The 57,671-nt window shown below is 64.2% G+C and carries 34 protein-coding genes, 1 tRNA gene and 1 pseudogene (1 of these 36 running past the window's edge); 23 read left to right on the top strand and 13 right to left on the bottom strand.

Features of this window, described 5'->3' with window-relative positions; translation table 11 throughout:
• Window positions 1–4,458: the 5' portion of a PVC-type heme-binding CxxCH protein gene (locus ACYOEI_RS37855; RefSeq protein WP_462855652.1), read on the bottom strand. 357 nt of this gene lie to the left of the window's left edge; the window shows 4,458 of its 4,815 coding nt (coding positions 1–4,458); its start codon is at window positions 4,456–4,458; its stop codon lies beyond the left edge, outside the window.
• Window positions 4,459–5,016: 558 nt separating this feature from the next.
• On the opposite strand from ACYOEI_RS37855, the gene rsmD reads away from it, so the two are divergent.
• The 3 genes from rsmD (at window position 5,017) to ACYOEI_RS37840 (ending at window position 8,372) form a co-directional block, all read left to right on the top strand.
• Window positions 5,017–5,634 (top strand): 16S rRNA (guanine(966)-N(2))-methyltransferase RsmD, encoded by a 618-nt coding sequence (gene rsmD / locus ACYOEI_RS37850; RefSeq protein ID WP_462855651.1) that lies wholly within the window; start codon window positions 5,017–5,019, stop codon window positions 5,632–5,634.
• On the top strand, window positions 5,631–6,977 hold the full coding sequence (locus tag ACYOEI_RS37845) for a CCA tRNA nucleotidyltransferase (protein WP_462855649.1): 1,347 nt from the start codon (window positions 5,631–5,633) through the stop codon (window positions 6,975–6,977). The genes rsmD and ACYOEI_RS37845 overlap by 4 nt, the downstream gene beginning before the upstream one ends.
• A gap of 306 nt (window positions 6,978–7,283) precedes the next feature.
• Entirely contained in the window at window positions 7,284–8,372 is a 1,089-nt protein-coding gene (locus ACYOEI_RS37840) for a DUF1559 family PulG-like putative transporter (protein ID WP_462855648.1), read from the top strand.
• 154 nt (window positions 8,373–8,526) lie between these two features.
• Here ACYOEI_RS37840 and ACYOEI_RS37835 read toward each other — a convergent pair whose 3' ends face one another.
• Window positions 8,527–9,789, bottom strand: coding sequence for an argininosuccinate synthase (locus ACYOEI_RS37835; protein WP_462855647.1), 1,263 nt, complete (start codon window positions 9,787–9,789; stop codon window positions 8,527–8,529).
• Window positions 9,790–10,190: 401 nt separating this feature from the next.
• Here ACYOEI_RS37835 and ACYOEI_RS37830 point away from each other — a divergent pair, with 401 nt between their 5' ends.
• On the top strand, window positions 10,191–10,808 hold the full coding sequence (locus ACYOEI_RS37830; protein WP_462855645.1) for a hypothetical protein: 618 nt from the start codon (window positions 10,191–10,193) through the stop codon (window positions 10,806–10,808).
• Window positions 10,809–11,035: 227 nt separating this feature from the next.
• On the opposite strand, the gene ACYOEI_RS37825 is transcribed toward ACYOEI_RS37830, so the two are convergent.
• Together ACYOEI_RS37825 and ACYOEI_RS37820 are read right to left on the bottom strand one after the other, a co-directional pair.
• The gene (locus ACYOEI_RS37825) at window positions 11,036–12,076 is read right to left on the bottom strand and encodes an efflux RND transporter periplasmic adaptor subunit (RefSeq protein WP_462855644.1); all 1,041 of its coding nucleotides are present in this window, start codon (window positions 12,074–12,076) and stop codon (window positions 11,036–11,038) included.
• Between the two features lie 374 nt (window positions 12,077–12,450).
• On the bottom strand, window positions 12,451–14,556 hold the full coding sequence (locus tag ACYOEI_RS37820; RefSeq protein ID WP_462855643.1) for an alpha/beta hydrolase family protein: 2,106 nt from the start codon (window positions 14,554–14,556) through the stop codon (window positions 12,451–12,453).
• 330 nt (window positions 14,557–14,886) lie between these two features.
• Between ACYOEI_RS37820 and ACYOEI_RS37815 the strand changes: the two genes are divergently transcribed.
• From ACYOEI_RS37815 to ACYOEI_RS37805, 3 genes are all read left to right on the top strand, one after another.
• Window positions 14,887–15,741, top strand: a complete 855-nt coding sequence (locus ACYOEI_RS37815; protein WP_462855642.1) for a GNAT family N-acetyltransferase — start codon at window positions 14,887–14,889, stop codon at window positions 15,739–15,741.
• Window positions 15,742–15,846: 105 nt separating this feature from the next.
• Complete coding sequence (locus tag ACYOEI_RS37810) at window positions 15,847–16,902, top strand: NAD-dependent epimerase/dehydratase family protein (RefSeq protein ID WP_462855640.1); 1,056 nt, start codon at window positions 15,847–15,849, stop codon at window positions 16,900–16,902.
• 42 nt (window positions 16,903–16,944) lie between these two features.
• Window positions 16,945–18,012: a dihydrodipicolinate synthase family protein gene (locus tag ACYOEI_RS37805; RefSeq protein ID WP_462855639.1), complete on the top strand. Its 1,068-nt coding sequence runs from the start codon at window positions 16,945–16,947 to the stop codon at window positions 18,010–18,012.
• Between the two features lie 41 nt (window positions 18,013–18,053).
• On the opposite strand, the gene ACYOEI_RS37800 is transcribed toward ACYOEI_RS37805, so the two are convergent.
• Window positions 18,054–19,076 (bottom strand): Gfo/Idh/MocA family protein, encoded by a 1,023-nt coding sequence (locus tag ACYOEI_RS37800; protein WP_462855638.1) that lies wholly within the window; start codon window positions 19,074–19,076, stop codon window positions 18,054–18,056.
• Between the two features lie 691 nt (window positions 19,077–19,767).
• On the opposite strand from ACYOEI_RS37800, the gene ACYOEI_RS37795 reads away from it, so the two are divergent.
• The 3 genes from ACYOEI_RS37795 (at window position 19,768) to ACYOEI_RS37785 (ending at window position 23,337) form a co-directional block, all read left to right on the top strand.
• A complete protein-coding gene (locus ACYOEI_RS37795) occupies window positions 19,768–20,940 on the top strand; it encodes a DUF1559 family PulG-like putative transporter (protein ID WP_462855637.1) in 1,173 nt (390 codons plus the stop codon).
• 645 nt (window positions 20,941–21,585) lie between these two features.
• Window positions 21,586–22,767: a DUF1559 family PulG-like putative transporter gene (locus tag ACYOEI_RS37790; RefSeq protein WP_462855635.1), complete on the top strand. Its 1,182-nt coding sequence runs from the start codon at window positions 21,586–21,588 to the stop codon at window positions 22,765–22,767.
• 183 nt (window positions 22,768–22,950) lie between these two features.
• The gene (locus ACYOEI_RS37785; protein ID WP_462855634.1) at window positions 22,951–23,337 is read left to right on the top strand and encodes a hypothetical protein; all 387 of its coding nucleotides are present in this window, start codon (window positions 22,951–22,953) and stop codon (window positions 23,335–23,337) included.
• A 175-nt stretch (window positions 23,338–23,512) separates the two neighbouring features.
• On the opposite strand, the gene ACYOEI_RS37780 is transcribed toward ACYOEI_RS37785, so the two are convergent.
• The 5 genes from ACYOEI_RS37780 to ACYOEI_RS37760 all read right to left on the bottom strand — a co-directional run bounded on the left by ACYOEI_RS37780 (window position 23,513) and on the right by ACYOEI_RS37760 (window position 36,439).
• On the bottom strand, window positions 23,513–26,410 hold the full coding sequence (locus tag ACYOEI_RS37780; protein ID WP_462855632.1) for a response regulator: 2,898 nt from the start codon (window positions 26,408–26,410) through the stop codon (window positions 23,513–23,515).
• A 76-nt stretch (window positions 26,411–26,486) separates the two neighbouring features.
• A complete protein-coding gene (locus ACYOEI_RS37775; protein ID WP_462855673.1) occupies window positions 26,487–32,870 on the bottom strand; it encodes a HAMP domain-containing protein in 6,384 nt (2,127 codons plus the stop codon).
• Window positions 32,871–33,171: 301 nt separating this feature from the next.
• Complete coding sequence (locus ACYOEI_RS37770; RefSeq protein WP_462855631.1) at window positions 33,172–34,065, bottom strand: CAP domain-containing protein; 894 nt, start codon at window positions 34,063–34,065, stop codon at window positions 33,172–33,174.
• Between the two features lie 141 nt (window positions 34,066–34,206).
• Window positions 34,207–34,941 (bottom strand): hypothetical protein, encoded by a 735-nt coding sequence (locus tag ACYOEI_RS37765; RefSeq protein ID WP_462855630.1) that lies wholly within the window; start codon window positions 34,939–34,941, stop codon window positions 34,207–34,209.
• A 166-nt stretch (window positions 34,942–35,107) separates the two neighbouring features.
• Entirely contained in the window at window positions 35,108–36,439 is a 1,332-nt protein-coding gene (locus tag ACYOEI_RS37760) for a tetratricopeptide repeat protein (RefSeq protein ID WP_462855628.1), read from the bottom strand.
• Between the two features lie 298 nt (window positions 36,440–36,737).
• Here ACYOEI_RS37760 and ACYOEI_RS37755 point away from each other — a divergent pair, with 298 nt between their 5' ends.
• The 8 genes from ACYOEI_RS37755 to ACYOEI_RS37720 all read left to right on the top strand — a co-directional run bounded on the left by ACYOEI_RS37755 (window position 36,738) and on the right by ACYOEI_RS37720 (window position 46,883).
• On the top strand, window positions 36,738–37,202 hold the full coding sequence (locus ACYOEI_RS37755; RefSeq protein ID WP_462855627.1) for a BlaI/MecI/CopY family transcriptional regulator: 465 nt from the start codon (window positions 36,738–36,740) through the stop codon (window positions 37,200–37,202).
• The gene (locus ACYOEI_RS37750) at window positions 37,199–39,826 is read left to right on the top strand and encodes a M56 family metallopeptidase (protein WP_462855626.1); all 2,628 of its coding nucleotides are present in this window, start codon (window positions 37,199–37,201) and stop codon (window positions 39,824–39,826) included. The genes ACYOEI_RS37755 and ACYOEI_RS37750 overlap by 4 nt, the downstream gene beginning before the upstream one ends.
• Before the next feature lie 412 nt (window positions 39,827–40,238).
• Window positions 40,239–42,095 carry a CRTAC1 family protein gene (locus ACYOEI_RS37745; RefSeq protein WP_462855625.1) on the top strand — a complete coding sequence of 619 codons (1,857 nt, stop codon included), beginning with the start codon at window positions 40,239–40,241 and terminating at the stop codon, window positions 42,093–42,095.
• A gap of 220 nt (window positions 42,096–42,315) precedes the next feature.
• Entirely contained in the window at window positions 42,316–43,290 is a 975-nt protein-coding gene (locus ACYOEI_RS37740; protein WP_462855624.1) for a PstS family phosphate ABC transporter substrate-binding protein, read from the top strand.
• Window positions 43,291–43,367: 77 nt separating this feature from the next.
• Complete coding sequence (gene pstC, locus ACYOEI_RS37735; protein ID WP_462855671.1) at window positions 43,368–44,246, top strand: phosphate ABC transporter permease subunit PstC; 879 nt, start codon at window positions 43,368–43,370, stop codon at window positions 44,244–44,246.
• Window positions 44,243–45,196 (top strand): phosphate ABC transporter permease PstA, encoded by a 954-nt coding sequence (pstA, locus tag ACYOEI_RS37730; RefSeq protein WP_462855623.1) that lies wholly within the window; start codon window positions 44,243–44,245, stop codon window positions 45,194–45,196. The genes pstC and pstA overlap by 4 nt, the downstream gene beginning before the upstream one ends.
• A 7-nt stretch (window positions 45,197–45,203) precedes the next feature.
• Complete coding sequence (gene pstB / locus ACYOEI_RS37725; RefSeq protein ID WP_462855621.1) at window positions 45,204–46,049, top strand: phosphate ABC transporter ATP-binding protein PstB; 846 nt, start codon at window positions 45,204–45,206, stop codon at window positions 46,047–46,049.
• 126 nt (window positions 46,050–46,175) lie between these two features.
• Window positions 46,176–46,883, top strand: coding sequence for a winged helix-turn-helix domain-containing protein (locus tag ACYOEI_RS37720; RefSeq protein ID WP_462855619.1), 708 nt, complete (start codon window positions 46,176–46,178; stop codon window positions 46,881–46,883).
• 73 nt (window positions 46,884–46,956) lie between these two features.
• Here the strand turns inward: ACYOEI_RS37720 and ACYOEI_RS37715 are convergent, their stop codons facing one another.
• Window positions 46,957–48,423, bottom strand: a complete 1,467-nt coding sequence (locus tag ACYOEI_RS37715; RefSeq protein ID WP_462855617.1) for a DUF1501 domain-containing protein — start codon at window positions 48,421–48,423, stop codon at window positions 46,957–46,959.
• 77 nt (window positions 48,424–48,500) lie between these two features.
• Window positions 48,501–51,167, bottom strand: a complete 2,667-nt coding sequence (locus ACYOEI_RS37710; protein WP_462855616.1) for a PSD1 and planctomycete cytochrome C domain-containing protein — start codon at window positions 51,165–51,167, stop codon at window positions 48,501–48,503.
• 394 nt (window positions 51,168–51,561) lie between these two features.
• Between ACYOEI_RS37710 and trxB the strand changes: the two genes are divergently transcribed.
• The 5 genes from trxB (at window position 51,562) to ACYOEI_RS37685 (ending at window position 56,717) form a co-directional block, all read left to right on the top strand.
• The gene (gene trxB / locus ACYOEI_RS37705; protein ID WP_462855615.1) at window positions 51,562–52,593 is read left to right on the top strand and encodes a thioredoxin-disulfide reductase; all 1,032 of its coding nucleotides are present in this window, start codon (window positions 51,562–51,564) and stop codon (window positions 52,591–52,593) included.
• A 303-nt stretch (window positions 52,594–52,896) separates the two neighbouring features.
• Window positions 52,897–54,900 (top strand): ATP-dependent zinc metalloprotease FtsH, encoded by a 2,004-nt coding sequence (gene ftsH / locus ACYOEI_RS37700; protein ID WP_462855613.1) that lies wholly within the window; start codon window positions 52,897–52,899, stop codon window positions 54,898–54,900.
• Window positions 54,901–54,974: 74 nt separating this feature from the next.
• Complete coding sequence (locus ACYOEI_RS37695; protein WP_462855612.1) at window positions 54,975–55,955, top strand: carbohydrate kinase family protein; 981 nt, start codon at window positions 54,975–54,977, stop codon at window positions 55,953–55,955.
• Window positions 55,956–56,127: 172 nt separating this feature from the next.
• Window positions 56,128–56,622, top strand: a complete 495-nt coding sequence (gene tadA, locus ACYOEI_RS37690) for a tRNA adenosine(34) deaminase TadA (RefSeq protein ID WP_462855610.1) — start codon at window positions 56,128–56,130, stop codon at window positions 56,620–56,622.
• Window positions 56,623–56,629: 7 nt separating this feature from the next.
• Window positions 56,630–56,717 (top strand) — tRNA-Ser (locus ACYOEI_RS37685).
• 121 nt (window positions 56,718–56,838) lie between these two features.
• Here the strand turns inward: ACYOEI_RS37685 and ACYOEI_RS37680 are convergent.
• Window positions 56,839–57,555, bottom strand: a pseudogene (locus tag ACYOEI_RS37680) (alpha/beta fold hydrolase); the annotation flags it as partial.
• Between the last annotated feature and the right edge of the window lie 116 nt (window positions 57,556–57,671).

Raw genomic sequence — 57,671 nt, 5'->3', positions numbered from 1 at the left:
GCCTCGGATCTCGGCGTCCGCCGCCGACAGGACAATCGACCGATCCACACCAGCCTTGACGATCCGAGGTCGATTGCCGGGGAACGACTTCGCAGGGGCGTCGGAGGCCGCCAGGTAGGCGAACAGGTCGGCGAGGTCGCGAGGCTTGAGGTCCTTCTCCAATCCCTCGGGCATGAAGGAGTGGCCGGAGGCGGCCACCTCCTCGATCTCCGAGCGGAGGAAAGTTTCCTCCTTGGCCTCCTGGCGACGAAGGGTCACCCCGTTCGCCGACTCGCTCGAGACCAGACCGGCCACGACCCGGCCGTCGCGCGTGGCGATGGAAAAGGCACCGTACTTTGCCTCGAAGGCGCGGTCGGGGTCGAGAATTGCAACCAGCAAGGCCTCCGGCGATTTGTCGGCCAACGTCGCCAGGTCCGGCCCGACGTCATAGCCTTGATTCGCAAGGCGATGGCATGAGGTGCACAACCGTTGGAAGACCGCGGCCCCGGCCGTCGCGTCCCCTTTCATGGCAAGGGCCGGGCGATGGACTTCGACGACGTCGCGACGGCTTCCCGACGAACCGGCCAGGAGCGCCGATGCGCGTGCCTTGATTGTGGGATCGGGGTGGTTGAGCAAGACCTGGCGTCGGAAGGGGTCGATCTCCGCCACAGCGAAGCCGCCCTCCCGGATCGAATCGAGGAGCGAGCCGATCCAGGCGACCCGAGTCAGCAGCCCGTCGAGGATGGTGGCCCGGACCTGGGGCGAATGTCCTTTCCATCCTCGGAGCCAGAGTTGGGGAATCCCGGGGTCATCCACCTTCGCCAACGCCTCGACGGCCGCCTGCTGGACCGCGAGTGAAACCTGGGCGTGGAGGAGACCGGCGAGGGCCTCGCGGGCGTCCCGATCGCTACGACTATACCGGCCGATCAAGCGAATCGCCGCGAGTCGGTCGGCGTCCCGGGTGGAGTTGTCGGCAAGGAGCCGCTGGGCCTCGGCTCGCATCGGGGAGAGCCGAGGGTCATGTTCCAGACCAGGCCCTTGCCCCGAGCGGCCACCCGCTTCGAGGAGCTTCGCCATGGCGACGAACTTCCAGGGCTCGATGCGTCCCCCCTGCCCTTCCTGCCGGCTCAGCGCGTCGATCATCGAATCGACCGCCCGAGCGTCCTCCGACGATCCGGTCAACCCCATCAGGGCCTCCACAAGCTGGCGTGGGGCTCCGCGTTCTCCGTCGCGGAAGAGCTCCGCCAGGAGCGTCACCGCGTGCGGTGTCGACGACGAGAGGATGGCCGTGCGAATCCAGGGGTCGTTGCCGTCGCGCATGGCCAACTTCGCCAAAGCCTTGCCGGCTCGGGGGTCGTCCCAGTTGCCAAGACCCAGGGCCAATTCGAGCCGAACCTGGGCATCGCCATCGTCGACGAGTTTCAGCACACCCTCGCCGATCCTCGGCTCGCTCTTCCAGAGGTGCGACGAGGCCCGGATCGCGTTGCGACGGACCTGGGGATGAGGGTCGGCCAAAGCCTCGAGGATCGTCGACGGGTCGAGGGCCTTGAGGATCGCCAATGTCCAAACCGCCTGGACCCGGGTCTGTGGTCGCGTCGACCGTTCGGCGAGGCTTCGGAGAAGCGGGATGGCCGCAGGGTCGCGTTTGTGGAGCAAGAGCCTCCGCGCCGAGTCTCGCTGCCAGCCGCCGGGAGTCTCGAGAGCGGCGACGAGCCCGGGCGTATCGAGCCGATCGAGTCTTGGAATGGACCGCGGTTTCTTGTCGACCGGCGAGACCCGATAGATCCGCCCTTCGGAGGCACCGGCGCGGAGGTCGAGCCTGGCTTCCCAGTCGTCGGGGATCCATTCGGGGTGCTCGATCACGGCCCGATACATGTCCGCGATCCAGAGACCGCCATCCGGGCCGGTCTTGAGCATCGTCGGCCGGAACCAGTTGTCGCTGGACGCGAGGAATTCGCGCGTGTCCTCGTCCGGCCCCCGGCGTCCCTCGAGGGTTGCTCCCGAAGGCTCGAGGACCATCCGATGCACCAGGTTGTGGACGGGTTCGCTGACAAACAAGCTGTCCTCGAATCCAGGCCCGAACAGCTCGTCACGATAGGGCGTCGGGCTGTTCGCCGAGGTCAGGTGGTTGGCTGCGTTGGGGTCGTTGAATCGTGGCGGGGTTCGGCTGATCGGGAAGAGCGCCGTTCTGGGCTCGAGGATGTGCCGGGAGTCGGGGGGCACGAATTGGGAATTCCGCGCCAGGTCCGACTCGGAGAGGACGAAGTGCCACGCCCAGGTCGGGTTGTTGTTCCCGAACCAGCGCCCCCAGTCGTCCTGGTGCCTACCGAACTGGGTCCTTCCGCTCTCGGCCTCGAACTCGCCGGAATCCGGGTTGAATCGGAAGTCGCGGCCGTTGATGTCGACCGATTTCCCTGTCTTGATCGACCGGACCTTCCCTCCGCTATCGCCGTTGGCCCCGTAGACCCAGCCGTCGAGACCGAGTTCGAAGCCGTTGAGTCGGTGTTGCTGATTCCCTTCGACGAAGCCCGTGAAAAGGACCTCGCGATGGTCGGCCCGGCCGTCGCCGTCGCGATCTTCGGCGTAGAGGATGTCGGGGGCGCAGGAGATCAGGACACCTTCCCTCCAGGGCATCACGCCCGTGGGAAATCCGAGGCCGTCGAGAAAGGTCGTGCTCTTCTCGTAGCGTCCGTCGCCGTCAGGATCCTCGAGGATCCGCACGACCCCGCCGCCCTTTCCTCGGCCGTCCACCCCCAAAGGATAGTCGCCCATCTCGACGACCCAGAGCTTGCCGTCGGCTCCCCACTCGAAGGCGATCGGATCATTCACGAGGGGTTCGGACGCCATCAACTCGACTTTGAATCCAGGCTTGACCCGGATCGAGTCCAACGAGGCTTGTGGCGACTTTCCCCTGGGTTCGACGCCTTTCAGAAGATCGTTGAAGGAGCGGCGATCGACGAGGTCGGGGAGGTTGGCCGTGTCCTCGTTCTGCCACCAAAGGTGCCGGGAATGGACGAAGAAGCCGTTGTTCTTGCCGTCCCGGACGATCTTCGGCAATGCGCCGGGCTCGCCGGCTTTGCCCGCCATGACCTTCCGCGACCAGGCTTTCTCGGCGCGATCGAACAGGTAGATCCCGTAGTCGCGATCGTTCGAGTAGACGACGTCGGGCTGCCCGTCCTCGTCGATGTCGACCAGACGAAGGCCCGCGTCGCGACCCCGTTCATCGAGGACGAGAGCTTTCCCGGGCAAGGGATAGGGCAGCGGCAGACCGTTGGGCAAGCCGTCCTTCAGGTAGTCGGCCGACTCGCCGACCTTCCAGCTCTGACCCTGAGGCTGCCAGACTTTCGCCTTCAGGTCGCGTAGGCGGACGACATCCAGATACCCGTCGGAATTGAGGTCGACGAGCCGGGCATGCGGACCCTCGCCGGCGTCGGAACGGAGTGAGCCGCCATCGAATAAAGATTGATCCAAACGATCTCGGGCTTCCCGGAATGTGAGGAACTTGACCTTCGTCCCGTGGGTCTTCACGGCATGGTCGATCAACTCGACGACCTGGGAGTTCTTGATCCAGTCGTGCGGGTGGAAGACCAGGTTGAAGACCCCTTTCTTCAGGACCACGAGGTCGAGCGCGGTCTTCAGATCCTCGACGGTCCTGGGGTTCCGGGGCCGTTGCAAGTTCTGCGCTTCCCAGTCGCTCGGGACGACGCAGGGGAACTCCCAGCAGACGCCCCCGATCACGTAAGGGTATGGGTAATTCTCGATCGTGTTGACGAACGATCGGAAGGGGAGATATTTGCGAAAACGTTCCTTGCCGTCCTGGTCGACCACCATATCGCGAGGGAGGTCCGGGTCGTCGGGGGTGAACAGCATGAAGACGGAGGAGTCGATCGAGAGCGCACGCCCTCGGGGGCTCGACTTATTGAAGATCTCGGCGAAGAACCGCGGGCTCGGGCTATTCATCGAGTCGCAGCAGGGCATGCGAAAGGCGACGGGCTTGTTCCCCGGGATCTTTGCCATCAGGTCGACGCATCCGTGGTAGGTGCGTTCCGACTCCTCGAAGTCTCCCTTCTGGAGGCAGGGGCAGGGATGCGTCAAGGTGTGGACCTCGATCGACAGCCCTTCCTTGAGCCAGGTCTGGAGCCTCGGGTCATCCGGGATGACCCGGTTCGCCATGATGCTCACCGGCGCACGCCCGTCGATCGCCTTGAGCCGATTCAGGATCGGTCGGAGGAATGCCTCGTAACGCGCCGAGTCGCTCATGTCGTCGATCGCGAGGACGACCACGGCCTCGACGCCCGGCTCTCCCACCCACTGCGGCGTGATGAGCTTCGGATGACCGAGATGGGGATAGTACGGGTCCACATCCTCCAGCGTGGTCGGGGTCTCTATACGAGGGCCGGCGCCTTGGGCGCTCGTCGCGAGAGCGCAATTCCAGAGGATAGCGAGGGAGACGACGGCCGCCACCGATCGATGAAACACCTCGAGTCTCCTCGGAGAATCGACGCTGGTTGAAGCCCTCGAATCCCCTCGCGACCCCGTCGAGGGCACAAGGGGTCGATTACTGCTCACGTCGAGTCGCTTGGTTCAATTTCGGGCGTCGGCATGGGTCCGGAGGGGACCGTGGACCGAAGGTTGGTCGAGGTCCACACCCCACGGCAAGGCCGTTCGAACAGGAGGCGGGGCGGCCAGGATGCGGGAGAGAACGGCCGTTGACGGCCACGACACCCGGCGATGCCACCGATCTTCGCGGAGTCTAAACGGTGCCGGAAGGGGGGTCAAAGGAAAAACACGTCCCGACAATCCGCCGATCCAATTCGGGGGGATTTGCTGGTCTCTGGATGGATCCGTCGCAATCGAGGTTCGCGAGAAAGCCGATAACGACAACCGACGGGGGTGCGTGGGCCGTATCAACGATCTTTCGTCGCGATCAGCGTCCTCTTCCTTTTCCGATCAGCTTTTCCTCGATAAGATGAAAGGTTGATGGGAGCGAGGCCGACGGACGGGCGTCCAAAGCCCTGTCGGATGAGTGGGGGATCGATGCGGATTATCGCGGGCGAGCGTCGCGGGCAGAGGTTCGATGGCCCCAAGGGGAACGCCACACGTCCGACCACGGACCTGGTGCGCGAGTCGTTATTCAACATCCTCGGGGACATCGTCGACGGCCTGCTCGTCGTCGACCTCTTCGCGGGAACCGGAGCCCTCGGGCTTGAAGCCCTGAGCCGAGGGGCGGAGCGGGCCATCTTCGTCGAGAAGAATCGCGAAAACGCCGCGCTCATCCGCCGGAACCTGGCGACGCTGCGTTTCGAGGACCGGGCGACGGTCCTGGTCGCCGACGCCTACAAATGGGGAGGCGGCTTCGAGCCCGACGACGGCGCGCCTTTCGTCGCCTTCCTCGACCCTCCTTATTCTGACTACGAGTCCCACCCGGCCAAGGTGAACCAACTCCTCGTCCGGCTTGTCGAGACGATGTCCCCGGGGTCGGCCCTGGCCGTGGAGTCGAGCCGCTGGCTCGACGCGGAAATCCTCCCCGATTTGCCGAGTTGGGACCTCCGGAAGTACGGGGGCACCCAGGTCGCGATCCGATATCGGCCGCGAGAGGAGGACGTGGAGGACTCCACCGTGTCCCTCCCCGCATCGGATGGACCCCTCGAATGACCGGAACCGAGGCCCGTCGCGCCTTCGCGACCGACGTCGTCGGAAAGCTCCAGGCCGAAGGGTTCCAGGCCCTCTGGGCCGGCGGCTGCGTCCGAGACCTGATGCTCGGCCTGACGCCCGCCGACTACGACGTCGCCACCAATGCGACCCCCGAACAGGTCATGGCGGTCTTCCGGCATCGGACGATCCCCGTCGGCCTCGCATTCGGCGTCGTGCGCGTCCGCGACCCCCGGGTGGGCGAGGTCGAGGTCGCCACCTTCCGGAGCGACGGCGCCTACATCGATGGGCGACATCCCGAATCCGTCGTCTTCAGCTCCCCCGAGCTCGACGCGGCACGTCGCGACTTCACGATCAACGGCATGTTCCTCGACCCGTTCAACGGCGAGGTGATCGACTACGTCGGAGGCCGGGCCGACCTCGAGGCCAGGATCCTCCGCGCCATCGGCGAACCACGAGAACGGTTCGCCGAGGATAAGCTCCGGCTCCTCCGCGCCGCCCGGTTTGCCGCGCGGTTCCGACTGACGATCGACCCCGCCACCCACGCGGCCATCGTCGCGATGGCCCGTCAGATCGGCGTCGTCGCGGCCGAGCGTGTCGCCCAGGAACTGCGCCGAATGCTCGTGCATCCAAGCCGAGCGAAGGCGGTCGACCGCCTCCTCGAGCTCGGGCTGGCCGCGGCCATCCTCCCCCCCCTCGTGCCGATGAAGGGGATCTTCCAGGGCAAGCCGGTGCAACCCGAGGGGGATCTCTGGGATCACGTCCTGCTCGTCCTGTCCCTCTTGCCCGAGGAGCCGAGTTTCCCCCTGGCGTTCGCCGCCCTCCTCCACGATGTCGGCAAGCCCGCGACGCGCGCGACGCATCACGGCCGGCCCAGCTTCCACCACCACGAGCAGGTCGGCCGCCAGGTCGCCGACGACCTTTGCCGGAGGCTCAAGCTCTCCAACGCCGAACGCGAACGGATCACCTGGCTCGTCGAGTTTCACCAGTATCTCGGCGAGGCCAAGCGACTGCGCGAAGCTAAGCTCAAGCGGATGCTCGCGATGCCGGGTATCGACGAGCTCCTGGCGCTCCACCGGGCCGACGCCCTCGCGTCGTTCGGCGAGAGCCCCCAGGTCGACTATTGCGAATACTACCTCAAGGAGCAGCCGGCAGGCCCGATCAACCCCCCTCCCCTCGTGACGGGCCACGACCTCGTCCGCCACGGCCTCACCCCCGGCAGCCATTTCTCGACGATCCTCGACCAGATCCGCGAGGCCCAGCTCGACCGGGTCGTCAGCAGCAAGCGCGAGGCGCTCGAATGGCTCGATCGTCGACTGGAGACGGGAAACGCCCGAGGCGTCTGACCTCCGCCCGGCCCAGGCCGACGCCTATTCGCGGCAATCTCCCAAGCACATAAAAATCCATAATATTCAAGTCCCGAAAGGCCTCACGGCATCCGCGTCCCAAATCCTTCGTGGCGCCGTACACTTCGAAGATGTGTCTTGACGTCCTCGGGATGGCTTTGCGCCCCTGCTGGGGATTCTCGACACCTGACGAAAGGTCGTGGCATTCTTCATCCACGGCCAGTTAGAATAGAGTCCTCCCCTCATTGGCCGCCTCTGGTGCGAATTCGACCCGCTTGTCTTCCACGCTGAAAGGGTGGCACGACGATGGCTTGCTCGGCTCGGGACTCCCGAAAGGCCGGTTTCACGCTCATCGAATTGCTGGTGGTCATCGCGATCATCGGCGTCCTCATCGCCTTGCTCTTGCCGGCCGTCCAGGCGGCCCGCGAGTCGGGCCGACGCGCCCAGTGCCTCAACAACCTGAAGCAGCTCGGGATCGCCTTCAGCAGCTACCACACGGCGCTTCGCGCCTTCCCACCTGCCAAGATCTATGCGACCGGCGGGACCGACAAGAACGGTAGCGTCGCCGGCAAGGGGGGGAGCGGCCTCGTCCTCAACACGACGGGGTGGACGATGCTGCTCAACCACATCGAGCAGACCCCGCTCCATAACGCCTACAACTTCAGCATGCCGTCGAGCAACGCGGTCCTTTCGACCAGCCCCAATACCAAGGTCCTCGGGCTCTCCCTGGGCGGTCAGGCGATCAACAGCACGGTCGTCGGCAACCTGGTCGCGACCTTCACCTGCCCGTCCGACATCACGCCCGAGGTGGTCAACGACCCGACCGGCTCGATCGGTTCGGGGGGCCAGTATTGCCGCTTGAACGCCCGGCGGAGCAATTACCTGCTCTGCACCAGCCGCTATGACGACAACTTCAGCTCATTCAACTACACCACGACCGACCCGCTGAAGAAAATCGTCGGGATCCCGAGGGATCGCGGCGTCTTCCTGACCGATAACGCGCTCCGAATCGAGCAAGTCCGTGATGGTGCGAGCAACACCTGCATGGTCGGCGAGTCGGTCCAGAAGCATGTCGACTCTTCATTCGGGCCATACTGGGGAGCCGGGTGCTGGTCTTCGACGCATGGTGTCGTCCAGCCCCCCAAGGATCCGACCAATTTCCCGAATGCGTCGAGTTACGTCCCGAACGGACAGCCCACCACGGCCCTCTGGAACAAGCCGAACCCGGAGAAACTCCCCTATGCCAACGTGATGGGGAGCAAGCACTCGGGCGGCCTCAACATGCTCTTCGCCGACGGCAGCGTCAAGTTTCTCAAAAACTCGATCGACCCGACCATCTGGTACGGCCTCCAAACGATCGCCAACCGCGAGATCATCGGGGCCGACGCGTTCTGAGGCTTCAGGGTCGACCTCTTCCGCGTAACAGAAGTGGCCGTCTGCCGATGGACTTATTCCATCGGCAGACGGCCACATGTCGTTCGCGTCCGAACCAATCGTCGACGAGGTTAGTTGCGGCTCGCTCGACGACGCCTGGACTCGTCGGCCTCGCTCACTTGGGAGGGGTCGGCGGCGGGGGGATGATGCTCGGGAGTTCGAGGTGGGTGGACCCGGTCCCCTTGAGCATCTGATGCTTCGCCTGGGTCGTCTGGGAGAGCCCGTGGATCTTGATGAACCCCTGGGCGGCCGAGGCGTCGTACTGGTCGCCTTCCTCGTAAGTGGCCAGCTCGTGCCGATAGAGGCTGTGCTCGCTCTTGCGGCCCACGATCATCACGTGGCCCTTGTAGAGCTTGACCCTCGCCACCCCGCCGACGTACTGCTGGTTCGAGACGACGAAGGCCATCAGATCCTGGTGAAGGGCACTGAACCAGAGGCCGTTATAGATGAGGTCGGAGTACGCCTGGGTGACCATCGTCTTGAACCGCAAGGATTCCTTGGACAGGGTCAGGAACTCGATCTCACGATGGGCCTCGTGGAGGACGATGGCGGCGGGGGCCTCGTAGATCTCGCGAGACTTGATGCCGACGAGACGGTTCTCGATGTGGTCGATCCGGCCGACGCCGTGTCGACCGGCGAGGCGGTTCAACTCCGCGATGAGCTCGACGCCGTCGAGCTGGCGACCGTTGAGGGCAATCGGCCGGCCACGCTCGAAGGTGATCTCAACTTCCTCGGCCTCGTCCGGGGCGCTCCGGGGATCGACGCTCCACTGGAAGGTTTCCGGCGGCGGCTCGATCCAGGGGTCTTCGAGGATCCCGGCCTCGATCGAGCGGCCCCAGAGGTTCTGGTCGGTGCTGAAGATCGACTTCTTGGTCGCCTCGACCTCGATGTTGTGCTTCGCGGCGTACTCGAGCTCCTGCGTCCGGGTCCACTTCCACTCCCGGACGGGGGCGATGATCTTCAGGTCCGGGGCCAAGGTCTGGAAGGTCACGTCGAAGCGGACCTGGTCATTCCCCTTCCCGGTGCAGCCGTGGGCGACGGCGACCGCGTTGTGCTCGCGGGCGATCCGGACCATCAACTGGGCGATCAAGGGCCGCCCCAGTGCGGTCGCCAGGGGATATTTGCCCTCATACAGGGCCCCGGCCATGAGCGAAGGGAAGGCGAAGAAGTCGACGAAGAGGTTCCGCACGTCCTCGGCGATCGCCTCGACCGCGCCGGTGCGCAGGGCCTTCTCGCGAATCGCCTGGATGTCCTGCCCCTGCCCGAGATCGCAGGTGTACGCGATGACATCAAGGCCGTAGGTTTCGTTGATCCACTTGACGGCGACCGAGGTATCCAGGCCGCCACTGTAAGCTAATACGACTTTGTCGCGTGCCACGGCGAAAGTTCTCTTGCAAGGGGATTGATGCGTCCAAGCCTGCCCTGGTCCGTCCTCGACGACCTCGAAACGACCATTGTCTTCCAAATGCCCTCCGGCGATCAACCCCACCGGACTTTGGGTTCAAACCAGACACGCCCGCCAATCAGGCCCGTGCTGAAGTCTCGCTTCGACGGTTACTCCGTGCCAACACCCCTTGGGCTCCGACCTCGAACCTCACTAACGACATTCCGGAAACGCGTGTCGTCACCCGATTTCGGCTTCGGCCGAATCACGTCCCTGCCCCGCGAGAGTTCGGGAGTTCGGACGTGCCTCGAGCGGGGGCTTTGTGGTAAGGTCGTGCGCCGCTCGAGGAACGACGCGGAGACAGGACGTCGGTCCCATCAACAAGGAGAGAATGGATGCGCACCAGGGTTTTCCGGGGGATGATCCTGACCGTTGGTCTCGGAGGTGGCGTGGCAGTCGCTTGGGCCGCCCAGACACCCTCCAGCAGAACGACGCCGGCCCCCGCCGAGGAATGCCTCTCGGCCGCTTCGGATTCGGCTTCGGTTCCGTTGACCTCGCTCCCGCCCCTGCGGAGCGTGCCCCGCGCCGCCGTGCTGACCTCCGAAGTCATCCCGACCTCCGCGTCGACTCCGCTTCGGACGCATACGGACACGAACGTCGAATCGGAAGCCGCCCCGTCGCGAGTCTCTCGCCTCGTGCCCGTCGCGGAAGCGTCCAAGTCGGCCGTGGTCACTCCGAATGACCCGGGTCAACTCGTCTCGGAGTTCGTCGACCGCAGCCGCAAGGAGGCCGAGGCCTCGATCGCGGCGCTCACGAAGGAAGCCGAGGAGCTTCGAGTCCGTCTGAAGAAAGTTGAGTCGGCCCTCGACCGTTGGCAGTCGGTTTCCCGTGCCCTGGCCGCAGAGCCGGCCATCTCCCATCCCGCAGTCCTCTCCAACGAGGCGCTTAGCCCTGTCACCGAGGAAGTCCCTCAGGAACTTGAACCGGCCGGGGAGCTCGAAGCACGCCAGTAACGGCCGGCCGCAGGGCAAGACTGGCCGCGATCGGAATACAATCAAGAAAAGGCGAATCAATCCGCAGATGACGCAGATCGACACAGACAATAATTTAAATCATCTCGATATTACCCGAGTCAATCTACACCATCTGCGGATCGCCTCGAGCCTCGTTCATCAAAATCGTGCCCGCTCCTCGGCGATCACCAAGACCGACCGTCAGGCTGGCACCGAGTGGCCAGACCTCAGGGAAGTTTCTCGCCGTCGCGAGCCAGTCGGAGCCCGTCGAGCACGATCTTGTCGCCGGCGCTCAATCCGCGACTGACGACGAAGACATCGTCCAACTCTTGCATTACGGAAATCTCGCGAAGATGGACGATCCTGTCGTTGTCGACGAGGAAGACATATCGCTGGGAGGCTTGCTCAAACGTCGCCCGCTGAGGAACAACGACGGCGGCTTTCAGCACTCGGGGGATGATCACGGTTCCCGACTGGCCGTGACGCAGGAGGCCCTCGGGATTCGGGAAATCCGCGCGGAAGGTGATCCCACCGTTCCTGGGGACAAACTGAGCATCGATCGCGCCAATCCTGCCCGAATGCGGGAATTTGCGTTGGTTGGCAAGGCGGAGCTCGATTTGCAAACGGTCCTTTGACTGATCCGACTCGGCCATGAACTCGAGGTAGTCGATTTCGGGAACATTGAAATAGGCGCACATCGTCTTATTATCAAATAGTCTTGTGAAGGTCTCGCCTTTGAGTACGAGGCTCCCCTGCTGATGGGCAAGGCGGTCGACCATGCCGTCGAAAGGTGCCCGGACTTCCGTCAAATCCGACTCGACCCTTGCCCGATTCGCCTTGGCTTTGACCTTTGCCAGTTCGATTTCGGCACGAAGCAGCTCGCCTTGGTGGATCGGATTCTTTTCGATCAGTTGCTTGATGTTAATCAACTCCATCTCCGCCAACTTGACGGCTTCCGACGCGGAATCGAGTCTTGACTCAGCCTGGATCGCTCTTGATCCAAAGAGCCGATCCCCCTTCTTCACCGACTGGCCTTCCTCGACCAGGACTTCTTGAAGATATCCATCGCCCGGGGCACGGACTTCGATGTGGTGGTGCGCGTTGAGCCAGCAAAGATAGGACTTCATCAGGGTTACGGGCTTCGTTTCGACGGTGCTGACCGTAATCTTTCGGTCGACGCCATCGGGACCCTGCCCGAAGACATTGACCCCGAACAAGGCGAGAGCGACGGCCCATCGTGCGGACACAAAAAATCTGAACTTGCTCATGGCATTCCTTAACGTTCGAACGATCGACTTCCATCTGAACTGAGGCGATACCCCATCGGGCGGACATGCAGCCGCACGACAGCGCCGGATGGGCTTGGTTATCACGTATTGGAATCGAGCCGATGCATGTCGCCCGGAATCGACTCGAAGCGGCGGACGTCGAACCCGAGTGCGAGCATACCGAAAGGGGTACTCACGCAAAAGCGTGTACCCACGGTCATCCGAGTCCGGCTCAGCCGACGATGGCTTTCGGTCGCCCCTCGGTGAAGACCACGGCCGAGAGGCCGGTCAGGAACGGGCCGACAGGCTCGTTCTCGGGAAGCCCGCACCACGGCCCCACCGATTCCGATTCCGGTACCGTCCTCGAATCGTGATCATTTCAAGGCCTGGAGCACGGAGTCGGGTCGGACCGTCCCGAGCAGTTGGAGTTCACCCCCTGCCCCGACCATGTCCCAGACCTGGGTCGCGGGGAGGTAGGCCTCACGCAACGCGTCCAACTTGAGGATCTTTCCTCCTCCCGTTCGTCCGCCAGCGATCACGACACGCTTCGGGGCACAGAGGGAGGCGAGATGCGCCACATCGCCGACTTCCTTGAGGATCCCGGGAGCCATGACACCGAGCCGCTGGTTTTCATAGGGGACTTCCGTGATGTAGCTCGCGAGTGTCCCCAGGGCCGCGATCCGAGTGACGCGTTCGTCGACCGCGCCAACAGTGAGGGCAACCAGGCCGGCCGGGCCGACGCCGATCAGGGTTACATTTCGACGTCCGGGGTCGTCGATCGCCCCGAAGGCATCGAGGAGCTGCCGTACATCATGGGCCCACTGGCCCAGGAGAGGCCGACCGATCCAGAGGCCCCACTCGGCCGTGTTGTGGTCAGGAGCCCGGCCGATCGTGTCTCCCGGTTGGGCCAGGGCACCGGTCGCGCGGAGGTCAAATGTCACGAGCGACGAGCCCGACGCCAGAATCGCCTTGGCAAGCTCGCTTTGCCTGGCTTTATCGGCACCCTCGAAGTCGAGAAGGATGACGAGCGACGCCTTCTCTTTGCCCGCTTGCATTTGGGCGGTCATCGCGAGGGCGGGTTCGGACTCAAATTGAATTAATTTAACACCACTATCACGAACTTCCAACAATGAGTACGACAACGCCGAATTCTTGGGGAAGCCGCCGAGGGTGTGCTCCACGAGCGCTTTACGAGTCTTCTCGCTCGACTCGCGCCAGGCTGCGGCGTCCGAGGGGGGCTTTCGCGCCGAGAGCAATTTCTTGCCTTCAGCGGCCGCGAACCGGGGGATCGTCATCCAGTCGTCGGGGCGAGTTTGACCCGGATAGCAGCGGAGCGACTCGGGGTCTTCGGTTGTGATGGGTTGTTCGGCGATCGGTGAGCCGTCCCCTTCACCCTTCAGGTGGAGGGTCATCCAGCCGTACATCGCCTCGCGCATTTGCTGGTTGTAGTCGTGCTTCGACTCGAAGATTGCATGCCGAAGATGGTCGGGATGTCCGTAGAGTTGGAAGACCGGCGCGGTGAGTGCCAGCGACTTCTTCGCTTCGGCCACCGAGAACTGGACGGCGTCGAGTGTCGCGTTGACGACCATCAAGGCCCGGGGGGCCATCAGGCCGAGGACGCCCCACTCTTCCGTATAACGCAGGGCACCCGGGATGACCTCGCACTGGCAGCAGCCGATGCTCAGGTAGGACTGATAATTGCCGACCGAGCAGACGGGGATCGCCGCCTTGAATCGTTCGTCGAAAGCCCCGGTGTACATCGTCTGGTTGCCGCCGCCGCTCGCGCCGGTGATGCCGATCCGATCGCCGTCGACCTCAGGGCGAGAGCGGAGGTAATCGACGGCCCGCATGTTCTCATAGACCTGGAGTCCGGCCAGGGGTAAGCCGACCGGCAGGAGGGTCGCCCCGACCATCTCGCCGTGATACTCGCCGAGGGCCTTGCCGACGCCCCGCTCACCTGCGCCGAGGGCGTCGACCGCGAGGACGAAGAAGCCTAGCTTCGCCGCGCCGATGCAACGGGCCTGAACGACCGGGTCCTGCTTCGCCCCTTTCCAGTGCCCGTGGACGCCGAGGATCGCGGGGTGTTTCCCCGGCGCTTCGGGGACGTACGCGTTGGCGGTCATCCAGAGCCCAGGCCGGGTCTGGAAGGCAACTTTCTCCACTCGATACCCGTCGCGTTTCAACTCACCGAATGTCTTCGGCTCGAGGGGGCACGCTTCGGCCGGGAACCCGCCCCACGACTCCAGGAGCCGCTCTCGCAACCCAGTCCGACGCGTCCGCCACTCCTCGAGCGTCGCGGGGGCCTTGTCGCGTGCCCAACGGATTGAGGCGTAGTCCCGCACGAAGTTGAGATAGGCGTAATTTGCGGGCGGATCGGCGAACGTCCCTCGAGGGGAAGAGAGGAGCAGTATGCCCAGTATCGCCGGAAAGACCGGGCGAATTCGACTCGATGGCAATCGCGACGGGCTCAAGTACGACATCAGGGCAACCCCCGTCCGAAGGCAATCCGCCATTCGGATCAAGACGAAAAGAAATGTAAAATAAAAGCTTCCAACTCGGGATATCGGCAGACCAACACTGCGACAGTCTACGTGGGCCGTGGTGTCCTTGCCATCGGGACGCGGACCAGTGCGACATCTTCGCGAGCCCTTCGAGAAATTGGTTGAAGCGGATGGATGCGAGACATAGAGTCGGGAGCAGTCCTCGAGTCGGACATCTCGCAAGGACGTGGATCGTCGATGGGAGGCGGCCCGCAAACAAGTCCGAGCCGTGAAAGTCGATCGATTCACCGCCATTGGGCTCGAGCCAAGATGGAGACGCGGTTGCTCCAGATCCGTCGAATGACCGTCGCCGACATCCCCGAAGGGATGCGTCTCAAAGCACAGGCCGGCTGGAACCAGCTCGAGGCCGACTGGAGGCGACTGATCGACCTTCAGCCCGACGGCAGCTTCCTCGCCGAATGGGACGGCCAGGCGATCGGGACGGTCGCGACGTGCCGCTTCGAGACCGTCGGGTGGGTCGCGATGATGCTCGTTGACGAGGCCTTCCGAGGACGAGGGGTCGGGCGCTCGCTCATGGCCACGGCGATCGCCGCCCTCGATGAAGAAGGCGTCCGGAGTATCCGGCTGGACGCGACGCCGATGGGCCAGCCTCTCTACGAATCGCTGGGATTCAAAGCCGAGGCCGTGTTCATCCGATACGAGGGGCGACTGCGACCCGCCGAGGGGACGGCGTTGGAGCGGTCAACCTCGACGCCCCTGGTGTGGCGTGACGAGATTGCAAGTCTCGATCGGCTCGCCACCGGGACCGATCGGCATCGCCTCCTGGAACGGTTAGCCGACGAGGATCCGAATGCGACCCAGGTCAGTGTGGACGACGGCAGGCTCAAAGGTTTCTTGATGTCGCGTCCCGGATCGAGGGCAAGGCAGCTCGGCCCTTGTATCGCGGACCGGGACGCCGGCCTTCGCCTTTTCGGGGCGGCTCGCAAGACGTACGCTGGCGAGTCGATCATTGTCGACATCCCCAAGCTCAATGAAAAAGCCTCGGCGACGGCCGAAGCCTGGGGACTTGCCCCCGCGAGGGTCCTGACGAGGATGACCCGAGGCGAACGCGTCGTCGAGGACTTCCAACGTCTTTGGGCGAGCGCCGGACCTGAAAAAGGGTGAGGGTTCCTTGGCCCCGAGTTGTCGAAGAACGAACCAACGCGTTTCAAGATCCTCTGTGCCCACGCCGAAAAAATCCGACACGAATTCGAGCCCAGGAGAAGTCGCATGCCCCCCGCCCCGTCGATCGCAACCCTCGAGTCGGTCCGGGACGTCGAACAGCTCGACGACTTGCTGAGCACCCCGACTCCTGGCGTCGTGGAGACGTTCGCCCGGCTCGACGGCGACCTGATCATCCTCGGCGTCGCGGGCAAGATGGGCCCGACCCTCGCCTGGATGGCTCGGCGAGCGTTCGACGCGGCCGGCCGACGCGACCGTCGCGTGATCGGCGTCGCGAGGTTCTCCGACCCGTCGAGCGAGGCCTGGCTCCGCGTCCGGGGTATCGAGACGATCCGTGGCGACCTCGTCGAGCCGGGGACGCTCGACTCGCTCCCCGAAACTCCCAACGTGGTCTCGATGTTCGCGATGAAGTTCGGCTCCACCGGGAAGGAATCCCTGACGTGGGGGATGAACGCCCTACTCCCAGGCCTCGTCGCCCAGCGCTATCGCCGGAGCAAGATCGTCGCCTTCTCGACCGGGAATGTCTACGGCCTCACGCCCGTATCCGGGGGAGGCTCGAAGGAAACGGACGGTCTCGCGCCGGTCGGCGAATACGCCATGAGCTGCCTCGGTCGGGAGCGGATCTACGAGCACCAGAGCCGGACCCTGGGAATCCCCATGGCCCTGATTCGGCTCAACTACGCTGTGGAGATGCGCTACGGGATCCTCGTCGATCTCGCGCGCCGCGTCCTTGAGGGGGAAACCATCGACCTCGGGATGGGCTACTTCAACATCATCTGGCAGGCGGACGCCAACGCGATGACCCTCGGCGCCTTCGACCACGTCGCGAGCCCGCCATTCGTGCTCAACGTCACCGGGCCGGAGATCGTTCGCGTGCGCGAGGTGGTGGAGAGATTCGGCGAGGCGTTCGGGAAGTCGCCCGTGATCCGGGGAACAGAAGGGGCCGACGCCCTGCTCAACGACGCGAGCCTGGGCCGACGGAAGTTCGGACCTCCCCAGGTCGACGTCGATCGCCTCATCGACCTGACCATCGACTGGGTTCGCCGCGACGGTGCGACGCTCGGCAAGCCGACCCACTTCGAAGACCGCGACGGCCGGTTCTGACCCATCCCCCCTTTAGGAAACTCGAATCGAGGCCCAACGCCCATGCCCGTAACGATCCCGACCGCCGTCCTCGACGTCATCAAGCGAGGGACGGTAATCCCGGCCATGCCGCTGGCCCTGACGGCCGGCCGGACTCTCGACGAGCGTCGCCAGCGGGCGCTGTGCCGCTACTACATCGCCTCGGGGGCTGGCGGGATCGCGGCGGGCGTACATACGACCCAATTCGCTATTCGGAATCCCGAATACCGGCTCTTTCGGCCGGTGCTGACCATCGTCGCGGAGGAGATGGATCGTGCCTCGGCCGGTCGGCTCGAGCCGCTCGTGCGGGTCGGCGGCATCTGCGGGGGGACGAAACAGGCCATCGCCGAGGCCGAGACGCTAAGGGAACTCGGATACCACGCCGGGTTGCTCAACCTCTCCGGCGCGGGCGCCGACGACGAGACCAGGCTCGCCCATTGCCGATCGGTCGCCGAGGTCCTTCCGCTGGTCGGCTTCTATCTCCAACGCGCGGTCGGGGGCCCCGACCTTTCTTACGAGTTCTGGCGCAGGTTCGCGGAGATCGAGGGGGTCGTCGCAATCAAGATCGCCCCCTTCGATCGCTACCGGACCACCGACGTCGTCCGCGCCGTGGTCGACTCGGGGCGCGACGACATCGCCCTGTATACGGGCAACGACGACAACATCGTGCTCGACCTGGTCACCCCTTATCGTTTCCCGAAAGGGAACGGAGTCCAGGAGCGACGGATCGTCGGGGGATTGCTCGGCCACTGGGCCGTCTGGACCCGACGCGCGGTCGAACTACTCGACGCCTGTCACACGGCGGTACGCCGCGGCGGTGACCTGCCGGAATCTCTGTTGCGGCTGGCCATCCCGACCACCGACGCGAACGCGGCCGTCTTCGACGTCGCGAACGGCTTCGCCGGTTGCATCGCAGGGATCCACGAAGTCCTCCGCCGCCAGGGGATCCTCGAGGGGACCTGGTGCCTCGACCCCCTCGAGAATCTAGGGCCCGGCCAGGCCGAGGCGCTCGACCGGGTCGGCCGGTCGTACCCCGAGTTGAACGACGACGCATTCGTCGCACAAAATCGGGACGATTGGCTCCGCCCGTGACCCGCGTCGACATCTCCGGGCGTGGCCTTGCGTTTCGAACCTCACTCCTGCGAGTCGGCCTGGGCGTTCGCCCGGTCCATCACACTCTTCAACGTCACCGGGGCGCCTCCTTGGCGCTTGCTCTCGTCGGCCGCCTCCATGAAGGCAAAGATTTCCAAGGTTTCCTTGGCCTCGACCGGAGGCCGCCCCGTCCGGAAGAACTTGCAGACCTCGACCAGCAGGGGTTCATACCCGTGGTAGCCCTGCAAGTAGGTGTTCCCCGTTTTCCCAAAAACCAGGGAACCGTAATCCGCCTTCCCTTCTCGGATGCCGCGGAAGGTCCCGACACGGCCCCCCTTCCAGGTCCCGGTGACGAAATCCGTCCCTTCCGTGTGGACCCGGGCGACCGACTCACACCCCGTCCCCATGATGGTGAAGAGCGACTCGACGCCGTGGATCCCATACCAGAACAGGTCGGGGTGGTGCTCCTCGAGCGAGCAGGGACCGTAGCTATCGCAGCCGACGATCTCCCCGAGCTTCTCATTGGCCTTCACGCCTTCCATGTTCGGCCCGTAACGCAGCGACGAGCTCGAGAAACACGGTGTGCCGTATTTCTCGGCGAGGCGGAAGATCCGAACGGCATCTGTCAGGGTGCCGGCCACGGGCTTATCGATGAAGACGGGCTTGTGGGCCTTCAAGACGGGCCGGACCTGCTCGAGGTGGGGGCGGCCGTCGACGCTCTCGAGGAAGACGACGTCCACCTTCTCGAGCAACGCCTCGATCGTCGGGACGATCTCGATCTGATGCTGATCGCGAAGTTCCTTGGTGTACCCCTCGACCCGGTCATGACTGGACTTCACGTCCGGGCTTCCGCCGGAATAAGCCGCCACAATCCGGACATTCGCCAGTTCACCCTTGGCTTGAGGGTTGTTGATCGCCTTGGTGAACGCAATGACATGGGAGGTGTCGAGCCCGATCATTCCGGCCCGGAGGGTCTTCTTCGGCTCGTCCCCGGCCACGTTCCGGGCAGTTGCGCTGGTGAGGAGTCCGATGAGTGAAAGGACCAGGATCGAGAGTCGGGGCATATTGTCATCCTCAAGTGTGCTCGGGGCGGAGGGGCGCGACTACCGAAGACTTCACGGTCTTCAGCAACCCTGGGGTGAAAGTCGCGGGCTCCGACGAGACCCTCGGTCGGGAAAGCTTCCCCAAGGCGTTCTGTACCGCACGGATCTTATCTGGCGCGGGGGACGTCCACGAGACCCTGAAAGCCTCCGACACCGAGATTTCCGGAGCCAACGCCAATCGGTCATCTCGAGATCACCGAGGCCAGGACTTGCAGAAAGCCGTCGATCGTCGCGTGGTGACCCACAAATGAATCATCCGAGTCAATCCTAATTATTTAACAGATCCGCACGTATCCGGTTGGCTCTCGGGTCTTTGCGCCGAGAACGTTTACAGACTGGTTCCGATGTCGATGAAACGCGGGCTTGGTGCTGATCGAAAGTAATTGACTTCACGTTTCCGGTCGATCTATTATATCAAATATTGACGAGAACACCGGGGCGCCCTTTCAGCGTGCGTGAACGCGTCCATAGTTCTCTTCAATACAAACATCTTCCGTCTCGGACTCGAAAGCACCACGGTCATCTGGTTTCCAATTCCGGGCAACCTGGGCAAGCGCGCCCTGCGTTACTGAGAATTTGGACTAGAATATGTGGAATTGTGAACGAAATCCTCTCCGTACTGTTCTGCGCGTCAAAGAATGGGAGTCAAACGATGGATGTTTCCCGACGAACGACGGGGGGCCGGCAGGACCGTCCCTTCGCGCGAGGCTTCACGCTCATCGAGTTGCTCGTCGTCATCGCCATCATCGCCGTCCTCATCTCTCTCCTCTTGCCCGCCGTCCAGGCTGCCCGCGAGGCGGCTCGACGGATGCAGTGCACAAACAACCTGAAGCAAATCGGCCTGGCCATGCACAACTACGAGTCGTCCGGCGGCACGTTCCCGTGGGGCCACGGCGGCTTCAATAACAACGACTGGGGCGCATTCCCGCTGCTGCTCAATAACTTCGAACAATCGAACGTTTACAACAGCATCAACTTCGCGGACACGGGCCACGCGGCGGCGAAGCCGAGCGCCGAGAATTCGACCGTCCAGTACCTGAAGCTGAACGTCTTGAATTGCCCGACCGACATCGATCGTCTCACGACCGGCTTCGGCACCGTCAGCTACGCCGCCAGCAACGGTGCGTCGCCCTCCGGCTACGGCCTGTCCTCGGCCGACGGAATCTTCGGGCACGTTGGCTGGTCGAGCCATGCGGCCGGATACGGGCCGGACGAGCCGATCGTGAAGATCGCCGACGTCACCGACGGCCTCAGCAACACCGCCGCCTTCAGCGAACGCGTCAAGGGCATCGGCACCGCCAACAACTCCGCTCTCGACTCCATGAACCCCAGCGCCACCGCGGTGACCGTCCAGACCCCGACCTACCCGGGTAACAACGCCCTCAACCCGGCGACGAACGGGCCCCTGGCCGATCCTTCGCTGGTCACGCCCCCGGCCCCCTTCACCTCGGGCGCCGCTTACTACCGATCCCTCTGCCTCGCCTCCGGCGGACCACAGACCATGCTCGCCGGACAGGCCGCAGGCGGCTCCTCTCCCCCCTGGGGTGCTTCGGGACCCGTCGGCGGATACTGGTGGCTCGCCATCATGCCCTACGGCACCAACTACAACCACTGCATGGCACCCAACACCTGGAACTGCACCGACGGCACCGGCGGACACCTCCTCCCCGGCGCCTGGACGGCCGGCAGCCGGCATCCCGGCGGCGTTAACGTCTGCTTCGGCGATGGACACGTCCAGTTCATCAAGCAGACCATCAACATCTCCGTCTGGTGGGCCCTCGGAACCAAGGCCGGCGGAGAGGTCATCTCCGCAGACTCCTTCTGAACACCGGGGATCCTGCCGCAACACCATAAGTACCGACGAAGCCTGCCTCCCTTCGAGGCGGGCTTCGTTCGTTTGGTTAACTGGGACTGACTCGTTCGCCCGCCGCCTCCCTCCCTAAAGCTGCTCAACGAAGCGATTCAGACATCGCTCATTTTGGCGAAACTTCCGGCTCGACCCAGTCGATAAGCGATGAGCGGTTCGCCGGAATGCCTTCGGAAGATTCAACGGTCATTCGTGCCCGAAAGTCCCGATGACTCAGGCCATAACGACGTCCGCTCTCCACTCATGCCATCGAGCCAATCTCATCCTTTTTAGACTGACACGAGATCATCCAACGTCAATTTTTATCCAATCCGTAAAAATTCAGACTTCCACCTTGCACGACTCCATTCCGAGCTATAATATATAAAATATTGACGAGACCATTGGGAGGGTGTGATCCGCGGTCGCCGACACATCCGTTGTCTCGTTGATACATTTCTCGCGTTTGATCGCGAACCGAAAGCTCTGGCGAGTTGACCCGAATCGGTCCTGGGCGGTCGTGCGCGCAGTGGACTGGTTCGGGTCGCGATGGGGTTAAAGGCCTGGGAATGCGCCGGGCTATCGTCGTCGCGATCTCAATTCTGCTAGTGGGGGAGAGTCGAGATGATGGGGATTTCCCGAGGTCGAGACGCTACGGACGGGCGGGGGAATCGCCCCCTTTCTCGAGGCTTCACGCTCATCGAGTTGTTGGTCGTCATCGCGATTATCGCGGTCCTCATCTCCCTCCTGCTGCCCGCGGTGCAGGCGGCTCGCGAGGCGGCCCGCCGGATGCAATGCGTGAACAACCTGAAGCAGATCGGGTTGGCGATGCATAACTATGAATCCGCCATCGGATCGTTTCCTTGGGGGCACTCGGGCTTCAATAACTGCGATTGGGGCGCCTTCCCCCTGCTCCTGAATAACTTCGAGCAATCGGCCATTTTCAACAGCCTGAACTTCTTCAATACCGGCCGCGCCACGTCGAAGCCCAGCCCGGAGAACTCGACCGCGCAGTATACGAAGCTGAACGTCTTGAGTTGCCCGACCGACATCGATCGCCTGACCACCGGCTTCGGCACCGTCAGCTACGCCGCCAGCTTCGGCGCCACGCCGGCGGGGTTTGGCCTGGCCTCGCCGGACGGGATCTTCGGTTTTGCCGGCATCGTCAGCGCCGGCGCCGGCAACGGCCCGGGTGAGTCGATCGTGAAGATCGCCGACGTCACCGACGGCCTCAGCAACACCGCCGCCTTCAGCGAACGCGTCAAGGGCATTGGCACCGCCAACAACTCCGCTCTCGACTCCATGAACCCCAGCGCCACCTCCGTGACCGTCCAGACCCCCACCTATCCGGGCGACAATGCGGTCAATACGGCGACGAACGGGGGCCTCCTCGACCCCTCGCTGGTCACGCCCCCGGCCCCCTTCACCTCGGGCGCCGCCTACTACCGATCCCTCTGCCTCGCCTCCGGCGGACCCCAGGTCATGCTCGCCGGACAGGCCGCAGGCGGCTCCTCTCCCCCCTGGGGTGCTTCGGGACCCGTCGGCGGATACTGGTGGCTCGCCATCATGCCCTACGGCACCAACTACAACCACTGCATGGCACCCAACACCTGGAACTGCACCGACGGCACCGGCGGTCACCTCCTCTCGGGGGCCTGGACGGCCGGCAGCCGGCATCCCGGCGGCGTTAACGTCTGCTTCGGCGACGGACACGTCCAGTTCATCAAGCAGACCATCAACATCTCCGTCTGGTGGGCCCTCGGCACCAAGGCCGGCGGAGAAGTCGTGTCCGCAGACTCCTTCTAACTTCATCAGCCGGACGAGCCGGGCATTCCTCGGTACGTCGCCTCGGCTCGTCATATTCGCAAGCGAATTGGCCGATGAATGTCGTATACGTTGCCCGCCAGCCCCGTTATCCTCGGTGTTAACGGGTCGCTCAGTAAGCCCGACGAAAGCGAACGCTCGGGTGGGTCGAGGGAGATGCAAGACATGTGGCGTCGGTGTTTTCCCGCCGGTTGTGTCGCGGTCACGATCCTGTTGCTCGGCGGGTGTGGCGATTCCGGCACCCCCTACGCCGAAAGTTCGATGCAAGAGACCTCGGTGAAAGGGGTGGTGAAGGTCCACGGCAAGCTCCTCGACGGAGGAGAAATCCACTTCAACCCGGCCAACTCGAACCGCAAGGTCGGCGGACGCGACGCCCCGATCGGCAAGGACGGCACGTACTCGATCACGACACTCCTCGGCCAGAACATGGTCACAATCTCCCCCCCGAAGAACAAAAAGAAGAGCAAGGCCTTCTTCGGGATCGAGTATGAGGAAAAGAACGTGGTCCTCAACTCCGGCGAGAACACGCAGGACTTCGATTTCCTCCCCTGAGTGGCAACGCCCTCGTCAACGCATCACGCCCGGCGCGAGGCCTGCTGTTGCAGGCCTCACTCCGGGCGTTTTTCCGTCGAGGTTGCGTTCGACCTCTCGGGCCTGATTCCTCGGGTGGCCCGCGATCAGTGCGTACCCGTTCCCTGCGTCGCGGTCGGCTGATATCCGTCGAGCATCAGTGCGTACCCGTTTCCTGCGTCGCGGTCGGCTGATATCCGTCGAGCATCTGTTTGAGGACGTCCGGGTCGACCGGTTTGACCAGGTGCTGGTCGAAGCCGGCCTCTCGGGATCGTCGACGATCCTCTCCCTGGCCATAGCCGGTGAGGGCGACCAGTAAGCCATTTTCGAGCCCCAGCGGCCCGCGAAACTGCTTAGCCACCTCGTAACCGTCCATGCCGGGGAGGCCGATGTCCAGCAGGACGACCTCGGGGAGTTCTTCACGAGCCGAGGCGATCGCGGTCGGCCCGTCGTGGGCGACGGTCACATCGTGTCCCCAGCTCCTCAAGATTCGGGCGAGCATCGCCGCGCCGTCGGTGTTGTCATCCACCACGAGGATGCGTTTCGTCCGTCGATCACTTTTCTTGGCCGCGGCCCCATTTCTGGGGGCGCTGCGGAGTCGTCGCGCCCGATCGGGGTCCGTCGGGGCGACCGGCAGGGTTACGATGAACTCGCTCCCTCGCCCGAGGCCCTCGCTCTGGACGCGGACCTGCCCCCGATGCATCTCGACGAGCCGACGCACGAGGGTGAGCCCAATTCCCAGCCCCCCCTGCGAGCGGTCGAGCGAGCGCGTTTCCTGGGTGAAGAGGTCGAAGACGCGCGGGAGGAGTTCGGGGGCGATCCCGATGCCGGTGTCTCGGATCCGGATCACCACCTCGGCCTCCACTTGCTCGGCCGTGACCCCGATTTGCCCCCCCTCTTCGGTGTATTTCGCGGCGTTGTTCAAGAGGTTGGAGAAGACCTGTTCGAGCCTTGCCGCGTCGGCCTCGAGGATGATCAGGTCGCTCGGGATCGAGCAGGTCAGCTCGTGGCGACGCGCCTCGATCAGGGGCCGGGAGGTCTCCATCGCGCGGGCCAACATGTCCTCGAGAATGACTTCGCCCATGCGGAGCTGGATCTTCCCCGAGCTGATCCGGGAGACGTCGAGGAGGTCGTCGACGAGCCGGGCCAGATGGCGGACCTGGCGTTCCGCGATCGCGCGGGCCTGCTCCAGAGCCTCGACGTCCGCCGGGTTGGAACGGAGGTAATGGAGCGCGTTGAGGATCGGGGCCAGCGGATTCCGCAGCTCGTGAGCGAGCATGGCGAGGAACTCGTCCTTGCGACGGTCGGCCTCGCGGATCTGGCGATACAGTTGGGCGTTCTCGATGAACTCGGCCGCCTGACGACCGTACAGCTCCACCAGCCTCGTCTCGCGGTCGGACGGACGATGGGGGCGGTCGAAGTAGGTGGCGATCGTGCCGATCAACTCGCCCCCGACGGTCAGGAGCGGGGTACTCCGCACCGCCCGGCAACCGGCGCGGATCGCGGCCGAGAGGTGGGGGGCGAAGACCGGGTCGGACTCGAAGTCCTCGACGATGATTCCCCCGGTGATGAACGCCGTGACGGTGTCGTTCTCCTGGAGTTGCGAGGTCATCTGCTCGGTCGCGTCGACCTGATCCCCGGTCAGTCCGACGCTGGCGGCGGTCGTCATCAGGTCCTGGTCGCGGTCGTAGAGCATCAGCACGCCGCGGTCGGTCCCCTGCAGGCTCGTGACGGCCTCGAGGACCTGCCCCAGGACGGTCTGGAGCTCGAGGCTGTTCGAGAGCCGCGAGCTCAGCGCGTGGAGGCGGGTCATGTCGTCGAGCTGGACAGCCAGTTCATCCTTGATCGCCGCGAGCTCGTCCTCGTCGCGTCTCCGCTGGATCGCCGCGGCGAGGACATGGGCCACCGCGAGGAGGAAATGGGCGTCGTCGGCCGTGAAGGTCCTCGGAGTCCGACTGAACGCTTCGAGTGTCCCGAAAGGACGATGCCGTCCGTGGACGTTGACGCTCAGCCCGCTAACCACCCCATGCTCGTGTAGGAAGGGGGAAAGGCTTTCCTCCGGCTCTTTGCGAAAATCCTCGACCACCACGGGATCATTCCGACCGGGCCCCGCGCCGAAGAAGGCGCGAGCCTCCTGATCAGGTAAGAGTCGATCGACCGCTCCGGGATCCCAACCAACCCCGGCCCGAAGCCGCAAGCCTCCCGAGTCGGGAGTGAGCTCCATGACCCGGCCGAACTCGACCTCAAGGATGCCCGCGATCGCGGTGACCGCGTCGTTCAGCAGCCGGTCGAGGTCGACCCCTTCCAGGGCGCGTTGCCCGAGCTCGGCCACGATCGCCTGCTGCCGAGCCCGGCGACGGAGCTGTTCTTCCGCCCGCTCACGTTCGGCGATGGTCTCGGCCAGCTCCTGGGTCCGTCGCGTCAGCGCCTCGGTGATCTTCTTCTCTCGGGCGGTCTCCTCGCGGAGGCGCTCGATTTCCCATCGCCGTTTTTCCTCGGAGAGCTCGCGCTCGTGTTCCCGACGCTGATTCTCGACGAGCTGTTCCGACTGCTCCCTGATCTGCTCCCCCTTCCGGAAGAGCTCGACGAACACTCCGACCTTCGACTTCAACACGGAGGGGATCAGGGGCTTCGAAAGGTAGTCGACAGCACCCAGGGAGTACCCTTTGAAGACTTGCATGTCGCTGCTTTCGAACGCGGTCAGGAAGATGATCGGCGTGTGCTTGGATCGGTCGCGTTCACGGATCAGGCCGGCGGTCTCGAAGCCGTCCAACCCGGGCATCTGGACGTCCATGAGGATGACGGCGAAGTCGTCGTCGAGGATACGCATCAGCGCATCCTCACCCGACCCGGCGCGGACGAGGCGCCGATCCTCACCCTCGAGAATCGCCTCGAGCGCGTACAGATTCTTCGGTTGGTCGTCGACGAGGAGGATGTTGACCTTCCCGCTCCGCATCACGTCGCCCCTCTGGGTCGAGGATCCTCCCCCCGGGCCGCCCGTCCCGTCGCGACGCCCGAGTGACCCGTCCCCTTCGCTTCGTGCCAAACCGTCCATGAATCCCCCGGCTCGGCCGCGTAACTCACTCACAGGATAGGCGATCAGCTCTCCAATTCGAAGGCGGGATCTCCGATCATCTTGGTCTCGAAGGCTCGGCCCGGTCCTTGCCAATGGCCTGGGGTGAGCGCCTGAGCAGCCAGACGCGGAGCATCGAGAAGAGCTGCTCGCTACCGACGGGCTTGGCGAGATAGTCCGAGGCCCCCGACTCGATGCATTTCTGCCGGTCGTCCTTCATCGCCTTCGCGGTCAGGGCGATCATCGGCAGATCCTTGAACCGATCGATCTTCCGGATCGCCTTCATCGTCTCGTAGCCGTCCATCTCGGGCATCATGATGTCCATGAGGACGACGTCGATCCCCTCGTTCTTCTCAAGGAACTCGATCGCCACTCGCCCGTTCTCGGCCCGAGAGACCACCATGTTCCAGCGCTCGAGCTTGCTCGTGAGGGCGAAGATGTTCCGGAGATCGTCGTCGACGATCAGGACCTTCTTGCCGGCGAGGAGCTCGTCCGCCTTCTGGAACTGCTGGAGGACCTCCCTCGACTCGGGCTTGAGGTTCGCCTCCACCCGGTGGAGGAACAGAGCGGTCTTGTCGAGCAGGTGCTCCAGCGAACGGACGTCCTTGACGATGGTCGTCTCGGCCATCTCCTCGAGTCGCGACTCCTCGAATGGAGTCCGGTCCCTCCCGGTATAGACGACGATGCGGAGATCTTGGAATTTCGGGTCGCGACGGACCTTCTCGAGGAGCTCGAAGCCGTTCATATCGGGCAACCCGAGGTCGAGGACCATGCAGTCGAAGGCCCGGGATTGCAGGGCCTCGAGGGCCTCGGCCGCGGTCGAGACGGCGAGCGTTTCGACGTCCCCGCCCCCGACCGCGTCGACGATGCTCTGGCGCTCGAGCTCGTTGTCCTCGACGACCAGGAGAGTTCGCACCGAACGTTCGACGAAGTTCTTGATGCTCCCGAAGGCTTCGTCGAGCGACTTGCGATCGACGGGCTTCCTCAGATAAGCGAATGCACCGAGCTTCAAGCCTCGGTGCCAGCTATCGTCCACCGAGATGATGTGGACGGGGATGTGCCGCGTCCGAGGGTCGTGCTTGAGCCGGTCGAGGACGACCCAGCCGTCCATGTCGGGGAGGCGGAGATCGAGCGTAATCGCGTCGGGGGAGAGTTCGTGTGCCAGCGTCAGCGCCATCTCGCCCCAGGTCGTGGTCACGGCCTTGAACCCGACCTCGTGCGCCTTGTCCACCAGCAGCTCGGCGAACTTCAGCTCGTGCTCGACGATCAAGACCACGCGATCGCCGGTCTTGATCGCCTCCCGAGGGTCCCCCCCGACCTCGGCCTTGGGGAAGGAGAACGGGATGGCCTCACGCACCGAAGAGAGGACCTCCGCGGAGCGGGGACCGATGTCGGGCGTCGAGAGCGTGGCCTGGGCCTTGTTCGGGGAGACCGGGATGTAACTCTGCGGCAAGAAGAGTGTGAACGTACTCCCCTTCCCGACCGTACTCCAGACCCGGATCTCGCCCCCCAACAACCGGGCGATTTCGCGGCTAATCGAGAGGCCCAGGCCGGTCCCGCCATACTTCCGGCTGGTCCCGGTGTCGGCCTGCTGGAACGGTTCGAAGATAATCCGGAGCTTGTCCGCGGCGATGCCGATCCCCGTGTCGGTGACCGAGAAGGCGACGACCGAGTTCGCCCGGTTGAGGATCGCGTGGTCGTCGCTCCAACCCGACTTCACAGGCTCGACCTTGAGGCTGACCGTCCCCATATCGGTGAACTTGAACGCGTTCGAGAGCAGGTTCCTGAGGACCTGCTGGAGCCGCTTCGAGTCGGTCTCCACGCTCCGGGACAAGGTTTCGCCGATCACCACGGCGAGGGCGAGGCTCTTGTTCTCCGCCACGGGCCGGAACGTGCGCTCGACGTACTCGGAGAGGTCCGAAAACAGGACGTGGCCGACTTCGATCGCCATCGTCCCGGACTCGATCTTCGCCATGTCGAGGATGTCGTTGATCAGCGAGAGCAAGTCGGAGCCGGACCCATAAATCGTCTGGGCGAAGTCTCGCTGCTTCGGTGTCAGGTTGCCCTCGGCGTTGTCCGAGAGCATCTCGGCGAGAATCAGGAGGCTGTTGAGCGGGGTCCGCAGCTCGTGCGACATGTTCGCGAGGAACTCGGACTTGTACTTGGACGTCAAGGCAAGCTGTTCGGCCTTCTCCTGGAGGTCGAGCTGAGCGAGCTCGATCTCGCGATTCTTCCCCTCGACCTGGGCCTTCTGAGTCGTGAGCTGTCCCGCCTTCGTTTCGAGCTCTTCGTTTGCCAGCTTGAGCTCGTCCTGCCGCTTCTTGAGCAGCTCTTCCGACGCTTGCAACGACGCGGCTTGTCGTTCGAGGCGGGTGTTGGTCTCGCGGAGCTCTTCCTGCTGCATCTGGAGCTCCTCGGCGAGCGTCTGCGACGATGCCAGGAGGGATTCCGTCCGCATGTTGGCGGCGATCGTGTTCAAGACGATCGCGATCGTCTCGGTGAGCTGGTCGAGCAGCGTGAGGTGGATATCCTTGAAGTAGTGGAATGAGGCGAGCTCGATGACCGCCTTCACCTGCCCTTCGAAGATCACCGGGAGCACGACGATGTTGAGCGGCGGGAGCTCGCCGAGTCCCGAGTTGATCCGGATGTAGTCGCCGGGCACGTCGCCGACCAGGATCCGTTCTTTCTCGTAGGCGCACTGGCCGACGAGCCCTTCGCCAATCCGGAAATTGTTCCTGAGGGCCTTACGCTCGCGATAGGCGTACGTGCTCGTGAGCCGGAGGATCGGCTCGCTTTCGGACGGATCCATCATGTAGAACACCCCGTGCTGCGCCGAGACGACGGGGGCGAGCTCGGAGAGGATCAGTTTTGTGACCGTGAGGAGGTCGCGCTGGCCCTGGAGCATCCGGGTGAACTTGGCGAGGTTCGTCTTCAGCCAGTCCTGCTCGTTGTTCTTCTGGGTCGTGTCCTTGAGGTTGCGGATCATCTCGTTGATGTTGTCTTTCAGGGCGGCGACTTCGCCCTGAGCCTCGACGGTGATCGACCGCGTGAGGTCGCCCTTGGTCACCGCGGTGGCGACCTCGGCGATCGCCCGGACCTGTGTGGTCAGGTTCGCCGCGAGTTGGTTCACGTTCTCGGTGAGGCCCTTCCAGGTCCCCGCCGCACCGGGCACCTTCGCCTGGCCCCCGAGCTGCCCTTCGACACCCACCTCGCGGGCCACCGTCGTGACCTGCTCGGCGAAGGTTGCCAGGGTATCGGTCATCTCGTTGATCGTGTCGGAAAGGGCGGCGATTTCTCCCTTGGCTTCGACCACCAACTTGCGCTTCAGGTCGCCGTTCGCCACCGCGGTGACGACCTTGGCAATCCCTCGCACCTGGGCGGTGAGGTTGCCCGCCATCGAGTTCACGCTGTCCGTCAAGTCCTTCCACACACCCGCGACCCCACGCACCTGCGCCTGGCCGCCGAGCTGCCCTTCCGTGCCCACCTCGCGGGCGACGCGAGTCACTTCCGACGCGAATGAGTTGAGCTGGTCCACCATCGCGTTGATGGTGTTCTTCAACTGGAGGATTTCCCCCTTAACATCGACGGTGATCTTCTTCGACAGGTCGCCGTTCGCCACCGACGTCGTGACCTCGGCGATGTTACGCACCTGGTCGGTCAGGTTCCCGGCCATCGAGTTCACGTTGTCGGTCAAGTCTTTCCAAACGCCGGCCACCCCGCGCACCTGGGCCTGGCCGCCGAGGCGCCCTTCCGTACCCACCTCACGCGCGACGCGGGTCACTTCCGACGCGAACGAGTTGAGCTGATCGACCATCGCGTTGATGGTGTTCTTCAGCTCGAGGATCTCGCCGCGGACGTCGACGGTCACCTTCTTGGTAAGGTCACCGTTCGCGACCGCCGTCGTGACCTCGGCGATGTTACGCACCTGGCCCGTCAGGTTCCCCGCCATCGAGTTCACGCTGTCGGTCAAGTCTTTCCAGACGCCGCCGACCCCCTGCACGAGGGCCTGGCCGCCGAGGCGTCCTTCCGTACCGACCTCACGGGCGACGCGGGTCACTTCCGACGCGAACGAGTTGAGCTGATCGACCATCGCGTTGATGGTGATCTTGAGTTGGGAGATTTCTCCCTTCACATCGACGGTGACCTTCTTGCGGAGGTCGCCGTTGGCGACGGCCGTCGTGACCTCGGCGATGTTTCGCACCTGGGCGGTGAGGTTGCCGGCCATCGAGTTCACGCTGTCCGTCAGATCCTTCCACACACCGGCAACACCGCGCACCTGCGCCTGGCCGCCGAGCTTCCCTTCCGAGCCCACTTCCAGGGCGACGCGGGTCACTTCCGACGCGAACGAGTTGAGCTGGTCGACCGTGGTGTTGATCGTGTTCTTCAGCTCGAGGATCTCGCCTTTCACGTCGACGGTGATCTTCTTCGACAGGTCGCCCTTGGCGATCGCCGTGGAGACCTCGGCGATGTTTCGCACCTGGCCGGTGAGGTTGCTCGCCATCAGGTTGACGTTGTCGGTGAGGTCTTTCCAGGTGCCGGCAACCCCTTGCACGAGCGCCTGCCCACCGAGGCGGCCTTCGGAACCCACCTCGCGAGCGACGCGGGTCACCTCCGACGCGAACGAGTTGAGCTGGTCCACCATCGTGTTGATGGTGTTCTTCAGCTCGAGGATCTCTCCCTTCACGTCGACGGTAATCTTCTTCGACAGGTCGCCGTTGGCGACCGAGGTCGTGACCTCGGCGATGTTACGCACCTGACCCGTCAGGTTGCCCGCCATCGAGTTCACGCTGTCCGTCAAGTCCTTCCAAACGCCGGCCACGCCGCGCACCTGGGCCTGACCGCCGAGGCGCCCTTCCGTACCCACCTCACGCGCGACGCGGGTGACTTCCGACGCGAACGAGTTGAGCTGGTCCACCATCGTGTTGATGGTGTTCTTCAGCTCGAGGATCTCGCCGCGGACGTCGACGGTGATCTTCTTCGTGAGGTCGCCGTTGGCGACGGCCGTCGTGACCTCGGCGATATTTCGCACCTGACCCGTCAGGTTGCCCGCCATCGAGTTCACGCTGTCCGTCAGGTCTTTCCAGGTGCCGGCAACCCCTTGCACCTGGGCCTGGCCACCGAGGCGGCCTTCCGTACCGACCTCGCGGGCCACGCGCGTGACTTCGGAGGCGAACGAGTTGAGCTGATCGACCATCGTGTTGATGGTGTTCTTCAGCTCGAGGATCTCCCCCTTCACGTCGACGGTGATCTTCTTCGACAGGTCCCCTTTGGCGACCGAGGTCGTGACCTCGGCGATGTTACGCACCTGACCCGTCAGGTTGCCCGCCATCGAGTTCACGCTGTCGGTCAGGTCCTTCCACACGCCCGCGACCCCGCGGACCTGGGCCTGACCGCCGAGGCGACCTTCCGTACCCACCTCGCGGGCAACACGAGTCACTTCCGACGCGAATGAGTTGAGCTGGTCCACCATCGTGTTGATGGTATCTTTCAACTCGAGGATTTCACCCTTCACGTCGACGGTGATCTTTTTGGAGAGGTCGCCATTCGCCACCGACGTCGTGACCTCGGCGATGTTACGCACCTGGTCGGTCAAGTTGCCCGCCATCGAGTTCACGCTGTCGGTCAGGTCCTTCCACACGCCCGCGACCCCGCGGACCTGGGCCTGACCGCCGAGGCGCCCTTCCGTACCCACCTCGCGGGCCACGCGGGTCACTTCCGACGCGAATGAGCCGAGCTGGTCGACCATCGTATTGATGGTGTCTTTCAGCTCGAGGATCTCCCCTTTCACGTCGACGGTGATCTTCTTCGACAGGTCGCCGTTGGCGACGGCCGTCGTGACCTGGGCGATGTTTCGCACCTGGGCGGTGAGGTTGCCGGCCATCGAGTTCACGCTGTCGGTCAGGTCCTTCCACGTGCCGGCCACGTCGCGGACGACGGCCTGGCCGCCGAGCTTCCCCTCCGAGCCGACCTCGCGGGCGACGCGAGTCACTTCGGAGGCGAACGAGCCGAGCTGGTCGACCATCGTGTTGACGGTCTTGCCGATGCGAAGGAATTCTCCTTTCAGCGGACTCCCTTCGTTCTCGAGCGAAATCCGCTGCGAAAGGTCTCCCTTGGCGACCGCACCGATCACTCGGGCGACTTCCTCGGTCGGCTGGACGAGGTCGCCGATGAGCGTGTTGACCGAACCGACCCAGTTCGCCCAGGAGCCGGTCGTCGCGCCGAGCGTGGCTCGTTGGCTGATTCGCCCTTCCTTGCCGACGACTTTCCCAATCCTCTCGAACTCGAGTGTGCTGTTCTCGAGGAGCTCGGCTACCTCGTTGAACGCGTCGGCGATCGCGGCGCCTAGCACCGTTTCGTCGGCCGGGAGGCGGACAGTGAAATCTCCCTTCTTGAGCGTCCTCAACGCCAACATCAGGCGCTTGGCGTCGACGTGTCCGTTCATCGACGGCTGGAGTGCGCCCTCCCCGTTCTCGATCGCTCCCGGTTCCTGGCTCACGCTGATTCCTGGCCCAGGGGTCTGCTTCTTGGCCATCGGGAGGACCCTCGGAGGCATCGGCCTCTTGAGAGAGATTCGGGACGGGAGAGACGACGTCACGACGCCCCGGACCCACTCGAAAGTCGGTGGAGTAATGGCATCAGTCGATCTATTCTTGCAGATCCGGTGAGACTTGGCGAGAAGGCCCCACCTTCAAAATAGGAAAACAGGGCAAACTCGAGAGCCGACATAGAATCCGTGAGACCGCTTACGGAGCGGATCTACGGAATGGCTTCGCCAGGATGAGACACCACTCGGGGAGACCCTTATCGTTCGTCGCATAACCCAGCCCCACCTCCCAGAACTCGCCGAGGATCAGCTCGCGAGTCTTGGGATCCTCGAGCCAGGTCCGGGCGACCTCTTTGGGGGTCGGCTGGCCGGACGCGACGGCTTCCGCGATCGATCGGAAGCGGTAACCGGCGTCGGTTACGCGCTGGAAGGGAGAATCGCCGACCTTGGCTTTCGGATCCTCGGGGGCGGAGGCCGCCGACGCCTTGGCCTGCTCCATCGCAGCCGCCGACAGCTTGGGATGGGCCTTGAGCGCCGAGAGTTTGGCCTCCGTCCGGGCCCGGTTGAGCTCGACGATGAGGTCGGCTCCCACGGTTTTCGGATCGAGGACGGGCCAGGGCAAGCCGAAGTCGACGCACCAGTAAGGCGTGCCGTCCTCGCTCTTGACGCAGGCCGCCCCAATTTCCGTGCAAGGGCCGAGGATGTTCTCCTTGTGGGGAGGGCTCTCCAACCAGGACTTCATCACCTCGTCGACGTCCGACTGTCCCGCCGCGACGTTTTCGGCGGCGGATCGGAAATGATAGGACTGTCGTTCGATCCGCTGCGCAGCGTTCGATCCGTCGCTACCCTCGTGCGTCATCTTTTCGCGTCGAGCCATGTCGCGAGCGTGCGCCAGGGCGGCCACCTCGAGCTTGGGATTGATGGCGAACGTCGGCAGCTTGGCTGCCTTGCGTTCTCGATTGTGAGCTTCGAGCAATGCGCCCCGGTCGGCGATGTTCGGTGGTTCGGGCGTCTTCACCGGCTCGTCGGCCGCCCCGACGAGGATCAACGCCAGGGTGGCGACCAGACCCTTGAGAACCTCCAGGCCCTTCATCGAACACCTCGCGATCGCCCGGAGCGAAAACGATCGTCATCGTCGGGCGAAAGAGAAAGAGTCCAGGTTTCAGGATAAGAGCGGCCGTCCACCCAGGCATTTCGAGGTCTCGAACGAACTGGAGTCGAGGCTGACCTCGAATCAGCGAGAGCCTTGCGACGCCTTGCCGAGGTACCTCCGCGATCCGGCGTCGCCGCCGAAGCCCGAGCCCGATGGGTCCGCGGGGAAAGGAGGCGCCTCGGACGACACAGACAGTTTTGACCGGGCCGCCGCGGCCGCAAGGGACTTGCCGAATGCCGAGCTGATGGACTCATGAAAACTCGCCCAGCGATCGTCGTCCAGTTCGTCCCGCCCCTCGGTGAGGATCAAGAGGTGAGAGAACGGGTGGTCGCCCTCGGCGAGCTGTTCCGCCTCCCGAGGGAGGTCCGACCACGGGCCGTCGGCGATCTTGTCGTGCAACTCGCGGGCCCGATCGAGGCATTCGCGGATCGGCGTGAAATTCGGATCCGAGGTGTGCGTGAGATAAGTGACTCGCTCGAGAGTCCCCAACGCCCGGCGACGAATCGACTCTCCCTTGGCCCGGCCGATCTCGGCCTCGATGACCGAGTCGAGGAGCGAGTTGACCCCCTGGAGCGAGTCCAGCGAGGACTCCGGAGGCTCGGCGAGCCCCAAGGCACCGGCGCGTTCACGGACTCGACCTCGCAGCTCCTGAAAGGCGTGTCGCGAGTCCGACAAGGCCTCGACGAGGGCTTCGGGCGGGAGGGTCCCGGGGCTGTGAAGTTGCCGAGCCGCAGCGAGCAGTCGCTCACCCAGTTCCGAGAACGCATCCGACATTCGCGCCACGTCCGCCGAAAGGTCGCCGCTGCCCTGATTCATCGAATGACTCCACGACCCCGACCTTGCCGGCGTCGCTTGATTCCAGAAGGTGAAGACTCAGTCTCGGGATGTCAAACGAAGCTCGGTCGGTCTGACGGGACTTTGAGGCGGTAAGAGGGCCTCGAGCCCAACCGTCTTGCGTCGCTCGGATCCTTCCTGGCCTCGTTCAGGACGTCGGCAAGACAACCCTCGCCCTGGCGACGGCGACGGCGAGCGGTTTGCCGAACTCCCGCTCGACGGCATCCATCGAGTTGGCCCAGAGGTCGTCGCTTAGCCCATCCTTCGAATCGACCAAGGTCATGAGTGCGACGTAGGGGTGGTCGCCCTCGGCTAACTGGACGGCCTCTTGCGGGAGCTCGACCAAAGTGGCGTCGGCGATCGCGGCCCGGAGGGACGCGGCCTTGGCCTGGCAGGTCTTCAACGGCGGGAATTCCTTCTGGTCGGGACACTCGAGCGAGGCGACGAGATCGAGGGCCGCCAGGGCTTGCCCGCGCACCGCGCCGAGCTGGGTCCGACGGCTCTCGAGTTCACCGAGCTCTCGGAGGAAATTCCCGAAGTCTTGAAGGTTCTCGAGTTCCAGGCCGGGGACGACATTTCCCTTGGCCTCGTCGAGGCGGCGAAGTTCGTCCCGCAAGGTGGCGAACTCGCGGCGAGAGGCGCCAAGCTCGACGATGAGGGCCTCGGTGGGGGGGACGGCACCTGTCTTCCACGTCTCCGCCTCGCGCGAGAGGCGTTTGCTGAGGCGGTCGAATCGCTCGGAGAGAACGTCGAGCCGATCCTTCAACGAATCAAGATCAGGCGCGGGTCTTGTGGCCGCAACGGCCGGGACTCCACTCAGAGCCTCGCCAGCGGGGGCGGAAACCTCAACCGTCGGAGGAGGGACGACCGCCTCGGGCGTAGGCGACTCAACCAATGTCGCCTGGCTCCGGGAACTCTCATCCGGCATGGGCCAGGCCACGACCGTGTCCGGAGCGCTGGGGACGGACGAAGGTTCGAACGGGGGCGGAGTGACAGCATCCCCCCCGCTGTGAACGGCCGTGACGAGGATCGGGTCTGCGGCTAAGCCATCGTCCTCGCCGCTCGCCTGTTGAGATTGGATCAGTTGCTCGAGGCTATCCAGGCTGGCGATGGTCTTGGGATGGTCCTCCCCCAGCACGTCGACGCGAACCTCGAGGGCGCGTCGGAGGAGAGGTTCGGCCCCTTGGACGTCGCCGCGGGCCCAGAGCAGCCCGCCGAGGCTGCTGAGGCTCGTCGCGTAGTCGGGATGGGCCTCCCCCAGCGTCTCTCTTCGGATCTCCAGGGAGTCCCGCAGCAGAGGCTCAGCTCCGACGGGATCCCCGTGCATGATCAGCAGCAGGGCGAGTTGATTCAACGAGGTGGCATATTCGGGATGGCGTGCCCCGACCACCTGCTCCTGATACTGGAGCCGCCGGCGAGCATTCGCCACCGCCTCGGGCTCGGCCCCCTCCTCGATGATGCCTTCGACGACCGGATTCAAACGAGTCAAGCCCTCAAGGTCATGATCGGGGGAAGACTCCCCATAACACTTGGGATCACCTTCGAGCCAGGGTGACGCCCCAAGCCGCCTTCCCCAAAGTCCCGACTATCCCATCCCTCTGTTATATCCCACGAACCCGGCCGGGTCAAGCAACCCATCAACTCTTAACAATCCCTCAATCGATCGACGTATCCCCGGGGCGACTCGCGAAAAAAAATTCGCGAGACACCCCTTGCCTCGGCGCGACGACGAAAGTACCCTTTGATATCTGTTAGCAAACTAACACGAGGAGACCATCGTGCCACGACCCGTCTCGGAAATCCTGACCGAGCGTGAAGCACAGCTCATGGACGTACTCTGGCGACTGGGGGACGTGACGGCGGAGCAGGTGCGAGACGCCTTGCCGGACGAGCCTCACGACTCGACCGTTCGGACGCTCCTGCGTTCCCTGGAAAACAAAGGTTACGTCGAGCATGACGACCGCGGCAAGGCCTACACCTATCGCGCGGCGATCAGCCGGACGAAGGTGCAACGCTCCGCGGTCCGCAATGTCCTGTCTCGGTTCTTCGGCGGCTCGGCCGAGGATCTGGTCCTCCGGCTGATCGAGGATGAGCGGATCACCCCGGAACAGCTGGACGAGATCCGCCAGTCGACCCAACCCGCGACCGACCCGATCGATCAGACACCATCTCCTTCCGCAACTCCAGACCCCACTTCTTTCCCAGCCCGGCGCGAGTCGCGCCGACGAGGAGACCCCTCATGAACGCGATGTTCGGACCGTCCTCGGCGGGGAGCCACGAGGCGATCGCCTTCGGCCTCGACGTCGGATTAAAAGCTTCGGTCGTCATGCTCATCGCCCTGGCGCTGCACGCGGCCCTGGGCAAGCGTCAGGTTCTCGTCCGGTCGGTGCTCTGGAACGCCTGCCTGGTCGGCCTCCTCCTCCTCCCTGTGGCCGCGGCGGGCTTCCCGCGTCTCCGAGTCGCCTGCCTCCCGGCCGTCGAAACCTCCCAGGCCGTGGCGGAACCGGCGACGTCGGTCACGATGCCGAATCCCGTAACGACGCCTGCCATCTCAACCTTTAAGCCAGTTGCGGCCCGGTTGAACGGGCCCTCGCCGGTCGACGTGCCTGTGATTGATACGGCCATAGAGACTACGGCGAAAAAGGCCTGGCGATTTGACGTGACCACAACGCTCGTCTTCACCTATCTGCTCATCACAACGTCGCTGGCCGCCCGCCTCATCGGTTCACTCGCGGCGGTAGTTCGGCTCAAGAGGACGAGCCGTCCCATCGACAATGGGCCATGGCAGGAGTCGCTCGGGCGTTGGAAGGACCGCCTGGGGATCTCTCGACGAGTCCGCCTGGCACGCACGTCGGATATGGGGGTTCCTGCCGTCATCGGCGCCTGGAGCCCGACGATCCTGTTGCCGGAAACGATCGCCGGCTCGACCTCGGCCCGGACGATCGACGCGATCCTTCTGCACGAATTGGCCCACGTCCGTCGAGGCGACTACGGCTGGAACCTGACGCTCCGGATTCTCCAGGCCATCTACTGGCCCAACCCGCTGGCCTGGATCCTCGGGAAGATCGTCGCCGGTGTCCGGGAACAGGCTTGTGACGACCTATGCATCTACTACATGGGAGGACCGAGCGACTATCGAGCCACCCTGCTCGACGTCGCCCAGAGCCTCGTCCGTCGCCCAGGCCCGGCGCTCGGGATGGCGATGACCCGGTCCTCGAAGCTCGACCGACGACTCACGCATATCGCCGAAAGTCGAGGGACAGCTCGCTGCCTGCTCCGTGGTCCCGGTCGATTCGCGATCGCTCTGGCCCTGGTGCTTGCCACGGGCACCCTGGGTTCTGTACGCCTGGCAAGAACCGCCGGCGCCGCCATCTCTCGCCCGTCGAAGGAGTCTGCCGCAAAACCGCGACCCGTGCCTGAGAAGTCCATCCTCCCGACCGTGAAAGCGGACACCATCAAGAGTCCTGTCGCCAAGACCTCCCCCAAAGACGAGCCGGCGCAGCCCGAGCGGTTGGTCGCTCAGTATGGAGGCATGGGTGGCGGGGGCGGAGGTGGCTTCGGCGGAGGAATCGATCCGAACCTCCTGAACGCCCAGATGGCGAGAACCAACGAACAGTTGGAAACTCCGGTCCAGGTCACAGTCGTCACGCCAAAGCTTGAAGAAATCCCGACGTCCGTGACCGAGGAGTGCATTCTCCTGCCCATCGAATCAGTAAACCTGAACTCGAAGGTCTCGGGGATCCTCTCGAGCAAGGATCTGGCTTCGGTGGCCGAGCGGGTCAAGCGAGGGGCGGTCCTTGCAAGGATCGAAATCACGGACCTTCCGGCACAAAGAGCCGAAGCCCAGAGGAAGGCCCGGAAGGCCCAGGCCGAGCAACTCCAAGCCAAGGCCAAGGTACGACTCGCCGAGGCCGTGTTCGCGGAAAAACAGGATGACACCAACCCGGTGAAGGGCAATGAGAATGACCCGAACTTCCAGGAACTCGTTAAGGCCGCCCAGAAGGCCGCCGCGACGGCCGTGCTCAAAGCCGAGGCCGAGCTAAGGGCGGCCGAGGCAGAAGAACTTGGGGCGAGTGCTAGCCTCGATTCGGCCAAGGAGGCTCTCGCGATCCTTCAGGAAAGCTCGACCATGAACGCGGTGACCTCGCCCATTGACGGGGTGATCCTCCGCTGCAATCAATCGGCCGGAGCCGTCGTCAATCGAAACGACGAGCAGCATCTCTTCATCGTGGCGAGGACGGATGTCCTGATCGCCACGATCACGGTCCCCGAGGTGAGTGCGCTCCTCGTCGATCTCGACGACCCAGTCCAATTCACCGTCAGGAGTCTGGGCGAGGCCCCCATCGTCGCAAAAGTCTTGCGGATCGCCGCGGAGATCCAGGAAGGATTTCTTGCCGTGACTATCGCCGTCCCGAACGCCGATGGCCGATTCCGTCCCGGAACGACCGGGAAGGCGAACCTCGTGCTCGGCCCTCCCCATAAATCGCTGTCACTTCCCCTGGCCGCCTTCCGTCTGAACCAGGCCCCAACCGCGATCGGCTCGTCGTACTGCTACCGTGTCTCGGACGGTCGCGCCGTGCTAACCCCGGTGAGAATCGGCCAGCAGTTTAAAGGGCGGATCGAGGTGCTCGAGGGACTTAACGATGACGACCTGGTCATCACCTACACGGCGCTCAACGGACACGTGATCCCCAGAGGGAACGCGCTCGCCCCCGGACGTGGTACCATCGCCCAGGCCCAGCGAGTCGAGATCGTCGACCTGCCCCAGCCGAAGATCGAGGACCGGCTCATCCAGTGGAACTCCGGCGGCATGGGAGGTGGTCCAGGTGGAGGTCGGGGAGGCATGGGCGGTGGTGGTTTCCGCTGAGCAACATCGCCTCGGAGCGACGCGGGGAGCGAGGCCGCTATCGTTGAACGAGTGATACCCTCCGCCACCCTGGATCGCCATCGATCCAGGGTGACGACAGGTAAACCCACAAAGATTTTATTGCGTCCGATTTCCCAACAACACACTACATTATAATCCATTAATAGAAACAGCACCGTTCCGGTCGTCGGCTTGACAGTCTCGAAACGCGTGCGGCTATAATTGGGAATCCTCACCGAACCTTGTAGAGGGCGTTCCCAATCAGACGGTCCTCGAGCCTAACCCACTCGTGACGGCACGGTGGGCGGCCCCAGGGTATTCGGCAGGGGAATCTCGCCCTAGGGTGAGCCGCGCTCATCGGACCGACCTGGCGAGAACGTCCTTCGGATCGCGAAAGACCTGGAACCCGCACATGGTCGAGCCGCGACGACGGCCGTTGCAAACCAACGCAAGCCATCATTCCCGACGAAATCCTGCCGCCGATCGGGATCGGCCGAATTGCTACGCCACGTGGGCTGCCATCGGCCTCCTCAGCTTCGCCGGATGCGGCGAGAAAGACACCTCCAAGGCGGTTCCGGCGGCTGCCAACCCCGTCAAGACGCCGGTCGCGATTGCCTTGGAAATCCCCAAGGTGAAGTTCCTCAACATCACCGACGAATCGGGGCTGAAATTCCGACACGCGAACGCGGCCGAGGGTGCCAAGCTCCTCCCGGAAACGATGGGGTCCGGCGCCGCGTTTCTCGACTACGACGGCGACGGCGATCAGGACATCCTGCTTGTCAACTCGGGGGCCTGGCCGGGTTCCAAAGCGGCGTCTTCGCCGACCCATGCCTTGTATCGCAACGACGGGAAAGGGCACTTCGAGGACGTCACCGCACAAGCGGGCCTCGATAAGCCCTTCTTCGGCATGGGTGTCGCGGTTGGCGACTACGACAACGACGGCGATCCTGACGTCTACATCACGGCCCTCGGCGGCGGGCACCTCTTCCGCAACGATCAGGGCAACTTCGCCGACGTCACCGACGCCGCCAAGGCCAGGGCGGGCGGACTCGACGACTGGCCGACGAGTGCGGCCTTCTTCGACATGGAGAACGACGGCGACCTCGACTTGTTCATCTGTTCTTACCTGAGCTGGACGGCGGCATTCGACCGGGCCCAGGATTTCCAGCTCTCCAGCACGGACAAGACGAGGGCCTACGTCCCCCCCACCGCCTTCAAGGGGGCGCTTTGTCAACTGCTCCGGAACGACGGTGGGGTCTTCGTCGATGTCGGGGAACAGGCCGGGATCCACGTCCGATCTCCCGAGCTGAAAGAACCGGTCGCCAAGGCGATGGGGGTGGCGCCTTACGACGTCGACGAGGATGGCCTGGTCGATCTTGCCGTCGCCAACGACACCGCCCCGAACTTTTTCTTCCACAACCTCGGCGGCGGCAAATTCGAGGAGATCGGGATCACCTCGGGGATTGCGTTCGACATCGGAGGGTCCGCTCGGGGTGCGATGGGCATCGACTGGGCCGAGTTCCGGAACGACCGCCTGCTTGGCCTCGCGATCGGCAACTTCGCCAACGAGATGACGGCCCTTTATGTCAACGACAGGCCGAGGAGCCTCCAGTTCTCGGACCTGGCGAGCCGCTACGGCCTGGGAGCCCTCTCCCAGCCTCCCCTCAAGTTCGGGCTCTTCTTCTTCGACTATGACCTCGACGGACGTCTCGACCTGCTCACCGCGAACGGACACCTCGAGAACGATATTGCGAAGACCGACCCGAGCGAAAAATACGAGCAAGCGCCCCAGTTGTTCTGGAACACCGGCCGGCCAGGTCGACAGCTCTTCGTCCTGATCGACCCCGAGACCGCCGGCAACGACCTCTTCCGACCGGTCGTCGGGCGAGGCTGCACATACGCCGACATCGATGGGGACGGCGACCTCGACGTCCTGCTCTCGGTCAACGGCGGACGGGCCCGACTCTTCCGCAACGAGGGGGGCAGCCGGAACCATTGGGTCCGCCTCATCCTCCACGGGGCCGCCTCGAACCGAGACGCGATCGGGGCCAAGGTGGCCCTCGAGATCGGAGGGACCGAGCAACGCCGCCAGCTCTTCCCCAGCAAGGGGTATCTCTCCTCGGTCGAAGCTCCGCTGACCTTCGGGCTCGGAGCAGCCGGCGGACCGGTGGTTATCTCGATCACCTGGCCGTCGGGAAAGACGACCGAACACAAGGGATTGACGGCGGACCGCGTCTACCATATCGATGAAGGCAAGGGCCTACGATGAGCCGAGCCCGCGGACTCGAGTCAGTCGGCTAGACCGAAAGTGGTCCCTGGCGAGGAGATTCTTCGCGCCATCACACAATCTTCACATTATTTCGGTACACTCGGGCGTGAAATCTCCGGGGCGACCGACCGAAATGGGTCCCGGCGAACGAAGGTCGAGCAAACCGAGCGTCGGCTCGCCGATCGAGCGAGTTAGGGCGTCGAAATCGAGGATTTCTCGCATGGGCATAAGTGGGACAACAGGACGGGCCGCAGTACTTCTGGCGTTCGTCCTGGCCGGCTGCGGCGGCGGTGAGTCGGGTTCGGGCCCGGCCTCGGCCCCCGGGAAAGTGGAGATCGACGGGTCGAGCACCGTCTTCATGATCAGCGAGGCGGCCCGCGAAGCCTATTCGAGCGTCGCACCCGACGTCACGGTCGTCGTCGACAAGCACGGCACCGGCGGAGGATTCGGCAACTACCTGAAGGGCGAAGTCGACATCGTCGACGCATCCCGCCCCGCGAAGGCCGAGGAAGAATCCAAAGCGAAGGCGCAAGGCCTCGACTGGACCCATTATCTCGTGGGTTACGACGGGATCACTGTGGTCGTCAACCCGAAGAACGACTTCATCAAGTCGCTCAGCGTCGCCCAATTGAAGGCGATCTGGGAACCCGGCAGCAAGGTCAAGACCTGGAAGGATGTGGATCCTTCCTGGCCCAACCGGCCGATCATCCTCTACTGCCCGGACCGCAACTCCGGGACGTTCGAGTATTTCACCGAGGCGATCGTCGGCAAGGCCGGCCAGCAACGTGACGACGTCCAGCCCAGTTCGGACGACAACACCCTGGTCGCCGGCGTGGCGGGCGACCCCGACGGCCTCGGCTACTTCGGCTACTCCTACTTCGAAGAGAACAAGGATAAACTCCGCGCGATCCCGGTTCAGAAGGGTCCCGAAGACAAGCCGGTCACGCCGAGCCCCGAGACCATCCTGAACAAGTCCTATACCCCGCTGTCGCGCCCCCTCTTCATCTATGTGAAGAACTCCGCGATGCGCCGGCGGGAAGTCGGGGCGTTCGTCAAGTATTATCTCGACAACATCGAGACGCTGGCGAAGAAGGGTGGGTACGTCCCCCCGACGGCCGAAGACCGGGACGCCAATACGAAGGCGATCCCCGCGGGAGGCGAGGCGGCAACCCCGGCCCCGAAAGCCGCGACGTGACCAACTCCACGGGATCCCTCGGCGCGAATGATCCCGGCCTCTGGTCGGGTCATTCGCGGCTCCGTTCGCTCCGAGAGATGGCCGTTTCGGCCTCCCTGCTCCTCTGCGCGACGATCACCATCCTGACGACGGTCGGGATCATCGTGGTCCTCGGGGTCGAGACCTTCGCGTTCTTCCAGACTTCGAAGGTCGGCCTGATCGAGTTCCTGGCCGGGACCGAGCTCAAGCCCGACAACGACCCGCCCAGCTTCGGGATCCTTCCCTTGATCTGGGGGACGCTCGTCGTAGCGGCGGGTTCGTCGTGCATCGCGCTGCCGATCGGTCTGTTGAGTGCCATTTACCTGAGTGAGTACGCCCCCCGCGGCGTCCGGGCCGTACTCAAGCCGACGCTGGAGCTGCTCGCGGGCATCCCGACCATTGTGTATGGCTATCTCGCCCTCTTGCTGGTGACCCCGCTGCTCAAGGCCTTGTTCGACCCCTGGGGTATCCGGGTCTGGACATTCAATGCCTTGAGCGCGTGCATCGTCGTCGGGGTGATGATCATCCCGATGGTCTCGTCGCTCAGCGAAGACGTCCTGTCGGCGGTCCCCCGGGGGCTCCGCGAGGCCGGGTATGGCCTAGGAGCAACGAAGTTCGAGGTGTCGACGCGGATCGTGCTGCCGGCGGGATTGTCGGGGGTCGTCGCGTCGTTCATCCTCGCCTTGAGCCGGGCAATCGGCGAGACGATGGCCGTCGTGCTCGCCGCGGGGATGCGACCCCAGATCACGCTGAACCCGTTGGTCCCCATCGAGACGATGACGACGTACATCGTCGCGGTGACGAACGGCGAGGCCGCGTACGGCTCTCCCGAATACCTCTCCCTGTTCGCCGTGGGGATGGCGTTGTTCGCCATGACGCTCATCCTGAACATCCTGTCGGGCCTGGTCCTGCGTCGTTATCGCGAGGTCTATCAATGAGCCGACAGGCGCCCGACGCCTACCGGCCCCATCGTCGAAGCCGGGCCATCCTCGGCCCGGTCTTCGGCCTGGCGTGCTTCCTGGCCACACTCTCCGGGGTCGTGGTCCTCTCCGTCCTGCTGGGCTCGGTGATCGCGGCGGCCTTACGAAGGCCGGGCGGCCCCCCTTGGTATGAGATCGGCACCAATGCCAAGTCCTTGGGTACGTTCCTCATCGCCCTGGTCACGAAGCCGCAGTCGACCGACCCGAACCTCGCCGGCTTCCGTAGCGGGATCGTGGGGAGCCTCTGGCTGCTCGGCCTCGTCGCCGTATTCGCCATCCCCGTCGGCGTCGGTGCGGCGGTCTTCCTCGAGGAGTATGTCCCGTCCGGCCGGCTTCGTCGGATCATCCAGACGAACATCGCGAACCTGGCGGGCGTCCCGTCGATCGTCTATGGGATCCTTGGTCTGGCCGTGTTCGTCCGGGCCTTCGGCTTCAATGCGTTGGCCCTCGGAAAATCGCTCTGGGCGGGGAGTCTGACGCTTGGCCTTTTGGTCCTCCCGGTCATCGTCATCGCCACGCAGGAGGCGCTCCGGACCGTCCCCAACTCATTGCGGCAAGCCGCACTGGCCCTGGGGGCGACGCGCTGGCAGATGGTCCGCGACCATATTCTCCCTGCGGCGCTGCCGGGCATCCTCACCGGCACGATCCTCGGCCTCTCCCGAGCGATCGGCGAGACCGCCCCGCTCTTGATGGTCGGCGCCGCCGGATCGATCGGCCGACTTCCGAAGACGCCGTTCGACCGCTACACCGTCCTGCCCGTCGAGATCTACAATTACGCCAAGAATCCCAAGGTCCAGTTCCAAACCGTGACCGCCGGTGGCATCTTGATCTTGCTGGTGCTCCTGTTGACGATGAATGCCACGGCCATCCTCATCCGCAACCGCTACGGCCGCTCCGCCCGAGGCTAATCCTCCCATGACCCTCCCCGATTCCCGAGTCGTCCCGGCGTCCTCGGAGGCCTCGGCCGAGTCACCGTCGACCGACCCGATCGTTCTCGAGGCCCGCAAGCTCTCCGTCTGGTACGGGACGTCCCCGGCCTTGAAAGAAGTCGACATCGCCATCCCTCGGAACCGGATCACGGCGCTGATCGGCCCGTCGGGCTGTGGCAAGAGCACCCTGCTCCGTTGCTTCAACCGGATGAACGACCTCGTACCGGGCGCGAAGATGGAGGGCGAGGTCCTCTTCGACGGCCAGGCCATCTCCGAGCCCGGCACCGACCCCGTCGCACTTCGGCGCCGGATCGGCATGGTCTTCCAGAAGCCGAATCCCTTCCCCAAGAGCGTCTATCAGAACGTCGCCTGGGGGGCGAGGATTAACGGCTTCCGGGGCGACATGGACGAGCTCGTCGAGCGCTCCCTCCGCCGCGCCGCCCTCTGGGATGAGGTCAAGAACAAGCTCCACCGCTCCGGGCTCGAGCTCTCGGGCGGACAGCAGCAGCGTCTCTGCATCGCCAGGACCCTGGCCGTCGAGCCCGAAGTCATCCTGATGGACGAGCCCTGCTCCGCACTCGACCCGATCTCGACCGCCCGCGTCGAGGACCTGATGGACGACCTCAAGGACGAGTACACCATCGTCATCGTCACCCACAACATGCAGCAGGCCCGCCGAGTGAGTGACATGACCGCCTGCCTCATGCTCGACGAGACCGCCAAGGACGGATACAGGACCGGGGTTATCGCCGAGTTCAGCTCGACCGACATTCTCTTCACCAACCCCCGGGACAGCCGGACCGAAGCCTACATCACCGGCCGAATCGGGTGACACGGGGCTCCATATTCACTGATTCTTCACAATTCCTTCACGCGGAGATCCCGACCGGGCGCTAGAATGTTCTTGAGTCGATCGGCATAGATACGGTCCCCGACCCCTTCAAGAACGCCCCGAGTCATGCCCAAACCAAAGATCCTGATCGTCGAGGACGAACGTGCCCTGGCGGAGGTCTTGTCCGCAAACCTCGAGCGCGAAGGGTTTGACGTCCTCCTGGCCCACGACGGCCAGGATGGGCTGAGGCAGGCCCAACTCAAGCTCCCCGACCTGATCGTGCTCGACCTGATGCTGCCGGTGAAGCCGGGCCTCGAGGTCTGCCGCGAGCTCCGCAACGGCGCCCGCACGCGCGACATCCCGATCGTCATGGTGACGGCCAAGGCCGAGGAGACCGACGAGCTGGTCGGGTTCGCCGTCGGCGCCGACGACTATGTGACCAAGCCCTACAGCGTCAAGATCCTGATCGAACGCGTCAAGAAAGAGCTTCGCCGCCGACAGGCCCAGGAAGAGCCGGCGGCGGGCACGCTCGTCGAAAGTCAGGGGGTGGTCATCGACCGCCACAGCCACCGCGCCCTCTTCCAGAGCGAGGAGCTCCCCCTGACCCCGACCGAGTTTCGCCTCCTCGAAGTCCTCCTCCGCCAGACCGGCCGGGCCTTCACCCGCTACGAGCTCATGGACGCCGCCATCGGCGAAGACGCCGTGGTCCTCGAACGGACCATCGACGTTCATATCAAGAGCCTTCGCAAAAAGCTCGGCGACGCCGCCGACCTCATCGAGACCGTCCGAGGCGTCGGCTATCGGTTCCACGAACCCCGACTCGTCGAGACTTGATCGCCAAGCCTCGAGTGGCCTTGCGAGTCCCGAAACCCGGTTGATCTGAAATACCGGGTTTCGGGCGAGACGCTCAGGCCAGTAGCGCCTCCACTGGTCGAGCTTGTTCGACGCCGGTCAGTCGCTGGTCGAGCCCCTGGTACTTGAACGTGAACCGTTCGTTGTCGATCCCAAGACACTTCAGGATCGTCGCGTTCAAGTCGTTCACGTTGACCGGCTTGTCGACGACGTTGTAGCTGAAGTCGTCGGTCTCGCCGTAACTGATGCCCCCCTTGATCCCACCCCCCGCGAGCCACATGCAGAAATTACGGGGATGGTGGTCGCGACCGTAGTCGTCGTGCGTCAGGGAACCTTGCGAATAAACCGTTCGACCGAATTCGCCTCCCCAGACGACGAGCGTGTTGTCGAGCAGCCCGCGTTGCTTCAGGTCCAGGACGAGCGCGGCGGTGGCCTGGTCGGTGTCGAGGCACTGATTCTTGAGGGTCGTGGGCAGCGACGAGTGCTGGTCCCAGCCTCGGTGGAGGATCTGCACCGCGCGGACGCCACGCTCGACCAACCGCCGCGCCATCAGGGCGCTATGGGCGAAAGTACCCGGGGTCGTGGCCTCGGGCCCGTAGAGGTCGAGGATGTGCTTGGGCTCGCTCCGGACGTTCACCAACTCCGGCACGCTGGTCTGCATCCGGAAGGCCATCTCATACTGGGAGATCCGCGTCTGGATCTCGGGGTCGCCGAGTCGGTCGTACTGGCGGCGGTTCAGCCGGCCCAGGGAGTCGAGCATCGCGCGACGGTCGCCGGCCGAGACCCCCGGCGGATTCTGGAGATAAAGCACGGGATCGCCCGTCCCCCGCAACGCGACGCCATTCAGCCGCGAGGGGAGGAAGCCGCTGCTCCACATCCGGGTGAAGAGGGCCTGCCCATTCCCGGTCTTGGGGAACGACGGGGTGAACACGACGAAGGCCGGCAGGTCGTTGCTCTCACTCCCCAGACCATAGGCGAGCCAGGAGCCGATGCTCGGCTTGCCCGGTACCTCGCTCCCCGTCATGACGAAGGTACAGGCCGGGTCGTGGTTGATCGCGTTCGTCTGGACCGACTTGACGACCGCGATCTCGTCGATGATCCGCTCGGTGTACGGCAGGAGCTCGCTGATCCACGTCCCGCACTGACCGGCGCGTTTAAAGTTGAACTTCGACGGCGCCACCGGGAACCGCGACTGACCGCTCGTCATCGTCGTGATTCGCTGGCCGTTGCGCACGCTGTCGGGCAGGTCCTTGTCGAAGTATTCCTGAAGCTTCGGCTTGTAGTCCCACAGGTCGAGCTGAGACGGACCTCCGTTCATGTGCAGATAAATAATCGAAGTTGCCTTCGGGGCGAAGTGCGGGAGCCCCGGCAAGGCCTGGTGGACCCGTTCCGAGGCCGACCCGTGAGCGGGCGAGCCGGCCCCGGCCATGAGCCCCAGGGCGATCCCGCCGGCGCGGAGGCCGGCACCCTCGAAAAACTGCCGGCGCGTCTGCTGGGCCTGAAAGTCGAAGAACGGGTGCATCCTCGTTGACCTCGATCGTTGGGGTGCCGGTAGTATCCTGGACCTGGTTCGTCGCGAGCGTCCTTCCGGCAGGGACGTCAGTTGCGCGTGACCGTCTCATCCAGATTGAGCAAAGTGTTCGCGAGGAGCGTGTAGGCCGCGAGCTCCTCCTCGGGGAGTCCGGGCGTCGGCTGGGATTCCCCGAAGTGCGTGACCGCCTTCGCCGCGTCCTTGTCGGTTCGGAATCGTTCGAGGTGGGCCCGACACTGCTCCCGAAGCACGGCGAGTTCTTCCGCATCCGGCCGCCTCGAGAGCACGACCCGGAACCCGTAGTTGATGCGTGCCTCGGGGGTCGTCCCCCCTTCCCTCAGGATCCGTTCGGCGAGCCCTCGGGCCGACTCGAAGTGCTGCACGTCGTTCATCAACTGGAGTGCCTGGAGGGGCGTGTTGCTACGCTCTCGGCGGGTGCAGAACGACTCGCGGTTCGGCGCGTCGAAGTTCGCCATGAACGGGGGAGGCGCGGTCCGCTTCAGGAACGTGTAGAGGCTCCGGCGGTAGAGGGCCTGGCCGCTGTCCTGGTGATACTCCCGAGTATTCGAGCCGGTGAACGCGACGGGTTCCCAGATGTTCGAGGGTTGATAGGGTTTCACCCCCTTGCCCCCCATCCGGGTGTCGAGGAGACCGCCGACGTAGAGGGCGTTGTCGCGGACCTGCTCGGCATCGAGCCGGAACCTCGGGCCTCGGGCGTAATATCGGTTGTCGGGGTCGATCTGGAGCATCTCGGCCGTCACACGCGTCGACTGCCGGAAGGTGGCCGAGTGGAGCATGAGCCGGACGAGGTCCCGGACGTCCCAGTTCCCTTCGCGGAAGGTGACGGCGAGCCAGTCGAGCAGCTCCGGATGGGTAGGGGACTCGCCCTGGGTGCCGAAGTCGAAGCTCGTCTTGACCAACCCGGTACCGAAGAACTGCTGCCAGAATCGATTCACGGCCACCCTGGCCGTGAGGGGATGGTCCTGCGAAACGAGCCAACGCGCGAGGTCGAGCCGGTTCGGCCGGGCACCCGGCGTGGCCGTCCTGAGCTCGGGGAGCACCTTGGGTGTACTCGGCTCGACCTTCTCGCCCGTCTTATCGTACTGCCCCCGGAGCATGACGAACGCCTGCCGAGGCGTCTCCATGTCCCGGAAGATGTAGGTCACGGGTATGGCCCCGTCCAAACTCGCCCGTTCCTTCTCCCGCCTGGCCGCCTCTTGTGCGAGGGCCGCGAACGTCCCCTTGGTCGACTCGCAGACGTTCTTGAGGTAGTGCTCGCGAAGCTTCTTCGCGTCGCCCTCGGCGAGCGTCCCCGCCTTCTGCTTCCCGAGCCACTCCTTGATGTCGCCAGTCAGGTCCTTCGACGCCGCCCCACCCCCCTGCTCGACCCAGGCCCGGAATGAATACTGCGGATCCTTTGCCCGCTCGAGCTTCCCATGCTCCTCGGGCGCGGATCCTTCCACCTTCGCAACGGCCGAGTCCGCGGGATCGATGTAAGTCGGGAACTTCGAGGCCGCCTCGACCGCCTGCTTCGCGTCCGCGACCGCCTTCGTCAGCTCGGCGAGTTTCGACTCTTGGTCGGGCGTCGGGAGCTTCAGGGTCGGCTCGTGCAGCAACGCGTTCCCGTCCATCGCCGGACCGGCGGCCGAATAAAAGAAGGCATAGAGTGAGTAAAATTCTTTCGCCGAGATAGGATCATATTTATGGTCATGGCAGACCGCGCACCCGGCGGTGAGCCCCATCCAGGTCTCGGCCATCGTGCTCGACCGGTCGACCGCGTTGCGGAAGTACCACTCGGCTTCGATCGATCCCCCTTCGGACGTCGTCACGTTGCAGCGGTTGAAGCCCGTCGCGATCAGTTGGTCCCGCGTCGGCTTCTCCAGAAGATCGCCGGCAAGCTGCTCGACGGTGAACCGGTCGAACGGCACGTTGTCGTTGAAGGCCCGGACGACCCAGTCGCGATAGGGCCACATCGCGCGCTCGTTGTCGAGGTGGAGGCCGTGGGTGTCGGCATAGCGCGCCACGTCGAGCCAATGCCGGGCCATCTCTTCCCCGTATCGGGGCGAGAAGAGGTATCGCTCGACCATATTTTCATACGATCGGGACGATGAGTCTCCCAGATAGAGCTCGACCTCGGCCGGCGTCGGTGGCAAACCGGTCAGGGTGAAGGCCACGCGGCGGATCAACGTCTCCTTGTCGGCTTCCGGGGAGGGCGTGAGGCCTTTCGACCGGGCTCGCTCGGCGATGAACGCGTCGATCGAGTTGCGGACGACGACTCCCGAACCATTGACCTTTGGCGCCGGCTCCTTGAGAGGCGGCTCGAACGACCAGTGTTTCTGGTAGGTGGCCCCCGACTGGACCCACCGCTTCAATAGGTCCTTCTGGGTCGTAGAGAGTGTCTTGTGGGCCTTCGGCGGGGGCATGACCTCCGTCTCGTCCTCGGTGAGGATCCGCCGGATGAGTTCGCTCTCCTCGAGATGGCCCGGGACGATCGGTACGGCCCCCGACTCGGCCGGCTTGATGGCCTCTTCGCGCAAATCAAGTCGAAGGCCAGCCTTGCGATCACCCGGCCCGTGGCAACGGAAGCAGGTTTCGGAAAGGATCGGCCGAACGTCACGGTTGTATTGGATCTCTTCCCCCGCGACGGCGAGGGGGACCGAAACGGCGAGGACGGCCGTGAGGACGGAGAGATACCGGAAGGCCCTGAAGAACGTTCGTCGGTTCGGTGATCGCATCGTTGATCCCGGTGGGGCCGGCGGCAATTCTGCCACCTCGTGGGCAGGCACGAAGGAAGGTTGGCTCTGGCTTGCGTTCCGGGGCGCGGGGCGGACGAGGAGGCGGGGAGTCTCCGGGGGGAACGCGTTCGAAGGTGGATTCTATACGGTCGTCGGAGCCGAGTCGATCGACTTGTTCTTCCGATCCGGGCCGAATCTTCACCGCGACTACACCCGTTTCGACCGCGACGGCCGAGGTCGAACGACGACGTCAACCTGCCCGTAAATTGAAAGGGGAGGCGGGTCGACGCTGGACAAGGGGGCGATTTTTGGCAGCATGAGGATAATATTGATCCTGGAGCCGAGGGCGGAGGAGGTGCTTCCGTCGCGGGTCTCCTGCAAGCGCGAGGGAACGATGTCCCATTCCGCCGTCATCGTGATCGGGTCGGGGTCCGCGGGCTTGACCGCGGCGCTCTACGCGGCGCGTGCCAACCTGTCGCCCGTCGTGTTCGAGGGTCATGAGCCGGGGGGCCAACTCACCTGGACGACCGCCGTCGAGAACTTCCCGGGATTCCCCGACGGTGTCCTCGGGCCCGACCTCATGGACGCGATCCGCAAGCAAGCCCAGCGATTCGGGGCCGACTGCCGCTATCAGACGGCGATCTCGGTGGATCTCTCGCGCCGACCGTTCAAGGTGACGACCTCCGAGGATGCCAAGGATCCCGAGGCGAAGACGTTCGAGTACACCGCCGACGCCCTGATCATCGCCACGGGGGCCTCGGCCCGAACCCTGGGCATCTCGGACGAGATGCATTACATGGGCTACGGGCTCGGCACGTGCGCCACCTGCGACGGTGCCCTCTACCGCGGCAAGAAGGTCGCCGTCGTCGGCGGGGGTGACACGGCCGTCGAGGAGGCCACCTTCCTGACGAAGTACGCGAGCAAGGTCACGCTGATCCACCGTCGCGACTCGCTCCGCGCCTCGAAGGTGATGCAGCAACGGATCCTCGCCAACCCGAAGGTCGACTACCGCTGGAACTCGGCCATTGCCGAATACCTCGGCGAGGACGAGCCGTACAAGGCGTTGACCGGGGTCCGTCTCGAGTCGACGCAGGACGGATCGACCGAGGACGTGCCGTTCGACGGCGTCTTCCTCGCCATCGGCCACTCGCCGAACACGAACGTCTTCGAGGGCCAGCTCGCGATGACGCCGGAGGGATACCTCCTCACCCGGACGGCCCTCGCCTGGGGAGGGATCGAGGCCCCCGCAGGTCTCATCGACCGCATGGTCAACTACGGGTCGGCCACCAGCGTCGAAGGGGTCTTCGCCGCGGGCGACGTCGTCGACACCCACTATCGGCAGGCGATCACCGCCGCGGGGTCCGGCTGTGCGGCCGCCATCGACTGCGAGAAGTGGCTCGAAGCGACGGGCGCTGGGCACCACTGACCCGACCCTTGCGAGGCAACCGCGGGACCGGTCGGGCAATTTTCCTATTGCCCTCCGGACGGAACTCATCATGATAAAAGTTCTCGAGGCCAGCCGGACGCCCTCGAGGCGTCCGACCAGGTCTCGCCTCGCTACGAGTTGCCGAGGGGGCTCGTTCCCACGGCTCGGTCGACGCGCGGATCGATTGCCACTGAACTTTCGGATTATTTCGGCTACAATGAATTTGCGGCCGCAATCGGGATGCGTTGCGCTTTGCCGCGCCGGAACATCTCAGGACGGCTCCTAATAGGGAATTGAGATCGTATGGAGAGTCGACCGCCGCAAGAATCGCCCCGACGACCCGCAGGCGGACGCAAGCCGAATGGTTCCGGCGGGTCCCCCACCCCTCCCTGGCTCTGGCTGCTCTTGATCGTCGGCTTCGCGGCGATCTTCTGGCAGTTCTCGGCCAAGAGCGAGGTGATGGTGAACTACAGCCCCTGGTTCCTCGACCAGGTGAAGCTTAAGAATATCAAGAGCCTGTCGATCCAGGCCAACGAGGGTCGCGGGGAGCTCCGGAAGAAGGAGCTCTATCCGTCCACCCCGCCCAACGCCTCAAACTCGGGCACCACACCCCAGCCGGTGTCGAAGTTCGTCGTCTACTTTCCCTCCGAGAAGTCGATCGACACGGTCGTCACCGACTTGCGAGCCCAAGAGCCCTCGGCGGGTGAGGAGCCGGTCCGGATCGATCCCCAGCCGCCGAACAACGCGAATGGCCTCGTGTGGATCACCTTGCTCCTGCCGACCTTCGTGATCGTCGGCCTGATCTATTTCATGATGCGCCGGGCTCGCGACCAGTTCGACGGCGGGATCCTCGGCAGCTTCGTGAAGAGCCCGGCCAAGCGTCATGACAAGTCCAAGCAGAGGACGACCTTCGACGAAGTCGCCGGCCTCGAGAACGCCAAGAGCGAGCTCCAGGAAATCGTCGAGTTCCTCAAGAACCCGGAGAAATTCCAGCGGCTGGGCGGCCGGATCCCCAAGGGCGTCCTGCTGATCGGCCCCCCCGGTTCGGGCAAGACCTTGCTGGCCCGCGCGGTCGCGGGCGAAGCGGGCGTCCCGTTCTATTCGATCTCCGGGTCGGAATTCATCCAGATGTTCGTCGGCGTCGGTGCCAGCCGCGTCCGCGACATGTTCAAGACGGCCAAAGAGAATAGCCCCTGCATTCTCTTCATCGACGAAATCGACGCGGTCGGCCGGGTCCGAGGCGCAGGCCTTGGCGGCGGCCATGACGAACGCGAGCAGACGCTCAACCAGATCCTCACCGAGATGGACGGCTTCTCGCCGAATGAGAGCGTCATCGTCCTCGCCGCCACGAACCGCCCGGACGTCCTCGACCCCGCACTCTTGCGACCCGGTCGGTTCGACCGTCACGTCACCGTCGACCGCCCCACGAAAAAAGGCCGACTCGAGATCCTGAAGGTCCACACACGGAACATCCCGCTCGACGCCGACGTCGACCTCGACGGCATCGCCCGAGGGACCGTCGGGATGAGCGGCGCCGACCTGGCCAACCTCGTCAACGAAGCGGCCCTGCTGGCGACCCGCGAGGACAAGAATCAGGTCGACATGGCGGACTTCGACGCGGCCCGCGACAAGATCATCATGGGGGCGAAGCGCGAGGAGTTCATCACCGAGAAGGACAAGCGCGCCACCGCCTACCATGAAGTCGGCCACGCGCTCGTCGGTTGGCTCTCGCCGAACACCGACCCGGTCCACAAGGTGACGATCATCCCCCGAGGGCGAGCCCTGGGCGTGACCCAGTTCCTACCCGAGGAAGATCGGCTCGGCTACAGCGAGAGCCAGATCGACGGCAAGCTCGCCGTCCTGCTCGGCGGCCGCGCGGCCGAGCGCTTGGTCTATGACGACCTGACCACGGGCGCCGCCGAGGACCTGAAGCAGGCCACCCGACTTTCTCGGATGATGGTCACCCAGTGGGGCATGAGCGAGCGCATCGGCCCGGTCTTCTTCCGCGCGTCCGAAGAACACCCGTTCCTCGGCCGGGAGATGAGCGAGTCCCGCGATCACTCCGAGCACACCGCGCAGATCATCGACGAGGAGGTCGCGAGGATCCTTCGCGAAGCCGATGCGCACGCCTATCAGCTCCTTGAAGAGCATCGCGACGAGCTCGAGCGCCTGACCGAAGCCCTGATCGAACGCGAGGTCTTGACCGTCGCGGAGATCGAGGAACTGATCGGCAAGCGAGCCGGGACACCGACACCGTCGGAAGTCTCCGGAGACCAGGTGGCGGCGTCGCTCGACAACCCCGTCTGATCCGTCGCAGGCCGTGAAGCGGGCGTCGTCGAGAGGTTGGTTCGACCGGTCCAAGCTCTCGGGGGTGGCCCGCCATGCCCACGTCCTCGACCCTCGACAAGGAGTCCGCCCCCGTCCTCTGCGCGGGGATCGTCGTGGCGGACCACCTCTGCACGCCAATCTCGCACCTCCCCTCGGCGGGCGAGTTGGTGGCGGCCGACGAGTTGCGGCTTACGGTCGGAGGGTGCGCGGCCAATGTGGCCGTGGCCCTGACCAGGCTCGGCATCCCCGCCTCGGTTTGCGGCCGAGTCGGGGACGATGTCTTCGGCCGATTCGTGGCCGAGACCCTGGCCGCGCAAGGCGTTCAGGTTTCCTCCCTCGAGGTGGATCGATCGAGGGCGACGAGCCAGACCCTGATCATCAACGTCCAGGGCCAGGACCGGCGCTTCATCCACTCCTTCGGCGCCAACCGCGGCCTGGCCGCAGCCGACTTCGACCCCATCCTCGCCGAAACGCCCCCCGTGCTTTATGTCGGTGGCTATTTGATCCTCGACGACCTCGACCCCGAGGACCTCGCCGAACGATTCGCCAGAGCCAGGGCTGCCGGCGCGTGGACGGTCCTCGACGTGGCCACCCCTGGCCCTGCCGACTACCTCCCTCGTCTTCGTCCGGTCTTGCCGTTCACCGACGTCTTCCTGCCCAACACGGATGAGGCGGCGTTGATTCTGGGAGACCCGGAGCCCGCCCGACAGGCCCTCCTCTTCCGCGACCTCGGCGCGAAACGCGTCGTGATCACCTGCGGCGATCACGGTGCTTACGCCGCCTCTGAAAGTCTTCGCGTCCGCCTCGGAACCTACCCCACGACGTGCGTCGACAGTTCGGGCGGCGGTGACGCCTTCGACGCCGGCTACATCGCCGGCCTCCTCGACGGCCTCTCCGAGCTTGACACCTTAAAGCTCGCCAGCGCCCTCGGCGCAAGTTGTGTTCGTGCGTTCGGAACCACGGCGGGCCTGTTCACCCGACCTGAAGCCGATGTGTTCGTCCGGCTACATGCATTGACCGTTGAGCCCTTCTGACTGCCTTCGCGTCGATCAGGATCCCGGCCTTGATTCGGCCCATCTGAGGTGTTATGATCCACTCGTCTTCGAGACCGGTTAGGTTTTCGAAAGTCTTTGGCAACTCGTTCTTTACACGTTTCCTCAGGGGAATGGCGCTTCGCCAGATCCGAACCGTGTCGGCGAGCAGGTGATGGCCGTAATCGTTCCCCACCTCGAGCCCTCCGATTTGGAGATGATGCGTCTCGCCTTGAACCTGGCCGAAGAGGCTTATTCTCTCGGCGAGGTTCCGGTCGGTGCGGTTGTCGTCCGAGAAGGTCGAGTCCTCTCGCAAGGTTATAACCTTCGGGAAACCTCACACGATCCGACGGCCCATGCCGAACGCCTGGCCCTGACTCTTGGCGGTCGGGCCCTGGGAACCTGGCGACTCGACGGTTGCACCTTGTACGTCACGCTCGAACCTTGCCCCATGTGCGCCGGGGCGATCGTTCAAAGCCGGATCGCCCGCGTCGTCTTCGGCGCGAAGGATCCCAAGGCGGGAGCGTGCGGAAGCCTCTACCGACTCGTTGATGATCCTCGATTTAACCATCGAGCGTCGATCACTGGTGGGATTCTTGCCGAAGAGTGTGGTATGATACTTTCTCGGTTCTTCCAGGATCGACGACCTGCAATGCGGAAGTCCGACTGAATGCTTCGGAGGGGTGCCTGAGTGGTTGAAAGGGCCGGTCTCGAAAACCGGTGAACCGGTCTCCGGTTCCGTGGGTTCGAATCCCACCTCCTCCGCTACGATTTATGACATGCTGGCTCACTGATTCGAACGGCAGGCGATTCTCGCCTGCCGTTTCGTTTTGATTTTGATAGGGATCTCAACGCACTCTCGCGTCGGATGGACCGGGGGGGTCGATCAGTCGGCGAGGATCTCCTTGAGAGTGTCGTCGATCAATCGGGTATCGGCCGGGTTCAGGCCGTCTCCCGCGAAATGACCCCAGACTCCCGGCATGCGTCGGCAGACGGCGTTGGGCATCTGCTGGACTTCCCACTCGTTGTCCTCGGGGGGGAAGTAGAGGTCGATCTCGGGCGAGAGCACGACGGCCCGGGCCTTGATGGCACCGAGCGCCTTCTTGAAATCGTGCTGATAAATGGGATTCGCGCTGATGTCGGCCTCTTGCCAGGTCTTGAGCATGGCCAGGAGGTTGTTGGCATCCCTCTTCATGAAGAAGCCTTCCCAGAAGACGACCAGGAAGTCTTCGAGGGACGAGTACCCCAACTGTCGCCACAGCTCCTGGCGATAGAACGGCTGCGAGAAGCCCCAGCCGGCGTAGACGCGTGCGAAGGCCCGGAGTCCCTTCGTCGGTGGGGTTTGATACCAGCCGTCGAGGAAGCCCGCGTCGGCGGTGAGCGCCGCCTTGACGCCTTCGAGGAAGACGAAGTTGTGGGGAGAGGTCTTCGCCGAGCCGGCGAATGGGACGATGCGCTCGACCATCTCCGGGTAGAGGCAGCCCCATTGGAACGTCTGCTGGGCGCCCATCGACCAGCCGACGACGAGCTTGACCTTCGATATCCCCAACCGTTCGGTCACGAGGCGATGCTGCTGGGTCACGCAGTCGTAAAGCCTATGTTCCGCACATCCGCCCTTCATTTTCTCTGAATTTCTTTCGCCTGTACTCGCGATCGGTGCACTCAACGAAGACTCGCCGTGCCAGCCTTCGGCGGGCGCTGTCCCTATGGACCGTGGCT

This window comes from Singulisphaera rosea (genome assembly GCF_054877945.1).
The sequence above is the reverse complement of the archived record's forward strand: the minus strand, read 5'-3'. Positions and strand labels throughout refer to the sequence as shown.

Bases quoted from the DNA above. Each gene is read 5' to 3' on its own strand.
- rsmD (WP_462855651.1), top strand. From the start codon at position 5,017: ATGCGGATTATCGCGGGCGAGCGTCGCGGGCAGAGGTTCGATGGCCCC.
- ACYOEI_RS37845 (WP_462855649.1), top strand. From the start codon at position 5,631: ATGACCGGAACCGAGGCCCGTCGCGCCTTCGCGACCGACGTCGTCGGA.
- ACYOEI_RS37840 (WP_462855648.1), top strand. From the start codon at position 7,284: ATGGCTTGCTCGGCTCGGGACTCCCGAAAGGCCGGTTTCACGCTCATC.
- ACYOEI_RS37830 (WP_462855645.1), top strand. From the start codon at position 10,191: ATGCGCACCAGGGTTTTCCGGGGGATGATCCTGACCGTTGGTCTCGGA.
- ACYOEI_RS37825 (WP_462855644.1), bottom strand. From the start codon at position 12,076: ATGAGCAAGTTCAGATTTTTTGTGTCCGCACGATGGGCCGTCGCTCTC.
- ACYOEI_RS37820 (WP_462855643.1), bottom strand. From the start codon at position 14,556: ATGTCGTACTTGAGCCCGTCGCGATTGCCATCGAGTCGAATTCGCCCG.
- ACYOEI_RS37815 (WP_462855642.1), top strand. From the start codon at position 14,887: ATGGAGACGCGGTTGCTCCAGATCCGTCGAATGACCGTCGCCGACATC.
- ACYOEI_RS37810 (WP_462855640.1), top strand. From the start codon at position 15,847: ATGCCCCCCGCCCCGTCGATCGCAACCCTCGAGTCGGTCCGGGACGTC.
- ACYOEI_RS37805 (WP_462855639.1), top strand. From the start codon at position 16,945: ATGCCCGTAACGATCCCGACCGCCGTCCTCGACGTCATCAAGCGAGGG.
- ACYOEI_RS37800 (WP_462855638.1), bottom strand. From the start codon at position 19,076: ATGCCCCGACTCTCGATCCTGGTCCTTTCACTCATCGGACTCCTCACC.
- ACYOEI_RS37795 (WP_462855637.1), top strand. From the start codon at position 19,768: ATGGATGTTTCCCGACGAACGACGGGGGGCCGGCAGGACCGTCCCTTC.
- ACYOEI_RS37790 (WP_462855635.1), top strand. From the start codon at position 21,586: ATGATGGGGATTTCCCGAGGTCGAGACGCTACGGACGGGCGGGGGAAT.
- ACYOEI_RS37785 (WP_462855634.1), top strand. From the start codon at position 22,951: ATGTGGCGTCGGTGTTTTCCCGCCGGTTGTGTCGCGGTCACGATCCTG.
- ACYOEI_RS37780 (WP_462855632.1), bottom strand. From the start codon at position 26,410: ATGGACGGTTTGGCACGAAGCGAAGGGGACGGGTCACTCGGGCGTCGC.
- ACYOEI_RS37775 (WP_462855673.1), bottom strand. From the start codon at position 32,870: ATGAACGGACACGTCGACGCCAAGCGCCTGATGTTGGCGTTGAGGACG.
- ACYOEI_RS37770 (WP_462855631.1), bottom strand. From the start codon at position 34,065: ATGAAGGGCCTGGAGGTTCTCAAGGGTCTGGTCGCCACCCTGGCGTTG.
- ACYOEI_RS37765 (WP_462855630.1), bottom strand. From the start codon at position 34,941: ATGAATCAGGGCAGCGGCGACCTTTCGGCGGACGTGGCGCGAATGTCG.
- ACYOEI_RS37750 (WP_462855626.1), top strand. From the start codon at position 37,199: ATGAACGCGATGTTCGGACCGTCCTCGGCGGGGAGCCACGAGGCGATC.
- ACYOEI_RS37745 (WP_462855625.1), top strand. From the start codon at position 40,239: ATGGTCGAGCCGCGACGACGGCCGTTGCAAACCAACGCAAGCCATCAT.
- ACYOEI_RS37740 (WP_462855624.1), top strand. From the start codon at position 42,316: ATGGGCATAAGTGGGACAACAGGACGGGCCGCAGTACTTCTGGCGTTC.
- pstC (WP_462855671.1), top strand. From the start codon at position 43,368: ATGGCCGTTTCGGCCTCCCTGCTCCTCTGCGCGACGATCACCATCCTG.
- pstA (WP_462855623.1), top strand. From the start codon at position 44,243: ATGAGCCGACAGGCGCCCGACGCCTACCGGCCCCATCGTCGAAGCCGG.
- pstB (WP_462855621.1), top strand. From the start codon at position 45,204: ATGACCCTCCCCGATTCCCGAGTCGTCCCGGCGTCCTCGGAGGCCTCG.
- ACYOEI_RS37720 (WP_462855619.1), top strand. From the start codon at position 46,176: ATGCCCAAACCAAAGATCCTGATCGTCGAGGACGAACGTGCCCTGGCG.
- ACYOEI_RS37715 (WP_462855617.1), bottom strand. From the start codon at position 48,423: ATGCACCCGTTCTTCGACTTTCAGGCCCAGCAGACGCGCCGGCAGTTT.
- ACYOEI_RS37710 (WP_462855616.1), bottom strand. From the start codon at position 51,167: ATGCGATCACCGAACCGACGAACGTTCTTCAGGGCCTTCCGGTATCTC.
- trxB (WP_462855615.1), top strand. From the start codon at position 51,562: ATGTCCCATTCCGCCGTCATCGTGATCGGGTCGGGGTCCGCGGGCTTG.
- ftsH (WP_462855613.1), top strand. From the start codon at position 52,897: ATGGAGAGTCGACCGCCGCAAGAATCGCCCCGACGACCCGCAGGCGGA.
- ACYOEI_RS37695 (WP_462855612.1), top strand. From the start codon at position 54,975: ATGCCCACGTCCTCGACCCTCGACAAGGAGTCCGCCCCCGTCCTCTGC.
- tadA (WP_462855610.1), top strand. From the start codon at position 56,128: ATGGCCGTAATCGTTCCCCACCTCGAGCCCTCCGATTTGGAGATGATG.